This is a genomic window from Rahnella inusitata (assembly GCF_965118895.1).
Lineage (GTDB): Bacteria > Pseudomonadota > Gammaproteobacteria > Enterobacterales > Enterobacteriaceae > Rahnella > Rahnella inusitata_A.
Genome location: NZ_CBCPJJ010000004.1, coordinates 57672 through 115342, shown reverse-complemented (window position 1 = coordinate 115342; position 57671 = coordinate 57672). Strand labels below are relative to the sequence as shown.

Annotated in this window: 55 protein-coding genes (2 of these 55 cut by a window edge); 24 read left to right on the top strand and 31 right to left on the bottom strand. The window is 52.5% G+C overall.

From position 1 onward, the window contains the following. The 4 genes from poxB to ACMHLI_RS04330 form a co-directional block, all read left to right on the top strand. Window positions 1–598, top strand: the 3' portion of a protein-coding gene (poxB, locus tag ACMHLI_RS04345; protein ID WP_413528408.1) for a ubiquinone-dependent pyruvate dehydrogenase. It extends 1124 nt beyond the left edge of the window; the window shows 598 of its 1722 coding nt (coding positions 1125–1722); its start codon lies beyond the left edge, outside the window; it ends in the stop codon at window positions 596–598. Between the two features lie 90 nt (window positions 599–688). After that, a complete protein-coding gene (gene ltaE / locus ACMHLI_RS04340; protein ID WP_413528407.1) occupies window positions 689–1702 on the top strand; it encodes a low-specificity L-threonine aldolase in 1014 nt (337 codons plus the stop codon). 78 nt (window positions 1703–1780) lie between these two features. After that, window positions 1781–3223, top strand: a complete 1443-nt coding sequence (locus ACMHLI_RS04335) for a DUF2867 domain-containing protein (RefSeq protein ID WP_413528406.1) — start codon at window positions 1781–1783, stop codon at window positions 3221–3223. A gap of 154 nt (window positions 3224–3377) precedes the next feature. Continuing rightward, window positions 3378–4412, top strand: a complete 1035-nt coding sequence (locus ACMHLI_RS04330; RefSeq protein ID WP_112166420.1) for an NAD-dependent epimerase/dehydratase family protein — start codon at window positions 3378–3380, stop codon at window positions 4410–4412. 18 nt (window positions 4413–4430) lie between these two features. On the opposite strand, the gene ACMHLI_RS04325 is transcribed toward ACMHLI_RS04330, so the two are convergent. Both ACMHLI_RS04325 and ACMHLI_RS04320 read right to left on the bottom strand, forming a co-directional pair. Continuing rightward, window positions 4431–5279, bottom strand: coding sequence for an N-acetylmuramoyl-L-alanine amidase (locus ACMHLI_RS04325; protein ID WP_413528405.1), 849 nt, complete (start codon window positions 5277–5279; stop codon window positions 4431–4433). Continuing rightward, window positions 5276–5602 (bottom strand): heavy metal-binding domain-containing protein, encoded by a 327-nt coding sequence (locus ACMHLI_RS04320; protein WP_112166422.1) that lies wholly within the window; start codon window positions 5600–5602, stop codon window positions 5276–5278. The genes ACMHLI_RS04325 and ACMHLI_RS04320 overlap by 4 nt, the downstream gene beginning before the upstream one ends. Before the next feature lie 176 nt (window positions 5603–5778). On the opposite strand from ACMHLI_RS04320, the gene ACMHLI_RS04315 reads away from it, so the two are divergent. The 9 genes from ACMHLI_RS04315 (at window position 5779) to sanA (ending at window position 14521) form a co-directional block, all read left to right on the top strand. After that, window positions 5779–6360, top strand: coding sequence for a lipoprotein (locus ACMHLI_RS04315; RefSeq protein WP_413528404.1), 582 nt, complete (start codon window positions 5779–5781; stop codon window positions 6358–6360). 220 nt (window positions 6361–6580) lie between these two features. Further along, a complete protein-coding gene (gene artP, locus ACMHLI_RS04310) occupies window positions 6581–7309 on the top strand; it encodes an arginine ABC transporter ATP-binding protein ArtP (RefSeq protein WP_413528477.1) in 729 nt (242 codons plus the stop codon). Between the two features lie 48 nt (window positions 7310–7357). Next, on the top strand, window positions 7358–8089 hold the full coding sequence (gene artJ / locus ACMHLI_RS04305; protein ID WP_413528403.1) for an arginine ABC transporter substrate-binding protein: 732 nt from the start codon (window positions 7358–7360) through the stop codon (window positions 8087–8089). 12 nt (window positions 8090–8101) lie between these two features. Further along, window positions 8102–8818 carry an arginine ABC transporter permease ArtQ gene (gene artQ, locus ACMHLI_RS04300; protein WP_413528402.1) on the top strand — a complete coding sequence of 239 codons (717 nt, stop codon included), beginning with the start codon at window positions 8102–8104 and terminating at the stop codon, window positions 8816–8818. Continuing rightward, window positions 8818–9486, top strand: a complete 669-nt coding sequence (gene artM / locus ACMHLI_RS04295) for an arginine ABC transporter permease ArtM (RefSeq protein ID WP_112166430.1) — start codon at window positions 8818–8820, stop codon at window positions 9484–9486. Before artQ ends, artM begins: the two co-directional genes overlap by 1 nt. 236 nt (window positions 9487–9722) lie before the next feature. Beyond that, complete coding sequence (locus ACMHLI_RS04290; protein WP_413528401.1) at window positions 9723–10457, top strand: arginine ABC transporter substrate-binding protein; 735 nt, start codon at window positions 9723–9725, stop codon at window positions 10455–10457. A 171-nt stretch (window positions 10458–10628) separates the two neighbouring features. Continuing rightward, complete coding sequence (cdd, locus tag ACMHLI_RS04285) at window positions 10629–11513, top strand: cytidine deaminase (protein ID WP_413528400.1); 885 nt, start codon at window positions 10629–10631, stop codon at window positions 11511–11513. 169 nt (window positions 11514–11682) lie between these two features. Then, window positions 11683–13380 carry an NAD-dependent malic enzyme gene (locus tag ACMHLI_RS04280; RefSeq protein ID WP_413528399.1) on the top strand — a complete coding sequence of 566 codons (1698 nt, stop codon included), beginning with the start codon at window positions 11683–11685 and terminating at the stop codon, window positions 13378–13380. Window positions 13381–13597: 217 nt separating this feature from the next. After that, a complete protein-coding gene (gene sanA, locus ACMHLI_RS04275; RefSeq protein ID WP_413528398.1) occupies window positions 13598–14521 on the top strand; it encodes an outer membrane permeability protein SanA in 924 nt (307 codons plus the stop codon). 63 nt (window positions 14522–14584) lie between these two features. On the opposite strand, the gene mglC is transcribed toward sanA, so the two are convergent. The 7 genes from mglC to ACMHLI_RS04240 form a co-directional block, all read right to left on the bottom strand. Continuing rightward, entirely contained in the window at window positions 14585–15595 is a 1011-nt protein-coding gene (gene mglC, locus ACMHLI_RS04270; protein WP_413528397.1) for a galactose/methyl galactoside ABC transporter permease MglC, read from the bottom strand. An 18-nt stretch (window positions 15596–15613) separates the two neighbouring features. Then, complete coding sequence (gene mglA, locus ACMHLI_RS04265) at window positions 15614–17146, bottom strand: galactose/methyl galactoside ABC transporter ATP-binding protein MglA (RefSeq protein WP_413528396.1); 1533 nt, start codon at window positions 17144–17146, stop codon at window positions 15614–15616. 227 nt (window positions 17147–17373) lie between these two features. Continuing rightward, window positions 17374–18372 (bottom strand): galactose/glucose ABC transporter substrate-binding protein MglB, encoded by a 999-nt coding sequence (gene mglB / locus ACMHLI_RS04260; RefSeq protein ID WP_413528395.1) that lies wholly within the window; start codon window positions 18370–18372, stop codon window positions 17374–17376. A gap of 249 nt (window positions 18373–18621) precedes the next feature. Then, entirely contained in the window at window positions 18622–19665 is a 1044-nt protein-coding gene (galS, locus tag ACMHLI_RS04255; protein ID WP_413528394.1) for an HTH-type transcriptional regulator GalS, read from the bottom strand. Window positions 19666–19934: 269 nt separating this feature from the next. Then, entirely contained in the window at window positions 19935–21089 is a 1155-nt protein-coding gene (gene yeiB / locus ACMHLI_RS04250; RefSeq protein WP_413528393.1) for a DUF418 domain-containing protein YeiB, read from the bottom strand. A gap of 113 nt (window positions 21090–21202) precedes the next feature. Beyond that, window positions 21203–21868, bottom strand: coding sequence for a GTP cyclohydrolase I FolE (gene folE, locus ACMHLI_RS04245; protein WP_413528392.1), 666 nt, complete (start codon window positions 21866–21868; stop codon window positions 21203–21205). 125 nt (window positions 21869–21993) lie between these two features. Continuing rightward, a complete protein-coding gene (locus ACMHLI_RS04240) occupies window positions 21994–23121 on the bottom strand; it encodes a YbfB/YjiJ family MFS transporter (RefSeq protein WP_413528391.1) in 1128 nt (375 codons plus the stop codon). Window positions 23122–23309: 188 nt separating this feature from the next. On the opposite strand from ACMHLI_RS04240, the gene ptrR reads away from it, so the two are divergent. From ptrR to ACMHLI_RS04225, 3 genes are all read left to right on the top strand, one after another. Continuing rightward, entirely contained in the window at window positions 23310–24269 is a 960-nt protein-coding gene (ptrR, locus tag ACMHLI_RS04235; protein ID WP_413528390.1) for a putrescine utilization regulator PtrR, read from the top strand. A gap of 11 nt (window positions 24270–24280) precedes the next feature. After that, entirely contained in the window at window positions 24281–25138 is an 858-nt protein-coding gene (gene fghA / locus ACMHLI_RS04230; RefSeq protein WP_413528389.1) for an S-formylglutathione hydrolase, read from the top strand. Window positions 25139–25450: 312 nt separating this feature from the next. Continuing rightward, window positions 25451–25921: a type II toxin-antitoxin system PemK/MazF family toxin gene (locus tag ACMHLI_RS04225; protein WP_413528388.1), complete on the top strand. Its 471-nt coding sequence runs from the start codon at window positions 25451–25453 to the stop codon at window positions 25919–25921. Window positions 25922–26128: 207 nt separating this feature from the next. On the opposite strand, the gene gsiD is transcribed toward ACMHLI_RS04225, so the two are convergent. From gsiD to ACMHLI_RS04200, 5 genes are all read right to left on the bottom strand, one after another. Further along, window positions 26129–27049 (bottom strand): glutathione ABC transporter permease GsiD, encoded by a 921-nt coding sequence (gsiD, locus tag ACMHLI_RS04220; protein WP_413528387.1) that lies wholly within the window; start codon window positions 27047–27049, stop codon window positions 26129–26131. 8 nt (window positions 27050–27057) lie between these two features. Next, entirely contained in the window at window positions 27058–27978 is a 921-nt protein-coding gene (gene gsiC / locus ACMHLI_RS04215; RefSeq protein WP_413528386.1) for a glutathione ABC transporter permease GsiC, read from the bottom strand. Between the two features lie 121 nt (window positions 27979–28099). Further along, the gene (gsiB, locus tag ACMHLI_RS04210; RefSeq protein ID WP_413528385.1) at window positions 28100–29656 is read right to left on the bottom strand and encodes a glutathione ABC transporter substrate-binding protein GsiB; all 1557 of its coding nucleotides are present in this window, start codon (window positions 29654–29656) and stop codon (window positions 28100–28102) included. A gap of 70 nt (window positions 29657–29726) precedes the next feature. Next, complete coding sequence (gsiA, locus tag ACMHLI_RS04205; RefSeq protein WP_413528384.1) at window positions 29727–31595, bottom strand: glutathione ABC transporter ATP-binding protein GsiA; 1869 nt, start codon at window positions 31593–31595, stop codon at window positions 29727–29729. Beyond that, window positions 31592–32593 carry an isoaspartyl peptidase/L-asparaginase family protein gene (locus ACMHLI_RS04200; RefSeq protein WP_413528383.1) on the bottom strand — a complete coding sequence of 334 codons (1002 nt, stop codon included), beginning with the start codon at window positions 32591–32593 and terminating at the stop codon, window positions 31592–31594. The genes gsiA and ACMHLI_RS04200 overlap by 4 nt, the downstream gene beginning before the upstream one ends. A gap of 278 nt (window positions 32594–32871) precedes the next feature. Here ACMHLI_RS04200 and tsgA (ACMHLI_RS04195) point away from each other — a divergent pair, with 278 nt between their 5' ends. Continuing rightward, entirely contained in the window at window positions 32872–34071 is a 1200-nt protein-coding gene (gene tsgA, locus ACMHLI_RS04195; RefSeq protein ID WP_413528382.1) for an MFS transporter TsgA, read from the top strand. A 36-nt stretch (window positions 34072–34107) separates the two neighbouring features. On the opposite strand, the gene ACMHLI_RS04190 is transcribed toward tsgA (ACMHLI_RS04195), so the two are convergent. After that, window positions 34108–35028: a LysR family transcriptional regulator gene (locus tag ACMHLI_RS04190; protein WP_413528381.1), complete on the bottom strand. Its 921-nt coding sequence runs from the start codon at window positions 35026–35028 to the stop codon at window positions 34108–34110. A gap of 159 nt (window positions 35029–35187) precedes the next feature. Here ACMHLI_RS04190 and xapA point away from each other — a divergent pair, with 159 nt between their 5' ends. After that, window positions 35188–36021, top strand: coding sequence for a xanthosine phosphorylase (xapA, locus tag ACMHLI_RS04185; protein ID WP_413528380.1), 834 nt, complete (start codon window positions 35188–35190; stop codon window positions 36019–36021). 9 nt (window positions 36022–36030) lie between these two features. Beyond that, window positions 36031–37227 (top strand): MFS transporter TsgA, encoded by a 1197-nt coding sequence (gene tsgA / locus ACMHLI_RS04180; RefSeq protein WP_413528379.1) that lies wholly within the window; start codon window positions 36031–36033, stop codon window positions 37225–37227. Window positions 37228–37281: 54 nt separating this feature from the next. Here tsgA (ACMHLI_RS04180) and ACMHLI_RS04175 read toward each other — a convergent pair whose 3' ends face one another. From ACMHLI_RS04175 to ACMHLI_RS04160, 4 genes are all read right to left on the bottom strand, one after another. Next, window positions 37282–40458: a DEAD/DEAH box helicase gene (locus ACMHLI_RS04175; RefSeq protein ID WP_413528378.1), complete on the bottom strand. Its 3177-nt coding sequence runs from the start codon at window positions 40456–40458 to the stop codon at window positions 37282–37284. A 2-nt stretch (window positions 40459–40460) separates the two neighbouring features. Next, window positions 40461–42236, bottom strand: a complete 1776-nt coding sequence (locus tag ACMHLI_RS04170) for a phospholipase D family protein (RefSeq protein WP_413528377.1) — start codon at window positions 42234–42236, stop codon at window positions 40461–40463. Continuing rightward, entirely contained in the window at window positions 42230–43429 is a 1200-nt protein-coding gene (locus ACMHLI_RS04165) for a DUF6361 family protein (protein ID WP_413528376.1), read from the bottom strand. The genes ACMHLI_RS04170 and ACMHLI_RS04165 overlap by 7 nt, the downstream gene beginning before the upstream one ends. A gap of 214 nt (window positions 43430–43643) precedes the next feature. After that, window positions 43644–43877 (bottom strand): DeoR family transcriptional regulator, encoded by a 234-nt coding sequence (locus tag ACMHLI_RS04160; RefSeq protein WP_413528375.1) that lies wholly within the window; start codon window positions 43875–43877, stop codon window positions 43644–43646. Between the two features lie 247 nt (window positions 43878–44124). Here ACMHLI_RS04160 and moeA point away from each other — a divergent pair, with 247 nt between their 5' ends. Both moeA and moeB read left to right on the top strand, forming a co-directional pair. Continuing rightward, complete coding sequence (gene moeA / locus ACMHLI_RS04155; protein WP_413528374.1) at window positions 44125–45366, top strand: molybdopterin molybdotransferase MoeA; 1242 nt, start codon at window positions 44125–44127, stop codon at window positions 45364–45366. A gap of 2 nt (window positions 45367–45368) precedes the next feature. Then, a complete protein-coding gene (gene moeB / locus ACMHLI_RS04150; protein ID WP_413528373.1) occupies window positions 45369–46130 on the top strand; it encodes a molybdopterin-synthase adenylyltransferase MoeB in 762 nt (253 codons plus the stop codon). A gap of 96 nt (window positions 46131–46226) precedes the next feature. On the opposite strand, the gene ACMHLI_RS04145 is transcribed toward moeB, so the two are convergent. The 9 genes from ACMHLI_RS04145 to ACMHLI_RS04105 all read right to left on the bottom strand — a co-directional run bounded on the left by ACMHLI_RS04145 (window position 46227) and on the right by ACMHLI_RS04105 (window position 52421). Beyond that, the gene (locus ACMHLI_RS04145; RefSeq protein ID WP_413528372.1) at window positions 46227–46664 is read right to left on the bottom strand and encodes a hypothetical protein; all 438 of its coding nucleotides are present in this window, start codon (window positions 46662–46664) and stop codon (window positions 46227–46229) included. Window positions 46665–46666: 2 nt separating this feature from the next. Beyond that, complete coding sequence (locus ACMHLI_RS04140; RefSeq protein ID WP_413528371.1) at window positions 46667–46870, bottom strand: hypothetical protein; 204 nt, start codon at window positions 46868–46870, stop codon at window positions 46667–46669. Window positions 46871–46930: 60 nt separating this feature from the next. Continuing rightward, window positions 46931–47095: a hypothetical protein gene (locus tag ACMHLI_RS04135; protein WP_413528370.1), complete on the bottom strand. Its 165-nt coding sequence runs from the start codon at window positions 47093–47095 to the stop codon at window positions 46931–46933. Next, entirely contained in the window at window positions 47092–47547 is a 456-nt protein-coding gene (locus ACMHLI_RS04130) for a DUF1240 domain-containing protein (protein ID WP_413528369.1), read from the bottom strand. The genes ACMHLI_RS04135 and ACMHLI_RS04130 overlap by 4 nt, the downstream gene beginning before the upstream one ends. 1 nt (window position 47548) lies before the next feature. Then, window positions 47549–48439, bottom strand: a complete 891-nt coding sequence (locus ACMHLI_RS04125) for a hypothetical protein (protein ID WP_413528368.1) — start codon at window positions 48437–48439, stop codon at window positions 47549–47551. Window positions 48440–48454: 15 nt separating this feature from the next. After that, on the bottom strand, window positions 48455–48934 hold the full coding sequence (locus ACMHLI_RS04120) for an Hcp family type VI secretion system effector (protein WP_413528367.1): 480 nt from the start codon (window positions 48932–48934) through the stop codon (window positions 48455–48457). Between the two features lie 250 nt (window positions 48935–49184). Further along, the gene (locus ACMHLI_RS04115; RefSeq protein ID WP_072158016.1) at window positions 49185–50780 is read right to left on the bottom strand and encodes an ABC-F family ATPase; all 1596 of its coding nucleotides are present in this window, start codon (window positions 50778–50780) and stop codon (window positions 49185–49187) included. Window positions 50781–50947: 167 nt separating this feature from the next. Beyond that, on the bottom strand, window positions 50948–51370 hold the full coding sequence (locus tag ACMHLI_RS04110; protein ID WP_413528366.1) for a lysozyme inhibitor LprI family protein: 423 nt from the start codon (window positions 51368–51370) through the stop codon (window positions 50948–50950). A gap of 163 nt (window positions 51371–51533) precedes the next feature. Further along, window positions 51534–52421, bottom strand: coding sequence for a nucleoside-specific channel-forming protein Tsx (locus tag ACMHLI_RS04105; protein WP_413528365.1), 888 nt, complete (start codon window positions 52419–52421; stop codon window positions 51534–51536). A 449-nt stretch (window positions 52422–52870) separates the two neighbouring features. On the opposite strand from ACMHLI_RS04105, the gene ACMHLI_RS04100 reads away from it, so the two are divergent. Then, a complete protein-coding gene (locus ACMHLI_RS04100) occupies window positions 52871–53233 on the top strand; it encodes an antitoxin Xre/MbcA/ParS toxin-binding domain-containing protein (RefSeq protein ID WP_413528364.1) in 363 nt (120 codons plus the stop codon). Continuing rightward, the gene (locus ACMHLI_RS04095) at window positions 53230–53688 is read left to right on the top strand and encodes an RES family NAD+ phosphorylase (protein WP_413528363.1); all 459 of its coding nucleotides are present in this window, start codon (window positions 53230–53232) and stop codon (window positions 53686–53688) included. The genes ACMHLI_RS04100 and ACMHLI_RS04095 overlap by 4 nt, the downstream gene beginning before the upstream one ends. 17 nt (window positions 53689–53705) lie before the next feature. Here ACMHLI_RS04095 and ACMHLI_RS04090 read toward each other — a convergent pair whose 3' ends face one another. After that, a complete protein-coding gene (locus ACMHLI_RS04090) occupies window positions 53706–54158 on the bottom strand; it encodes a DMT family transporter (RefSeq protein WP_413528362.1) in 453 nt (150 codons plus the stop codon). A 3-nt stretch (window positions 54159–54161) separates the two neighbouring features. Beyond that, window positions 54162–54596 (bottom strand): DMT family transporter, encoded by a 435-nt coding sequence (locus ACMHLI_RS04085; protein ID WP_413528361.1) that lies wholly within the window; start codon window positions 54594–54596, stop codon window positions 54162–54164. 102 nt (window positions 54597–54698) lie between these two features. Between ACMHLI_RS04085 and ACMHLI_RS04080 the strand changes: the two genes are divergently transcribed. Beyond that, window positions 54699–55631 (top strand): LysR substrate-binding domain-containing protein, encoded by a 933-nt coding sequence (locus ACMHLI_RS04080; protein ID WP_413528476.1) that lies wholly within the window; start codon window positions 54699–54701, stop codon window positions 55629–55631. An 82-nt stretch (window positions 55632–55713) separates the two neighbouring features. On the opposite strand, the gene cirA is transcribed toward ACMHLI_RS04080, so the two are convergent. Next, window positions 55714–57671, bottom strand: partial view of a catecholate siderophore receptor CirA gene (gene cirA / locus ACMHLI_RS04075; protein ID WP_413528360.1) — the 3' portion only. The gene runs 16 nt beyond the window's last position; 1958 of the gene's 1974 nt are visible here — the last part of the coding sequence; its start codon lies off the right edge, out of view; its stop codon occupies window positions 55714–55716.

The following is a 57671-nucleotide window of genomic DNA, read 5'->3' as shown; positions in this document are numbered from 1 at the left end:
CGTATTTACCTGCGACGTCGGCACCCCTACTGTCTGGGCGTGCCGGTATCTGCAAATGAACGGTCAGCGCCGTCTGCTGGGATCGTTTAACCACGGATCGATGGCCAACGCCATGCCACAGGCGATTGGCGCGCAGGCTGTCGACCGCTCACGTCAGGTAGTGGCGCTGTGCGGTGACGGTGGTTTCTCCATGCTGATGGGGGATTTCCTGACGCTGGCACAGCAAAAACTGCCGGTGAAAATCGTCATTTTCAACAACAGCGTACTGGGATTTGTGGCGATGGAAATGAAAGCCGGTGGCTACCTGACCGACGGCACCGAGCTGAAAAATCCGAATTTCGCCGCCATGGCCGAAGCTGCGGGTATCAAAGGGATCCGCGTGGAGAAAGCCTCTGACGTTGATGCTGCCTTGCAGGACGCCTTCGCCTACGAAGGGCCAGTGCTGGTGGATGTCGTCACCGCAACCGAAGAACTGGCGATGCCGCCGCAAATCAAATTTGAGCAGGCCAAAGGCTTCAGCCTTTATATGCTGCGCGCGGTGATAAGCGGCCGGGGTGACGAAGTCGTCGAACTGGCAAAAACCAACTGGCTGCGATAACCCCGACGGGGCTATAGTGGAGAATCAGGCGGGCGTTTGTCGCTCGCCTTTTCCTGCACTTAACATTCATCCAGCAGAAGGAAGCCGACGTTGATCGATTTACGCAGTGATACCGTAACCCGCCCCAGTGAAGCTATGCGTCAGGCGATGGCCCGCGCTGAAGTCGGCGATGATGTCTACGGCGATGACCCGACGGTAAATGCTTTACAGGACATGGCGGCAAAACTGTGTGGTAAAGAAGCTGCGCTGTTTTTACCCACCGGCACCCAGGCCAATCTGGTGGCATTACTGACTCACTGTCAGCGCGGCGAAGAATATATCGTCGGCCAGAAAGCCCATAATTACATGTATGAAGCCGGTGGCGCTGCGGTGCTCGGCAGCATTCAGCCACAGCCGCTGGATATGGCCGCCGACGGTTCCATTCCGCTGGACAAAATCGCCGCCGCCATTAAACCCGATGATATTCATTTCGCCCGCACCCGCCTGCTGAGCCTTGAAAACACGCACAGCGGCAAAGTGCTTCCGCTCGATTATCTGCAAAAAGCCTACGCGTTCACCCGCGAAAAAGGGCTGGCGCTGCATATCGACGGTGCGCGCATCATGAATGCCGCCGTAGCTCAGGGCGTTGAGCTTTGCGAAATCACCCAATACTGCGATACCCTGACCATCTGTCTTTCCAAAGGTCTGGGCGCACCGATAGGCTCACTGCTGGTCGGCAGCAAAGAATATATTCACCGCGCTAACCGCTGGCGCAAAATGACCGGTGGCGGCATGCGTCAGTCAGGCATTCTGGCCGCTGCGGCTATTTATGCGCTGGAAAATAACGTGGAACGTCTGAAAGACGATCACGACAACGCGCAGTGGCTGGCTGAAGAGCTGACCAGACTGGGCGTGGAAATCGCCGAACCCGGTGCGCAGACTAACGTGCTGTACATCAGACAGAGCGCAGAACTGGCCGAAAAAATGGGTCCGTGGATGCGTGAGCGCGGTGTGATCATCAGCGCCGGTCCGCTGACCCGCGTACTGACGCACATCGACATCAGCCGTGAAGACCTGCAAAAAGTTGTCGCCCTGTGGCAGGAATTCCTGCACCACCACGCCTGACATCGCCCTGCCTGCGGCGATAACAAGAGAATTATCGCCGCAATTTCATGATTCATCAGACCTTTAGCAAAACGGATTATGCACATGCCACGGATCGTCATACTCGGTGCCAGCGGATATATTGGCCAGCACCTGACTGCCCACCTGAGCCAGCACGGTTTTAAGGTCACTGCCGCCGCGCGTCGCCTTGAATGGCTGCAACAACAGAAATGGCAAAACGTCCGCTGCTGTTTTGCCGACGTCTACCAGAGTAAAACGCTGGCCGCCGCGTTCGAAGACGCAGAAGTGCTGGTGTATCTGGTTCACGCCATGACCGAAGACGACGATCTGCTGGAGAAAGAGCGGCAGGCCGCGCAGCATACCTTGCTGGCGCTGAAAGACTCGTCGATTAAACACATTGTCTATCTTGGCTCAATGCAGCCGCAAGACAGCGATTCCCCGCATTTACAGGCGCGTAAGCTGACCGGTGATTTACTGCGCATGAGCAATATTCCGGTCACCGAGTTACGTGCGGGTATTGTCATCGGCGCAGGGTCTGCCGCGTTCGAAGTGATGCGCGACATGGTCTATAACCTGCCGGTGTTGACGCCGCCGCGCTGGGTACGCTCCAAATCCTCGCCGTTGGCGCTGGAGAATCTGCTGGTCTATCTGCGCGGTCTGGTGACCTTGCCCGCCAACGAAAACCGTATACTGGAAGCCGCCGGGCCAGAGTACATCAGCTATCAGACGCTGTTTGAACGCTTTATTGCCATGAGTGGAAAACGTCGCTGGCTGATCCCCATTCCGATGCCGACGTCATTTATTTCCGTCTATTTTCTCAGCCTGATCACCTCAGTACCGACGCCGCTCGCCAAAGCGCTGATTCAGGGGCTGAACCACGATCTCCCCGCAGACAGCGCAGAGTTACAATCGCTTATCCCGCAGGAACTTATCTCTGTTGATGAGGCCATCCGCAGTACGCTGGAAAAAGAAGAGCATCAGGTGATGGATTCACCGGACTGGGGATACGATGCCGACGCTCGTGAACGGTGGCGTCCGGGCTACGGCTTTTACCCCAAGCAGGCCGGATTTACGCTGGAAACCTCGGCCTCGAAAGCGGCATTGTGGCAGGTGGTGCAACAGCTGGGCGGGCGCGAAGGCTATTTCTATGCCAACGGCTTATGGAAAACGCGGGCGCGTATGGATGATTTACTCGGCGGCGGCGTAAAGTATGGCCGCCCCGACCGCGAATTTCTGAAATTAGGTGATAAAATTGATGGCTGGAAAGTCATCGGCCTGAAACCCCAGCGCGAACTGGCACTGCTCTTCGGGATGAAAGCGCCGGGACTCGGGCGTTTAACCTTCACCATCACCAACAATGGTGAAAGCCGCAGTCTTGATGTGCGCGCCTGGTGGCATCCGGCGGGGTTCCGCGGCCTGATCTACTGGTTTAGTATGATGCCCGCTCATCAGTTTATTTTTCGTGGGATGGCGAAGCGCATTGCCAGCCTCGCGCGACAGAAAGATCGCTGCGGGCGTTGAAGGGTTATTTAACGCGCTTTCAGACATTACTCACGCCCTTTCCCATTGCAAGCCGCACAAATTCACGAAAGAATGGCACCCTTATTGCTCATGGGTGCATTCTCCCCGAAGCGAACAACAATTTTTCTCTGTTTATGAAGGCATTGGCCTGTTTATGAGAGTTTTGGTTACCGGCGCCAGCAGCGGTCTTGGGCGTAACGCGGTTGAGTTTCTGCGAAATAAAGGCATCAGCGTCAGAGCGACGGGTCGCAATGCCGCGATGGGTTCACTTTTGCAGAAAATCGGCGCGGAGTTTATTCACGCCGATCTCACCACGTTGGTCTCATCGCAGGCCAAAGCCCTGCTCGCGGATATCGACACCGTCTGGCATTGTTCAGGGCTGATGTCGCCGTGGGGCAGTGAAAAGGAATTTGAACTGGCTAATGTCCGCGCCACGCGGCGTCTGGGAGAATGGTCGGCGGCCTACGGCGTCGAAAACTTCGTCCATATCTCGTCACCGGCGATCTATTTCGATTTCCATCATCACCGCGATATTCAGGAAGACTTCCGCCCTCACCGCTTTGCGAATTCCTTTGCCCGCAGTAAAGCTGCCGGCGAACAGGTGATCCATACGCTGGCGATGTCTAATCCGCAAACCCATTTCACCATTTTGCGCCCGCAGGGGATTTTCGGCCCGCACGACAACGTGCTGCTGCCGCGTCTGCTGCAAATGTTGAAATACGGCGGCACACTGATGCTGCCGCGCGGCGGTGAAGCGCTGGTGGACATGACCTATGTTGAGAACGCCGTTCACGCCATGTGGCTGGCGACGCAGACTGACACCACCGAGTCAGGCCGCGCCTTCAACATCACCAATCAGCAACCGCGACCGCTGCGTACTATGGTGCAGCAGCTGATGGAGCAGTTGGACATCAAATACCGCATCCGCTCGGTGCCTTATCCGGTGCTGGACGTGATGGCCCGCGGAATGGAGAGGATGAGTAAAAGCTCGCACAAAGAGCCGGTGCTGACCCACTACAGCGTGGCGAAGCTCAATTTCGACCTGACGCTCGATACGCAGCGTGCGCAGAAAGAACTGGGCTATCTGCCGGTGATTTCGCTCGATCAGGGGATTATCCGCACCGCGGACTGGCTGCGCGATCACGGTAAACTTCAGGGCCTGCACGGTATCGGCCCGAAACGCGACTGACCGCGAGGGCCAGCCGGTTTAACTCCTACTGTCCGGAAACTGCTGCAACAGCGCCTGCACAATTGCTTCGGTCTGTGCATCGGCATTCCCGCGGTAATCACTCTGCCTGAAATGCATCTGGAACGCCGCGATCACCCGGCGTTGCTGCTCCGGCGTCATGTCATCCGTTACCGTATAACCGTACTCTTTCAGTAAAGCCAGAAGCGGTGCCTGACTCACCGGCTGTAGCGGGCTGCGCCCTGCCAGATTCGCCTGAACACGCGCCGCGTCCGGCCATGCGCCGATGCCCCGCTCTGCCAGTTGCTGCCACGGGAACAGCGGCCCAGGATCGTCTTTGCGCTGCGGCGCGACGTCGCTGTGGCCAATCACGTTACGCGGTTCAATTTGATATCGCGCCACAATTTCTTTACTGAGATCCGCCAGCAGGTCAATTTGCGCCTGCGGGAACGGATAGAATTTCTTGCCCAGCAGATGCACGCTGTAGCCTTTATTTTCCAGTTCGATGCCGACGGACGTGTCGTTCAGATTGGTCCGTCCGCGCCAGCCGCTGGCCCCTGCGTGCCATGCGCGCATCTCCTCCGGCACCAGTTGCCAGGCCACCGGTTTGCCCTGTTCGAGCGGCGGTTTGGCCGGGATCAGGTAATGTGCGCTGACGTGTTCATCAGTGAGAGTATTTAATGCATTGTGGAAATCTTCGGCGGTGTAGTGGATGACCAGAAAGCGGATCCGCTGATCTGCGCCTTGCGCCTGCCGGGTGGTTTCCAGCCGAAATGGCGCGTTTTCCGCAGGCTGGCTGACGGCCTGACATCCGGCCAGCATCAGCAACAGCGCCGCACACGCGCCAGTTTTCAGGCCACGGCACCTCATTTACGATGCACAATCACTGCGGTACCGGAAATGCTGACCATCAGCATACTGGCGTTTTTGCCAACGGTTTCGTAATCAATATCTACGCCTACCACCGCATTGGCACCGCGTTCTTTGGCCTGTTCTTCCAGCTCGCTGAACGCAATCTCACGGGCTTTTCGCAACTCTTTCTCATAAGCGCCCGAGCGTCCGCCGACGATATCGCGCACACCGGCGAAAAAGTCGCGGAAAATATTGGCACCTAAAATGGCCTCGCCGGTGACCACGCCGCAGTATTCAGCGATGACAAAACCTTCGAGCGTGGGGGTCGTCGTAATTTGCATGAGTATTCCTTATCAGTTCTCGTCCGGGTTCTTAGAAAAGCACCTGAACAGCATAAAGTATGCGCAGGCAAAAAACGTATCATTTTCTCTTCGCCATGCATTAAGCCAAATCGCTTTTATACTGTATGGTAAAGAAAGTCATGGTGAAAACGTTCAATCTTTCAGTAAGGAATACAATGAAAAAGAAAATTCTTGCCGCCGCCCTCCCTTTGGCATTGATGCTCAGTGCCTGTACCACGGTCGAACCTGCGTATAAAGATATCGGCAGCCGCACGGCACCGTGCATTGATGGCGGCCCGGACACGGTTGCCCAGCAGTTTTTTGACTTCCGCATCAAACAAGGCGGCAGCGGGTTACCGAACTCCAGCCAGCTCGCCGCATATCGCCCTTATCTGAGCACCGGTTTGTATGACGCATTGTTGAAAGCGCAATCCCAGCCGAAAGTCGATATCGCCGCGTCTCCGAACGAGAAAGCCGGCGTCGGCTCCGGCGATGGTGACGTGTTCTCCAGCCTGTTTGACGGCCCGACGTCTGCGTCTGTCGACAGCGCCTCGACCATTCCCAACACCGATGCCCGTAATATTCCTCTGCGTGTGACCTTCACACATGAGAAAGATAAAGGCGCGTCCACAACGTGGAAAGATGAAGTGCTGATGGTTCGTGAAGGCAAATGCTGGACCGTGGATGACGTCCGTTATATGGCAGATCTCGATTTTGCCTCCAGCGGCACGTTGCGCCAGGTTTTGGAAAATCAGTAACCGGTTTGTTTCCTGAAAAAAACCTAAAAAAGCGTATGCATAATGTTGGTTAATGATGAATAACGTCATTGACCAACATCTGCGTCACAGTGATGCAACAATATCTTGTGCTACACTTTGGCATTCCTGCGGCGACAGATAATTTTTAACCCGCGATCGTTGCATAACTATGCTGTGGAAGTTACCATCTGCGGCATCAATGGCTATTCACTATTTGCGCATGAGTATTCAACTTAATAGCATCAACTGCTTCTACGGCGTGCATCAGGCGCTTTTTGACATCCAGCTCAACTGCCCCGCTGGTGAAACACTGGTTTTACTTGGGCCAAGTGGTGCAGGCAAAAGCTCCCTGTTACGTGTTCTGAACCTGCTGGAAATGCCGCGTTCAGGCACATTGCAAATCGCCGGTAACACCTTCGATTTCACCCGCAAGCCGGATGAAAAAGCGGTCCGCGAACTGCGTCAGAACGTCGGAATGGTCTTCCAGCAATACAACCTGTGGCCACACCGCACCGTGCTCGACAACTTACTGGAAGCCCCGATGCGTGTATTGGGTCTGACAAAAGATGTCGCGATGGAGCGTGCCAAAAAATTGCTGACCCGTCTGCGACTGACCGACTACGCCGACCGTTTTCCTCTGCACCTTTCCGGTGGCCAGCAACAACGTGTGGCGATTGCCCGCGCCCTGATGATGGAACCTCAGGTCTTGCTGTTTGATGAACCGACTGCCGCGCTGGATCCGGAAATTACCGCCCAAATCGTCAGCATCATCAAAGAACTGGCCGGTACCGGGATCACACAAGTTATCGTGACCCACGAAGTGGAAGTGGCGCGTAAAACCGCCAGCCGCGTGGTGTACATGGAAAATGGACGCATCGTGGAGCAAGGCGACGCCTCTGTGTTTACGCAGCCGCAAACCAAAGAGTTTGCCAGCTACCTGTCCCATTAATGTTTTTGTCTATAAAACCATCAATTGATGTTTTCTACGGAGTTAGCGATGAAAAAATTAGTAATTGCCGCGGTTCTGGCTACCGTCAGTTTGTCAGCCAGCGCTGCTGACACTATCCGTTTCGCGATGGAAGCGTCTTATCCTCCGTTTGAGTTTGTAGATTCCCAGAACCAGATCCAGGGTTTTGACGTCGACCTGGCCAACGCCATGTGTAAAGAGATGCAGGCCACCTGTACCTTCACTAACCAGGCGTTCGACAGCCTGATCCCAAGCCTGAAATTCCGTCGTTTTGACGCGGTGATCTCCGGGATGGACATCACCCCAGAGCGCGAAAAACAAGTCGCCTTCACCAATGCGTATTACGACAACTCTGCGCTGTTCATCGCGCACTCCGGCACATTCACTGACGTCGCGTCGCTGAAAGGTAAACGTGTGGGGATGCAAAACGGCACCACCCATCAGAAATACCTGATGGATAAACATCCTGAAATCACTGCTGTGCCTTATGACAGCTATCAGAATGCCGTATTGGATCTGAAAAATGGTCGTCTGGATGCCGTATTTGGTGATACCGCTGTGGTCAACGAATGGCTGAAGCAAAATAAAAACCTTGCCGCCGTGGGTGACAAAATCACCGACCCGACCTATTTCGGTACCGGTCTGGGCGTTGCAGTTCGTCAGAACAATACTGAATTGCTGACGAAATTGAATGATGCACTGGCGAAAGTAAAAGCTGACGGCACTTACAAGACGCTGTATTCAAAATGGTTCCAGCAATAAGTTTGCCTATCAATGAATGAATTCCAACCTTTAGTAAGCGCCGCCGGGATGACCGTCGGCCTTGCCGTTTGTGCGCTGATCCTCGGCCTTGTTCTGGCGATGATTTTCGCTGTCTGGGAATCTGCGCCGTGGAAGCCACTTAGCTGGCTGGGCACCGCGTGGGTTACCGTGCTGCGCGGCTTGCCGGAAATTCTGGTGGTGCTGTTCATCTATTTCGGTTCCTCACAACTGCTGATGGTGCTGGCCGATGGCTTTAGCATCAACCTCGGGCTGTTCGCCATCCCGGTCAAGTTGCCTATCGAAAACTTCGAAGTCAGCCCGTTCGTCTGTGGTGTGATCGCCCTGTCTCTGCTCTATTCAGCCTATGCCTCGCAGACCCTGCGCGGCGCGCTGAAAGCCGTACCGCAGGGCCAGTGGGAATCCGGTCAGGTGTTAGGGATGAAGAAGGCGGCGATTTTCTTCCGTCTGATCATGCCGCAAATGTGGCGTCACGCGCTGCCGGGCCTGAGCAATCAATGGCTGGTGCTGCTCAAAGACACCGCGCTGGTCTCGCTTATCAGCGTGAACGACCTGATGTTGCAAACCAAAAGTATCGCGACCCGTACTCAGGAGCCATTTACCTGGTACGTGATTGCCGCCTGCATTTATCTGCTTGTCACCCTGTTCAGCCAGTTCGTGATCAAACGAATCGAACTGCGTACCACCCGCTTTGAACGGAGTGCTTCCTGATGTGGGAATATTTACCTGAAGTCCTGAAAGGATTGCACACCAGCCTGACGCTGACCGTGGTCGCACTGGTTGTGGCACTGGTGCTGGCAATGCTGTTCACCGTGATCCTGACGTTGAAACTGCCGGTCATCAGCCAGATCGTGAAAGGCTATATCACGCTGTTCACCGGTACACCGCTGCTGGTGCAAATCTTTCTGATTTACTACGGTCCGGGGCAATTTCCGTCGATCCGGGAAATCCCGTGGTTATGGGAAGTCCTTTCGCAACCGTGGCTGTGCGCGATGTTTGCGCTGGCGCTGAACAGTGCGGCGTACACCACCCAGCTGTTTACCGGCGCGGTGCGGGCGATCCCGTCCGGCCAGTGGCAATCGTGCGAAGCGCTGGGCATGTCAAAAGCGCAAACGCTGCGTATTCTGCTGCCCTATGCGTTTAAACGTGCACTCTCCTCCTATTCTAATGAAGTGGTGCTGGTCTTCAAAAGTACCTCGCTCGCTTACACCATTACCCTGATGGACGTGATGGGTCACAGCCAGCTGATGTATGGCCGGACCTACGACGTGATGGTGTTTGGGGCCGCCGGTCTGGTCTATCTGTGCGTCAACGGTTTACTGACCCTGATGATGCGCCTGATAGAGCGACGTGCGCTGGCGTTTGAACGCCGTAACTGATTGCTCAGGTTGCATATATCACACAGGAAGGGACGAGAAATCGTCCCTTTTTTTCTGTCTCCGGCAGGCGTGCTTATTCTCTTTTATAATTTTTTAATCAAATTTATTGCATACAAATTCATTTAATGGCACTTTGTTTTACAGGTTTCACTTCCTGCCAGTTACCCGATTACATTAATAAAATCAGTAAACTGAACCGCGAAGGGAATGTCATTTTTTGAACAGGAATGTATTGCATGAAAAAGCTTATCCTTGCTGCTGTTTTATCTGCCACTGCTTTCGCTGCTACTGCGGCGGACACCATCCGTTTCGGAACATCCGCAACCTATCCCCCTTTCGAGTCGATGGATGCCAATAACCAGATCGTCGGGTTCGATATCGATCTGGCCAACGCGGTGTGTAAGCAGATGCAGGAAACCTGTACCTTCACCAACCAGCCTTTCGATGGCCTGATCCCGGCGCTGAAATTTCGCCGTTTTGACGTGATCATTTCCGGCATGGACATCACCGAAGAGCGCAGCAAACAGGTCACTTTCACCCAGCCGTACTATGCCAATACCGCGATGATCATCGGGCCGAAAGGCAAATTTTCCTCAATGGCTGACCTGAAAGGCAAACGCGTCGGGCTGGAAAATGGCACCACGCACCAGAAATACCTGATGGAAAAACATCCTGAGATCACCACCGTCGGATATGACAGCTATCAGAATGCGATTCTGGATCTGAAAAGTGGTCGTCTGGACGGCCTGTTGGGTGACACAGCTGTGCTGAATGGCTGGCTGAAATCCAACCCGAATCTGGGCGAAGTCGGAGAGCTGATTAAAGATCCGCAATACTTTGGTACCGGCGTGGGTATGGCAGTGCGTCCTGAGAATAAAGCACTGCTGGCGAAACTTAATGCGGCGCTGGAAGGGATCAAAGCCAACGGCGAATATCAGAAGATCAATGATAAGTGGTTCCCTGCGCATTAATTCCTGTTACACCCTTCTGAAAGCCGCCTGCCAGGGCGGCTTTCTGCGTAACATCTCTCAAATTTGCAACGCCGATGCATGCATTTCATTAAAATAGTGACATTCATCACACTTAGTTCATGAAATGACTTCTACACTGTTAAACCGTAACTACTTCGAGATCGAATGTTTATGCACGCACGTTTTCACACCGCCTTTGCGGCACTCCCTGAAAATCTGTCCTCCGCCCTTGAGCCGTTTCTGCGACACGATGACTTCCCGGCAATGCTCACTGCGGCAGACGTTGCGCAAGTAAAACAGGCGACCGGACTCAACGACGATGCGCTGGCGTTTGCGCTGTTGCCTCTCGCTGCGGCCTGCTCCGTCACCCCGATTTCACATTTCCACGTTGGCGCGATTGCCCGCGGAACCTCCGGCAACCTGTATTTCGGTGCCAATATGGAGTTCGCCGGTGCGCCGATGCAACAGACCGTTCACGCCGAACAATCCGCCGTGACGCACGCCTGGCTGCGGGGTGAAAACCGTCTGGCTTCCATCACGGTCAACTACACCCCTTGCGGTCATTGCCGTCAGTTTATGAATGAACTGACCAGCGGCACGGCACTGGATATTCACCTGCCGGAACGCGACGTCGCCACGCTGGGTGATTACCTGCCGCACTCTTTTGGCCCTAAAGATCTGGACATCACCACCCTGCTGATGGACAAGGTCGATCACGGCTATCAGCTCGATAACGCCGATACCCTGACGTTGCTGGCGCTGGATGCCTGCAATCAAAGCCACGCGCCATACAGCAAGTCTTACAGCGGTGTCGCGCTGGAAACGCACAGCGGCAAGCAGTTCGCCGGGCGCTATGCCGAAAACGCCGCGTTCAACCCGAGCCTGCCACCGCTTCAGGCGGCACTGATCCTGCTGAACATGTCCGGTGAAGATTGCCTGAAAGTGCGCCGCGCGGTGCTGGTCGAGAATTCCGACGCGCTGCTCACACAAAACGACGCTACCCGCGCCACGCTAAAAGCCATTGGCTGCGAAGAAGTGAACACGGTGACCTGCTGAATCACCGCAGTGACGTGATCCAGATAACACTAAAGACTCCGTTCGCGGAGTTTTTAGTTACATAACATTGTCATTACATTTGTAATTTGAATTCGTCTTTTCCTCTCTGTTACCCTCATGTCTCTAAAAAATAAAAAACACCATTCTGAGCCCCCGGAAGAGTAAAATCATGGAACTTGAATACGAAAGCAAACGTCCGCTGTATATCCCGCATGCCGGCCCTATCCTGTTAGAATTCCCATTACTGAATAAAGGCAGCGCGTTCACCGAAGAAGAGCGCAACAATTTCAACCTTCACGGCCTGCTGCCAGAAGCGGTTGAAACCATTGAAGAACAGGCCGACCGCGCCTATCGCCAGTTCCAGAATTTCAAAACCGACATCGACAAGCACATCTATCTGCGCAACATTCAGGATACCAACGAGACGCTGTTTTACCGTCTGCTGGACAGTCACCTGAGCGAAATGATGCCGGTGATTTACACCCCGACCGTCGGCGAGGCCTGCGAGCATTTCTCCGATATCTACCGCCGTGCCCGTGGCCTGTTCATCTCCTACCCGAACCGCGCGCACATTGACGATATGTTGCAAAACGCCACCAAACAACACGTGAAAGTGGTGGTGGTGACCGACGGCGAGCGCATTTTGGGCCTCGGCGATCAGGGCATCGGCGGCATGGGTATTCCTATCGGTAAGCTCTCGCTGTATACCGCCTGTGGCGGCATCAGCCCGGCGTACACCCTGCCGGTCGTGCTCGATGCGGGTACCAATAACCCGCAACTGCTTAATGACCCGCTGTACATGGGCTGGCGTCATCCGCGCATTACCGGCGAAGAGTACGACGCATTCGTCGATGAGTTCATCCAGGCAGTGAAAATTCGCTGGCCGAACGTGCTGTTGCAGTTCGAAGATTTTGCGCAGAAAAATGCGATGCCGCTCCTCACCCGCTACCGCGATGAGCTGTGCTGCTTCAACGATGACATTCAGGGCACCGCGTCCGTGGCGCTGGGCAGCCTGATTGCCGCCAGCAAAGCCGCCGGTGGCAAGCTGAGCGATCAGACTGTCGCATTCCTGGGTGCCGGTTCCGCAGGTTGCGGTATCGCTGAGCAAATCGTCGCACAGATGAAATCCGAAGGTCTGAGCGAAGAAGAAGCACGCGGACGCGTCTTCATGGTTGACCGCTTCGGCCTGTTGACCGACAAACTGCCGAACCTGCTGGATTTCCAAAGCAAGCTGACGCAAAAAAGCAGCGAACTGGCTCACTGGGATCTGGCAAACGACAGCATTTCTCTGCTGGACGTGGTGCGTCACGCCAAACCTACCGTGCTTATCGGCGTATCAGGCCAGCCGGGGCTGTTCACTGAAGAGATCATCCGCGAGATGCACAAGCACTGTGCGCGTCCGGTGGTGATGCCGCTGAGCAACCCGACTTCCCGCGTCGAAGCCACACCTGCGGATATTCTGAACTGGACCGACGGCGCCGCGCTGGTCGCCACCGGCAGCCCGTTCGCGCCGGTCAGCCTTAAAGGCAAGCTGTACCCTATCGCACAGTGTAATAACTCCTTCATCTTCCCGGGGATCGGCCTGGGCGTGATTGCCTCCGGCGCCACGCGCGTCACCGACGGAATGCTGATGGCCGCCAGCCGCACGCTGGCAGAATGTTCGCCGCTGGCAACCGAAGGTACCGGCTCATTGCTGCCGGACGTCGATGATATTCAGGGTGTGTCAAAATGCATCGCGATGGAAGTCGCCAAAGCGGCGCAGTTGCAGGGTGTGGCGATGGTGACGTCGGAAGATACGCTGTCGAAAGCTATCGAACGCAACTTCTGGGCACCGCAGTACCGGACGTATAAACGTACGTCATTCTGATATAAAGAAAGACTGGCTACCATCGGGACCAATGCCTCGCGCATTGGTCTTTTTTTTGCGTAAATTGCGGCCCGCTACGCGTTCAGGTAAGTAATTTCATGAAAAGTGCTGAAAAAACCCGCGAAGGCCGGTGATGCAGAGTTCAACGTATTGCGTCACCCTGGCAGGTAAAGTAGCCTTGGATCCGATTTCCATCCGATCATAAACAGGGATACCTATGATTAAGCGAATTATAGCTGGCGTTATCGGCATCGTTGTTCTGATGCTGGCAGTCGCTATTGGGCTTGATCGTTGGATCAGTTTGCGCACGCAGCCATATATCTACGACGAAGTACAATCGTTGCCACATCGTCAGGTCGGCGTGGTGCTGGGCACCTCAAAATATTACCGCACCGGCGTCATCAATCAGTATTACCTCTACCGGATCCAGGGCGCGATCAACGCCTACAACAGCGGTAAAGTGAAGTATTTACTGTTGAGCGGCGACAACGCGCAGCAAAGTTACAATGAACCAAGCACCATGCGACGCGACCTTATCGCAGCCGGTATCCCTTCCAGCGATATCGTGCTCGACTACGCCGGTTTCCGCACCCTCGATTCCATCGTGCGCACCCGCAAGGTTTTCGACACCAACGATTTCATCATCATCACCCAGCGTTTCCACTGTGAGCGCGCGCTGTTTATTGCGCTACATATGGGGATTCAGGCGCAATGTTTCGCCGTGCCATCGCCAAAAAACATGCTCAGCGTCCGCAGTCGTGAAATCTTCGCCCGCCTCGGTGCACTGACGGATCTCTATTTGCTCAAACGCGAACCGCGCTTCTTAGGCCCGCTGATCCCGATCCCGGCCATCCACAACGTTCCCGATGATGCGCAGGGCTACCCTGCCGTCACCCCAGAGCAGGTTCTGGCGTTACAACAGCAACTGGAAGCCGAGAAGAAAGCCGCAGAAGCAAAAGCGGCGGCTGAGAAAGCCGCAGCAGACAAAGCCGCTGCCGATAAAGCTGCAGCTGATGAAGCCGCCAGAGTGAAGGCAGAACAGGAAGCCAATGACGCGGCGCAGGATGAAACGGAAGATGTGGAACCGACGGCAAAACCGGAGCCAGTTAAACCCGTGGGCAGAAATCCGTTTCAGCAGTAATCGCATCTTTCAGCAAAACTAAAAAAGGGCGCATATGCGCCCTTCATGTTTCCCGCCAAAAACTTATTTCTTCTTAGCGTATTTCAAGGAGTCCAGCGCCACCGCGAAGATGATGATGCTGCCCTTGATGATGTACTGCCAGTAGGGGTTAACGCCGATGTAGGTCAGGCCGTAGTTGATGACGGTAAAGATAAGTACACCGGTCACCACACCTGCCACAGAGCCCACACCACCGGCGAAGGACACGCCGCCGACCACACAGGCTGCGATAGCATCTAACTCATACATAAAGCCGAGGTTGTTGGTCGCACTGCCGATACGCCCTGCTTCCAGTAATCCACCAAATGCATAGAACACACCGGACAACGCATAAATCATGATCAGGTTTAACGGGACGTTAACACCTGAAACTTTCGCGGCTTCCGGGTTACCGCCGATGGCGAAAATATTTTTACCGAAGCGGGTTTTATTCCACAACACCCAGACGAAGGCGATAGCAATCACGGCGTAGAAGGTGATGTAGGAAAGCTTCAGGCCGCCCAGGTGAATAAAGCCCTGTGCAAACTGTGAGAAGCCCGGATCAAAACCGGCAACCGGCGATGAACCCACATAGTCGTAATAAAGGGAGTTAATCCCGTAAACGATAATCATCGTACCCAGCGTGGTAATAAACGGGGTGACGTTCAGATAGGCGATAATAATACCGTTAAGCAAACCAATCAGCGCGCCAACGATACACACGGTCAGAATGACCAGGGGGATCGGCACCACTTCAAGATTCGGGAACACCTTGTTCACGTTATCCATCGCCTGCAGCATGGTCGCTGCAACAACCGCGGCCAGACCGACCTGACGCCCGGCTGACAGGTCAGTACCCTGTGTCACAATCAGACCCGCGACGCCCAGTGCAATAATGACGCGCACGGAGGATTGAGTCAGAATATTACTTAAGTTGACCAGACTGAGGAAGCTGGGATCCTGGATAATAATAATCGCCAGTAATACCAGCAACACCACATAAATCCCGCCCTCTTTTAAATAAGTGAGCACACTTTTCTTATTTAATGCTTTCATAATAAGAACCCTTAAAAATTAGAGATGCAAGGAAGCCAGGCGTAAAATTTCGTTCTGCGATGTATTTTTGGTGTCAACAATACCCGCAACCTGTCCATTACTCATAACCAATATTCTGTCAGTAATACCCAGCAACTCTGGCATTTCAGAGGAGATAATAATGATCCCCTTTTCTCTTTTCGCCAACTCGGTGATTAACTGGTAAATTTCAAATTTCGCCCCAACGTCAATCCCACGCGTCGGTTCGTCAAGCATCAATATTTCCGGCTTGGTTAATAACCAGCGCCCGATAATGACTTTCTGCTGATTACCACCTGACAATGAACCAATACTGGTTTTATGCCCCGGCGTTTTTACCCGCATGGAGTCGATCACCCATTGGGTGTCACTTTTCATTCGGGCCGTATCGAGCAGGCCGACTTTATTTTTATATTGGCGAATATTTGAAATCAGCGAGTTAAAACCGATATCCAGATACGCATAAATACCGGTTGAACGTCGTTCTTCCGTCACCAGCGCAAAGCCGTGATTAATCGCTTCGTTCGCGCTGTGGTTATTAATTTTTTTGCCGTGCAGTTTAATGGTACCGGAGACTTTCTCGCGAATACCAAACAGCGTTTCGACAATATCGGTACGTTTCGCGCCCACCAGACCGGCAATCCCGAGAATTTCACCTTTGTGTAAATCAAAGGAGATATCACGGATCGAAGGCTGACGCAGCGAGGTCAGATTACGCACTTCGAGGATCACTTCGCCCGGTACATTCAGACGATCCGGGAATCGCTGGCTCAGGGAACGGCCGACCATCATGGAGATAATTTTATCCATGTCGAGGCCTTCCAGCGGCTGCGTGATGATCCACTGGCCGTCGCGAAGAATAGTGATTTCATCGCACAGCTGGAAAATTTCTTCCATCTTATGAGAGATATACACAATGCCGCAGCCACGGTCTTTCAGCTTACGGATAATGGTGAACAGGTGGTTCACCTCTTTTTCCGTCAGCGAGGAAGTGGGTTCGTCCATGATGACGATTTTTGCATTGTAAGAAAACGCCTTGGCGATTTCGATCATCTGCATCTGCGAAACCGACAACTTACCCACCTTATCACGCGGGTCGATATCAATGTCCAGTTCGTCAAAAATCGCTTTGGTGTCTTTGTACATTTTGTCCTGATCGACAAAAATGCCTTTCGTCGGGTAACGTCCCAGCCACATGTTGTCCATGACGGTACGTTGTAATACCAGGTTTAATTCCTGATGCACCATCGACACGCCCTTTTCGAGCGCTTCTTTCGAACTTTTAAAATTAACTTCCTGTCCCTGAAAAAGAATCGTACCGGAGTCTTTACTGTATATCCCGAAAAGGCATTTTAATAATGTGGATTTACCGGCACCATTCTCACCCATCAGGGCATGAATAGAGCTAGGGCGTACTTTTAAATTCACATTATCCAACGCCCTGACTCCAGGAAATGATTTGTTGATACCACTCATTTCCAGCAGGAATTCGTCCGGCTTTTGTGTTGTGTCAGATAACGAATTATCGGCCATAGTTGTACCTGGCTAAAGATAAAAATAAACGGGTGTATTAATACCTGATGTCAGCCCTGCCAGCGGTCATTACTCTCACCACTGGCAGGGCGACATGACGTCCTGTCAGATAAGCATTAACGTTAGGTCATACTTAGTCTTTTTTTACGGCTTAACCGCAATTATTTATGCCACTGCTTAGCTTTGTTTTTCTATTGCTGTCGCTCTTTGCTGCTTTTTTCGTTTTCTTATTTCACGAATGAAGACAGATTGTCTTTATCAACCGCGACGTAAGGAATACGAACGACTTTATTATCCAGCTTCCAGTTGGTGCCTTCTGCAGCTGGTTTACCGGCTGCCAGATTTCTTGCCAGATCAAAGGTCGCTTTCGCCTGATTGTTGGCATCGTTGAGAACGGTACCGGCCATTGCGCCAGATTTCACCAGCGCCAGCGCTTCTGCCAGGGCATCGACACCGAACACAGGGATGCTGGATTTGTTATGAGATTTCAGTGCTTCGACTGCGCCCATTGCCATCGCGTCATTGTTGGCAATAACCACTTCGATTTTGTTGGCGTTCGGGCCAGACAACCAGGCATCCATCTTGTCTTTCGCCTGTGCGGTATCCCACATAGCGGTATCAAGTTGCAGCTGGTCAGTTTTCAGGCCTTCTTTACCGTTCAGGGTACTGATGACATATTTGGTACGTGCTTCAGCATCCGGGTGGCCCGGCTCGCCTTTGATCAGAACGTACTGGATCACGCCGTCTTTGTTCAGGTCCCAGGCCGGTGTTGCTTTCCAATGTTTAGCAATCAGCTCACCCTGGATAATACCGGACTCTTTAGAGTCAGTACCGACGTAATAGGCTTTGTCGTAGCTGTCCAGATCTTTACGGGAAGGTTCTTTGTTATAGAAAACAACAGGAATGCCAGCACCGCGGGCTTTCTCAATGATGACCGGAGCCGCCGCCGGGTCAACCAGGTTGATGGCCAGAGCTTTCACACCCTTCGCCAGCATAACGTCTACCTGATCGTTCTGGGTGGACTGGCTGTTTTGCGAGTCATTCATCAGCAGCTGCACGTCCGGCGTCGCTTTCGCATCTTTTTCGATGGCTTTGCGCACTTCGGACATGAAGTTATCGTCATATTTGTAGATGGTAACGCCGATTTTAGTATCAGCAGCGTGCGCAGCAAAACCAAACATCATGCTTGCAGCCAGAGTCGCCAGGGTGAAGACCTTCTTATTCATTTGTATCTCCGGTTATGTAGGGTGTTACAGAATTTGGCACCGGAAATCCATGTGGGAGCAGTACAGCTCCACGTCATGTGTGGGGTGCCTGCCATCCTTGACCTATAACGTCCTGTCTCGCTGTGAAACCAGTCCGGTAAGCCGGACACAAAGTGAATCATGTCGAAAACGAATGAATCATAATGGGCGCGATGTTAATAAACTGTGAAAGTTCTCACAGATTGAAAACGGTTACATCGCGTTATTTGATCAATAAGTGACGGGTGCCACATTTTGCCACGGTGCAACGGAATGCCGTCTGACCAGCGTTGGCATAAAACAGTGCGAAATACCTTCAGATAACTGTTCTGCTGCGCCTTTTAACGCCAGTTCAGTCGCCAGCGTTGCCATAGAAACGATCGGATAACGTACCGTGGTCATTTTCGGGCTGGTGTAACGAGCGATCGGAATGTCATCAAAACCTACCAGCGAAAAATCATTCGGGACGTTAATTCCGTTCTCTTTCAACACCGCCATCGCACCGGCGGCCATTGAATCGTTGTAGGTAAATACCGCGCTGAGGTGCAGATTACGCCCCAGCAGCTCTACCATCGCCGCCTCACCGCCCTGCAAATCTGGCGAACCCTGTGCGCGCCAGATGGCCGGCGGCGCGTCATACGTCTGATGTGACTGCGTCATTGGCTGCGTCATCGCCTGCACATAGCCCTGATAGCGCTGCACATCATCCTCTATCGCATGGCTCGAACCGATGTAACCAATGCGCTGATGCCCCTGTGACAGCAGCAGACGCGTCGCCATTTCCGCGCCGCTGACATTGTTCAGCCAGACACAGCGGTGCTCGTAGCCCGGAATGACACGGTTAATCAGCACCATGCCGGAAACCTGATCCATAAAGCGTGCCAGCTCATCATCGCCCAGCGCTTTGGAATGCACGATGAGTGCGTTACAGCGCTGACGAATCAGTACTTCAATGGCGTGCCTTTCTTTTTCAGCAATATGATAGCTGTTACCTATCAAAACATATTTCTGATGTAACTGAGCGACGGTATCAACCGCTTTCACCAGTGCGCCAAAAAAAGGATCGGAGACGTCCATCACCACCACGCCGATGGTGTCGCTGCTTTGCGTTGCCAGCGCCTGCGCATTGGCATTCGGCCGATAACCTAAGGTTTCGACGGCGCGTAACACCTGCTCGCGAGCCTCTTTACTGGCAATAGAAGGATTGTTCAGAACCCGCGAAACAGTAGCGACTGAGACCCCCGCGAGACGTGCGACATCACGAATGGTGACCATTTGTCGCTCCGTGATCTGCCAGGCTTTGGTAAGGAGGAATACGGAAATTAATCACCCAGGAGGTAAATAACGCAGAGAATGAGAAGCGAGGTGAAGTGCTCATGGCGTTTCCTTATTAGAGTAGTGGTCGTCAGACTGGCACGACCGCTATCCTAATCATTTTGTGGAAACGCCTGCGTGAATCTCGTCACAGGAAAGAAAACGTTTACATACAATTATGCAACGTCCATCTCAAATCTATCATTTAGAGTGATGTGACGGTGTAAAATTCAGGCAGATTTAAGTTCGACGCCCGAGGCTTTGACGGTCAGTTTGCGCCAGATCCATTCGACCGGCCCCTGCCGGAAATACCGCAACCAGACCAGCGTGAACAGCAAATTACCTGCCCAGACCAGCGGCACCAGCGCCAGCAACTGTAAGCGGTCAAAGTGCATAAAGAAGCCGAATACGTTGAAGAAGGTGGTGCAGATGAGCGTCTGGAGCAGATAGTTGGTCAACGCCATGCGGCCGACCTGCGAGATCCAGCGCACGAGGCGCCAGCCAGAAATCACCGACCAGAAGCCGTAACACAGCGCCAGATAGCTGACGGCTTGCATCAGCGAACCGATTTCACGCGGCACCTGTAACAGAAAACCGCTCCAGCGATAGTCCCAGCCGGTCTTCCACTGCATATAAATCGCCGGGATTTGAATGAATAATGAAAGCGGTAACAGTGCCGCCGCCACTTTGCGGTAATGCGACTCACGGAATTCACCTTTCAACCAGCCGCTGCGCATCAGCCCTGAGCCAATCAGCATCGCGCCCGCCAGTTCCCAGCCGTATTGCGCACCGATTGCCAGCAGGCTTGAGGACAACAAATCCAGCCGGTTTTGAATCGCTTCCCAGCCGCCTTTCAGCTTCCAGAATTGTTCATACTGTATTTCCGCCGGGCCAGGTAACCAGAACGTACCCGGCGACGGAGATGAAATCAGGCCGAGCATCGCCAGCACGGCGACGCCAATCATATACAGGATAATACCGGTCGAAATCAGCGACTGGCTGCTGCGCCCTTCCCGCACCATGCGCCAGCACACCAGACCGATCAGCCCGTAGGACAGCAAAATATCGCCATCCCACAGGAAAATGGCGTGCAGAAATCCGCAAAGCAACAGTAATGACAATCTCGCCTGGATCCAGTGCTTGCCTCGCGGTAGCAGTAAATACAGGCCGCCGCCAAACAGCATCGCGAACATCATCAGGAATTTGCCCTGCGCGAAAGTATCAAGCACTGCCCATGTCCAGCTATCAGACGTCGATGGCACGCCGGAATAACCCGGATTCAGATAAGCCGCCTTGGGTAATCCAAAGGCGCTGATATTAAGCAGAAGAATGCCAAAAATGGCGAGGCCACGGGCAAAGTCGAGCGTGGCAATACGTGAGCGCATACCAGACGTTCCTGTTAACGTTAAGGTGCAAAAAGTTGCGGACTCCAGACAGACTAACGGCACCCATAAGGTGCCGCAATATCAAACTTTCTGTCCGGTCAAAGCGTCATCGCTTAGCTAGCGTGTCTGACAGTTCGCAGGAATTCCTGACGTGTATTCTGGCTTGATTTGAACAATCCGCCCAGAGACGTGGTGGTGGTGGCGCTGGTCGCGTCACGCACGCCGCGCGCTTTCACGCAGTAATGCACGGCGTCAATCGAAACGGCCACGTTGGTGGTGCCGAGCAGAGTCTGCAAGGCCACCAGAATTTGCTGGGTCAGACGCTCCTGAACCTGCGGACGCTGCGAGAAGAACTGTACGATGCGGTTGATTTTCGACAGACCAATCACGGTATCTTTCGGGATATACGCCACGGTCGCTTTGCCGTCGATGGTCACGAAATGGTGTTCGCAGGTGCTGGTCAGGGTGATATCGCGCACGGTAACCATTTCATCGACCTTCATCTTATTTTCGATGACGGTGATTTTTGGGAAGTTGGCGTAATCAAGCCCGGAGAAGATTTCATCGACGTACATCTTGGCGATACGGTTTGGCGTTTCTGCCAGACTGTCGTCGGAGAGATCCAGATTCAGAAGCTGCATGATACCGGTCATGTGTTCCTGGATCCGCTGCTTGCGCGTTTCATTGTCGATAGGCAAAGCTTCACGCAGAGGGGTTTCCAGACCACGGACTAACAGGGCCTCATGGACCAAAATGGCTTCTTTACTCAGGGTAGGCATTCTTTCTTCTCCGGCAGATGTAATCACTTTGACGTAGATCACGCCAAAGTGAGGTGGCTTACTGTAGTGGAGAGCGGAAACAGAATCCAGTAATTGTGTTTCATGATGGATGAAATAGCTGCAAGTTATCGTTTATGCCTGAACACTAAAGTCCCCGCGATAATAAATCCGACAAAGGCGACATACAGCGCAGGCTCCAGACGGTGGGTCAGCGCGGTGGAAATGGCCGACAAGACCGGACCGCACAACTGGCCGACCGCATATCCGGTGGTCAGCAGCCCTGCCATATACCGGCTGTGATTGGGCGCCAGCTCGCGGCTGCATTGTAATGCCAGCTGCACTACGCTGAGGAATCCACCGCCCGTGAGCAATGCGCCCAGCACCAACCCGCTCACCCCCGGTACCACTTCGGCACACAAAATACCGAGCGCCTGGATCCATAGCGTCAGCGCCAGACGCCGGTGCGTGGTCAGGCAGTGACGGGTCAGAATACCGATCACAATGCCGATCACTGCCGCGCCCCCAAACACCGGCCAGACAAACTGTGCAAACAGGCTGTCTGGAAAACGTGCGTTAGCCATCTGCGAAAGAAACGTTGCGGGCAGGATATAACCGAAACCCGCCAGACTGTAGCTCCACACTAAGCGTTTTAGTGCAGGCGTCATCACCAGCGGATCGGCCGCGACGTGCGAGCGATGCAAATCCCCTTTACGTGGCAGATTCGGCGTGATAATCGCCACAAAAATCAGCGCCAGTACACCATATACGCACCACGCCTGCGCAGAACTCAGCTGCAAACTGTGGATACCGACTGCCAGCATACCGCTGAGGAAAATCCCCGCGCCCGGACCGGCAAATATCGCCGCGCTCATCGCCGGACGACCGAAATGCGCCAGCCGCTCGTTACACCATGCCGCGACCATCACCATCGCCCAGCCGCTGGTCCAGCCAATCAGAAAACGCACGACGCTGTGCAGCACTTCGCCGGAAATCACCGCCGACAGCAAGGTCAGCACCACCCCGCCCCACACGCCCAGCCACAGGCGGCGCTCAAGATGTTTCGTCGCACGCATGGCATCGAACGCACCGCACAAATAGCCGAGATAGTTGAAGGCCGCCACCAGCCCCGCCCCGGTCAGCGTAAACTGATGTTCAGCTATCATTAAAGGAACCTGTGGCGTAAAGGCAAAGCGCCCGATACCCATTGCGACCACAAAGGCCAGAAAACCACTTAGCGCAATACGAAAAGCCATAACTGCTCCGATAAGAGAAACCGCGACGCAACATAATAGAAACAATGAGTAAACATACTCAAGGCCGATCACCGATAACAGTGTCTTTCCAAAAGAAAGTTGTCAGACAGGATGCAGGAAAGTTACAATCACGAAAACTGAATAATACAAACCAAGTTACTTACGAAAAGAGAACGCAGGAACACCTCATGGATCTTACCCAGTTGCGAATGTTTTGCTGCGTGGCAAAAACCGGATCGCTCGCGCGCGCGGCGGAGCAGTTACACCGCGTGCCGTCGAACCTGACGACCCGCCTGCGCCAGCTTGAGCTCGAACTGGGCACGGATTTGTTCATCCGCGAGAAACAACGCATCCGCCTTTCTGCGATGGGCCATAACTTCCTTAATTACGCCGAGCGCATTCTGGCGCTGAGCGATGAAGCAATGAGCATCACCCACGCGGGCGAACCGGCTGGGAATTTCGCACTGGGCTCGATGGAAAGCACAGCCGCGACGCGTCTCCCTTCGTTGCTCGCTGCCTATCATCAGGCGTTTCCGCAGGTGGCGCTCTCACTGGTCACCGGTACCTCCGGCGAAATCATCGACAGCGTGCGGGCTGGTCGTCTCGCAGCGGCGCTGGTGGATGGCCCGATCGATTTTGACGATCTCAATGGTTGTATCTCCTATCGCGAGCGCATGGTGGTGATTAGCCCGCCCGATGAATCACCGCTCAAACCGCCCGCCGGGCGCAGCGGCCACACCGTTTTTGCCTTCCGCCCGAGCTGTTCCTACCGCCAGCGATTACAGGCCTGGATCAAAGAGATGAACGTACCGGTGGCCAACACCCTGGAGATTCAGTCCTACCATTCCATGATGGCGTGCGTGGCCAGCGGTGCGGGGATCGCCATGGTTCCGCGCTCGGTGCTCGAACAGCTGCCCGGCCACGAGCGGGTCCAAATCCACGATATTCCTGACCAATTTGCCGATACCGCCACCTGGCTTATCTGGCGTCGGGATGCATTCAGCCCCAACGTCCGGGCGCTGAAAGAACAGATCATCGTCCAAAATGACGGCGTGATCCCGTTACTCAAACACCCTCTGTCCTCCGAAGAAGTGGATTTGATGCACGAAACTGAATCCATCCGTAACGTTATTCATTTTAACCATTAAGGAAAGTGTTGATGAGCAGCTCGATTGAACTCCTCGAAGAGCACCGGATGTTTGGCGGCTGGCAGCAGCGCTACCGTCATACCTCGGCAAGCCTGAACTGTAATATGACGTTCAGTATTTATCTGCCACCGGCGAAAGATGATACCCCGCCGCCGGTGTTGTACTGGCTGTCCGGCCTGACCTGTAATGATGAGAACTTCACGACCAAAGCCGGTGCGCAGCGCGTCGCAGCCGAACTTGGTTTGGTTCTGGTAATGCCGGATACCAGCCCGCGCGGTGAAGGTGTCGCTAACGATGACGGTTACGATCTCGGTCAGGGCGCAGGTTTTTACCTCAACGCCACGCAGGCCCCGTGGGCGGCACATTACCGGATGTACGATTATCTGGTAGACGAGCTGCCAGCGCTGATCAATGGCCATTTCAAAGTCAGCGATCGCCAGTCAATCTTCGGTCACTCGATGGGTGGCCACGGTGCGCTGATGCTGGCATTACGCAATCCCCAGCGTTTTCGCTCGGTTTCTGCCTTCGCGCCGATTGTCAATCCGGCACAGGTGCCGTGGGGGCGCAAAGCGTTCAGTGCGTATCTGGGTGATGACGAGAGCCAGTGGCTGCAATACGACAGCTGTCACCTGCTGAGTTCGCTGCCTGCGGATCAAACACCGTTCCCAATTTTAATTGATCAGGGTGATGGCGATCAGTTCCTGGCGGATCAGCTTCAGCCCTCAAAACTGGCAGAAATTGCCCGCCAGCGCGGCTGGCCGGTAACGCTTCGCGCGCAGCCGGGATACGATCACAGTTACTTTACGATTGCGTCGTTTGTGGAAGAGCATTTGCGGTTCCACTCGGGATATTTGCACCCGAAGACATGAGTTCAGGGATGCCTTTTAAAACGCATGTGTAAAACTTTCGGTTTATCACCTGTAGTAAGCGCCTAACTCGCTGCGTCGAAACCAACCAAAGGGGGCCATTCTCGGCCCTCTCTGGGATCTCTACGTCTTTTTAATTAGCTTTTAAATATTCGGTTTCAATGTATTTATCAAATAGATAATTTTCGAATGTAATTTCGATGTAATTACTTTTATTTATTGGAAGACATCTCGTATTTAGCAGAACCGGTTATTGGCAGGTATTATAAGTCACGATATGTTCTTTTCTTTTTGAATGCAAAGAAAGGAAATCGAATGCCAATCAACTTTAAACCCAAAATCGGGCAGATTCTCAACTGTAACTATGGACTCTACCCGATAGATATTAACGGGAACGTTATCCCCGATAGGGTTGATGCCCACATGCCGCCAGAAATGATTAAACAAAGACTGGTCATCGTTCTCAATGGCAGACTCAATAACAATTCCTCGATAGTTGTCCCCTTATCAACAACAAAAAATGAATGTAAGTTAAGTAAAGGGATACATGTCGAGTTAGAATCAGGTTTAATCGCTGATCTAAAGCACTTTCGTTCTAAAACATGTTGGGCGAAATGCGATCTGGTTCAGACAGTCAGCAATAATCGTCTGAATAAACCGATATTAGCTAATCGTGGAAGATTATCGCAGTGCATCCCTAATAAAATAGTTACATTAATCCAGATAGCGGTGATTCGTTCTATCAATGCAAACATTTTTTTAGTTAAAGATTCAATTTCAGCTTGATCCTATTCTCTACCTTGATAATATATTCGTGTTGCCCTTAGAGGCCTTTAAGCTTCACCCTTTCCCCTTGAGGGACCGCGAAGCCCGATTATTTATAATCGGGCTTCTGCATTAGCAGCGGGCTAAAGCTCACTCAATATAAAACAATCACCCATTTCCCCCGTTCCAAAGAACACATGGGACATTTGGGGGCTTCCCCCCAAAACACTAACTTTTTAATTTCGGATCCAGCGCATCCCGCAATCCATCGCCCAGCAAATTAAACGCCAATACGGTCAGGAAAATCGCCAGACTCGGGAAGATCGCCACATGCGGAGCCATCACCATGTCGGCCCGCGCCTCATTAAGCATCGCGCCCCACTCCGGCGTCGGCGGCTGGGCGCCCATGCCGAGGAACGACAGGCTCGCGGCAGTGATGATTGACGTCCCGATACGCATTGTGAAATACACCACAATCGACGACAGCGTACCCGGCAGGATATGCCGGAACAAGATTGTGGTGTCGGAGGCACCGATGCTGCGGGCGGATTCGATGTAGGTTTGTTGCTTAAGCACCAGCGTGTTGCCACGCACCAGCCGTGCGAACGCCGGAATACTGAAGATGGCGACGGCAATGATTACGTTCGACATGCCGTTGCCCATCACGGCTACGACGGCGATGGCCAGCAGGATGCCGGGGAAAGCGAACAAAACATCGCAGATGCGCATGGTGATGCGATCCCACCAGCCTTCATAATATCCCGCCAGCAGGCCGAAGACTGTGCCGATGGCGGCACCGAGGACGACCGAGAGCACCCCGGCGGTCAGTGAGATACGGGTGCCCATCAGGATGCGGCTGAAAATATCACGCCCGAGAGAGTCCACGCCGAGCCAGTGCATCATCGACGGACCTTCGTTCAGGCGGTCGTAATCAAAATAGTTTTCCGCATCAAACGGCACCAGCCAGGGCGCGAAAATTGCGGCGGCTATCAGCAGCAGGATAAAAGCGCCCGCAATCATCGCAATATGCTGCCTGCGAAAACGCCGCCAGAACGCCTTCCACGGTGTCCTTACCGCCTGTGATGTAGTGGTTTCTGCCGTCACCATCGGCAGGCCCGCGAGTACGGCATTTCGCCGCCAGTTTTTCATGCGCTTGCTCACTTGTATCGGATAGAAGGGTTAATCACGGCGTACAGCATGTCCACCAACAGGTTGATCAGGATGAACTCCAGCGAGAACAGCAGCACTTCGGCCTGGATCACCGGGTAATCGCGCATTTCGACCGAATCCACCAACAACCGCCCTAACCCCGGCCAGTTGAAGACTTTTTCGACCACAATCGAACCGCCGAGCAGGAACCCAAACTGTAAGCCCATCATGGTCACTACCGGGATCATCGCGTTACGCAGGCCGTGTTTTATTACCACCATGCCTTCGTGAACGCCCTTCGCCCGTGCGGTACGCATGTAATCTTCCTGCATCACCTCGACAAAAGAGGCGCGGGTAAAGCGCGCCATGATCGCCGCCACGGCCGCCCCCAGCGTAATGGAGGGCAGAATGTAATGCTGCCAGCTGTCGGCGCCCACGGTCGGCAACCAGCCAAGCTGGACGGAGAAGACCTGCATCAGCAACATGCCGAGAGCAAAAGCAGGAAAGGAGATACCGGAAACGGCGAGCGCCATGCCGAGACGATCCGGCCAGCGGTTGCGCCAGACGGCAGACACTACGCCGATCACCAGCCCGAAAATCACCGACCACACCATACTGGTCAGCGTCAGCCAGAAAGTCGGCATAAAGCGGGAACTGATTTCATCGATGACCGGACGCTTCGAGACCATCGAATGACCGAAATCACCGGTCAGCGCATTGCCAAAGAAAGTGAGAAACTGCTGATACAGCGGCTTATCCAGCCCCAAATCCTGCCGCACCAGCGCCACAACGCTGGCATCGGCATCCTGACCGGCCATCAGCCGCGCCGGATCGCCTGGCAAAAGATGCACAAACAAAAAGACCAACACGGCCACAATCAGCAGTGTCGGGATCAATCCAAGCAGTCGTTTTAGAAAATAATTCAGCATGACAAATCAGATACGTTCATTAGTTCATCCGAGATACACGGGGCTAGCGCGGCGTGGGCATCCCTGCGGGATCCCATCACCGTGCTTCCCCTAAAATGAAACGCTGTAAAAACAGAGATAATTATTTCACATCTGCTTCATCAAAACTGAACGCGGTGTCGGGCATCACATAGAAACCGCTCAGGCGTTTGTTTTTCGCTGATACCAGACGTTCGGTCACTAAGAAGGCCCACGGCGCGTCGGTCCAGATTTGTTTCTGGGCATCGGCGTACAGTTTGGCTTTCTCGGCTTTGTCGGTGGTTTTCAGCGCGTCGGTCAGATCTTTATCCACCTGCGCATTGCTGTAAAACGCCGTGCCGAATTGTTTCGGCGGAGCCGCCTGGGTGGAGAACAGTGGCGACAGCGCCCAGTCAGCTTCGCCCGTGGAGGCAGACCAGCCGGTGTAGAACATGCGTACGCCTGCGTCTTTCTGCCCGACGTTCTCAACCTGCGCCGCACGCTGCGCGGCATCCATTGCCGTCACGTTCACTTTGATGCCCACCTGCGCCAGCTGCTGCTGGGTAAACTGCAAAACTTTCTGCGCGGTGCTGTTGTTATGCGACGACCACAGTGTGGTGGTGAAACCCTCCGGATAGCCCGCTTCTTTCAGCAGCGCTTTGGCCTTGGCCGGATCGTAAGGCCAGGGTTTGAATTTCGCGGCGTACTCAATACCCTGTGGCAACGGCCCTTCGGACGGCACGGCATAACCGGCAAACGCCACTTTGATGAGCGCCTGTTTGTTGATGGCGTAGTTGATTGCCTCACGCACTTTGACGTTATCAAACGGCTTTTGCGTGACGTTCAGGCTGATGTAGCGATGCAGGATCGACGGTGCGGTAACCAGATCCAGCTTCGGATTTTTCTCCAGCAAGGCGGCCTGCTCGTAAGGCACCGGGAAGGCGAAATCCGCTTCACCGGTTTGCAGCATCGCCGCGCGGGTGTTGTTGTCTACCACCGGACGCCAGGTAATGGTGTCGAGTTTGGTTTCGCCTTTCTTCCAATAGCCGTCAAATTTCTTCACTTTTACAAAGTCAGTCTGGTTCCACTGTTCCAGCGTATACGGGCCGGTACCGACCGGATGGAAACCAATGTCTTTGCGATATTTAGTCAGCGCCGCCGGAGAGATAATCACCGCAGACGGGTGCGCCAGAATGTTGATGAACGCCGAGAACGGTTCTTTCAGGGTGATTTTCACCGTGGTGCCATCTACCGCTTCGGTGCTGGCGATATTTTTAAACAGGTTATAACGCTTCAGGTGGCTGTCAGGGTTGCTGGCGCGGTCAAAGTTGACCTTCACCGCCGCCGCATTGAAATCCGTACCATCCTGGAATTTAATACCCGGATGCAGTTTGATGGTGTACACCAGACCGTCTTTGCTCACCGTGTAGCTTTCCGCCAGCACGTTCTCCAGCTTCATATTTTTATCGAAGCCGAACAGTCCCTGATAGAAGGATTTAGCCACCGCCTGCGATAGCGTGTCGTTGGCGTCATAAGGATCGAGCGAGGTGAAGTTAGAGCCTACGGCGACCACCACGTCTTTGGCTGCCCACGCAGAGGCGGACGCCAGCGAACCGAAAACAGCGGCAGCGAGCACGGCCTGACGGACAACGTTCTTACCTTTACGTTTCTGCTGATTCATGTCAGTTCCTTTTCCTGTCTTACCCGTTTGTCATACAAGATTGACCGTTCAAAATGAGCGGCCATAAAAATCAGTACACACCCGCAATGGCGTGCCGTGCCACAAAATGCCCTTCCGCCACTTGTACCAGCGGAGCCACGCGCGGTTCATCGTTTAAATCGTGGATCGGGCTTGGGATTTCATCGACCAGCAGCGCCTGCTCTTTTCGCTTATGCGCCGGATCGGCCACCGGCACCGCCGCCATCAGTTTGCGGGTGTAGGCGTGCTGTGGATTTTCAAACACCGCGCGACGCGGACCGATTTCCACGATCTGCCCGAGATACATCACCGCCACACGATGGCTGATACGCTCCACCACGGCCATGTCGTGCGAAATAAACAGAAATGCCAGACCAAATTCTTTCTGCAAATCCATGAGTAAATTAATGATTTGTGCCTGAATCGACACATCGAGCGCCGAGACTGATTCGTCGGCAATCACCACTTTAGGATTAAGCGCCAGCGCACGGGCGATACAAATTCGCTGCCGCTGCCCGCCGGAAAACTCGTGCGGATAACGCTGCGCGTGTTCCGGCAGCAGCCCGACCTTTTCCAGCAGCCACGCCACGCGGTCTTCCGCCTCTTTGCCTTTAGCGATTTTATGCACCAGCAGTGGCTCCATGATCGAATACCCCACCGTCAGGCGCGGATCGAGCGAAGCGTAGGGATCCTGGAAAATGAACTGAATATCACGGCGCAGATGTTGCAGCGCACTGCCGCTCATGTCGGTCAGCGGCTGGCCGTTAAAGGTGATCGTCCCGCCCTGACTCTTCACCAGCTTGAGCAACGAGCGGCCGGTGGTGGATTTTCCGCAGCCGGATTCACCGACCAGCGCCAGCGTTTCGCCGGGATGTAAATCAAAGCTGACTTTCTCCACCGCGTGAATGCGTCGGGTAACACGGTTGAAAATGCCGCTGCGCAGATCAAACCGGGTGACCAGATCTTTCACCTGCAAAATGGGCGGCGCGCCGGGGGTCAGGGTGTTTTGCACCAGTTGCGGATCGCTTTCAGGCTGTTCGGGCAGTGGAAAACGCGCAGGCAGCGGTTTGCCTTTCATCGAACCGAGTTTCGGCACGGCGGCCAGCAGCGCCTGCGTGTAAGGCTGTTGCGGTGAATGAAAAATCGACGCCACGTCACCGGTTTCCACACTATTACCCTGGTGCATCACCAGCACGCGGTCGGCGATTTCAGCCACCACGCCCATGTCGTGAGTGATAAAAATCACCCCCATCTGCATCTCTTTTTGTAGCACGCGGATAAGCTGCAGGATTTGCGCCTGAATGGTCACATCCAGCGCGGTAGTGGGTTCATCGGCAATCAGCAGCGCTGGTTTACAAGAAAGCGCCATCGCAATCATCACGCGCTGGCGCATGCCGCCGGAAAGCTGATGGGGAAAACTGTCGAGGATATTTTTGGCTTCGGGGATGCGCACCAAATCCAGCATCCGCAACGCTTCCGCACGGGCGGCGCGGTGATCTTTGCCCTGATGCAGACGAATAGACTCGGCGATTTGCTCACCCACCGGAAACACCGGATTGAGTGAAGTCATCGGTTCCTGAAAAATCATCGCCATATCGGCACCGCGCAGGCTGCGCATCTGCGACTGCGAGGCGGCCAGCAGTTCAACCACTTCACCGTTACGGCGACGAAACTGCATGTCACCCTGCGAAATCAGGCCACCGCCCTGCTCAACCAGACGCATCAGCGCCAGCGACGTCACCGATTTACCCGAACCCGATTCGCCAACGATCGCCAGCGTTTCGCCGCGTCGCACCTGAAAACTCAGATTATTGACTGCCGGGATCACCTGTCCCTCATGCCTGAACTGCACGCTGAGGTTAGTTACCGCCAGAACGCGCTCGGGCGGGAGGATAAGAGAGGGATTCATGGCATTATTCATGAACGGTAGATACTGACGCTGGGGGCATCGCCAACGCGTGCAAATCCACGGTACATGCCTTCGCTGTTAAACGGCAGCGCCACGTTACCAAAGCGATCGATGGCAATCATTCCGCCAATCCCACCGAGCGGCAGCAGCTTTTCCTGCACGACTTTGTGGGTTGCTTCTTCCAGCGTTAAACCGGCGTATTCGATCAGCGCCGCCACGTCATAGGCCGCCACCGTGCGCATAAATACTTCGCCGGTACCGGTGCTGGAAATCGCCACCGTGTTGTTGCTGGCATAGCAGCCTGCACCGATGATGGGGGAATCCCCGACGCGTCCGGCCTGTTTGTTGGTCATACCGCCGGTGGATGTCGCCGCCGCCAGATTGCCCAGTGCGTCCATCGCCACGGCACCGACGGTGCCAAATTTACGTTCGGGATCAAGCGGATCAGCGCTTTGCGATGCGCCGTCGTGATCGAGCAGCACGCCACTGTCGGCGGCAATGGCTCGCTGCAGCTGGTCGTAACGCTCCTGCGTAAAGAAGTATTCCGCCCCGACCATTTCCTGCCCCTGTTGGCGGGCGAAGGCTTCTGCACCTGCGCCGGTAAACATCACGTGCGGGCTGACTTCAAGCACCTTGCGGGCGGTGAGGATCGGGTTGCGGATATGGTTGACGCAGCTGATGGCACCGGCGTCCAGTGTGCGGCCATCCATAATGCAGGCATCTAATTCGTGGGTGCCCTGATGGGTAAAAACAGCGCCCTTTCCGGCGTTAAACAGCGGGCATTCTTCCAGCAATCGCACCGCTTCTGTCACCGCATCCAGCGCGCTGCCCCCTGCGGCAAGAATGGCCTGCCCGCCGGACACAATGCGTTCCAGCTCGGCTAAATAATGTTGTTCTTTTTCGGCACTCATCGACGCACGGGTAATCGCGCCAGCGCCGCCATGAATCGCAATGACCGGGCGCTTCTTGTTCGAAACGGAAGCCGCTGAATTATCAGTAGAAGAACTCATTAGCACTGCACCCTGTGTTGTTGTATTTATGTAAAGAGAAATGCGGACCTGTTTTTGACTATATTTAGCCCGCTACAGTATGTAAAGCAGAAATGTAAAACCACCGATACAGCGCTAATTGCTTAGATTGTTTGAGAAAATTAAATAAGGGGATCGAATAAACATCCAAGACAAATGACTAAAGAACGGGAATAATAAACGTCCTAACCGTGGATAAAAGCACCTCTGGCTAAGCTTCCTGCGGCCTTTTTATATTTTTTATTTTTAGGAAATCAGTGATGGAAACTGTTTATAACCGCCGTCGGATCAATGTGATCTCCTGGCTCAGTTACTTCTTTACCGGTGGACTGGTTTCCACTCTCGGTATCGTTATCGGGCCAGTGGCAACCGCATTCAACAAAGATCCGGGTTTCATCGGGCAAATGTTCTCCTTAATGAACATCGGTTTATTCCTGCCAATAATGGTCAGCGGCATCCTGATGCGTAAGTTTGATCTGGGCAAACAGCTGATGACCGGCTCCTTCATTTCCGTGCTGGTGTGTATCGCGCTGTTTATCGTTCCGTCTATCACGCTGTTTGGCGTCGGCGTGTTCCTGATTGGCGCAACGGCCGGCCTGATGATGTCCATTGGCAGTTATCTGGTGGTGCGCATCAATGACGATCCGAAAAAGCGTTCGGCGAACCTGATTTTCACCGACTTCTTCTTCGCGCTGTCCGGTATGACGCTCTCACTGGTGCTGGGCTTCCTGTTCAAGCATGGCGCAAGCTGGCTGGCAATGTACGGCATCATGGGCGTACTGGCCCTGATGATGATCCTGCTGTGCGCAGGCCAGAAATTCCCGACCGTGGTTCAGCCGGTGAAAACCGAGAAAAACAGCAACGTCGCGCAGGAGAAATGGGGAATTGCAGTGTTCTTCCTGTGTATCGCACTGTTCGCGTTCGTGTTTACTGAACTGGTCTTCACACTGTGGATGCCAAGCTGGCTGCATGAACATTTCGGCATGGAAACTGACCGTGCCGCGATTTACATCACCACTTACTGGATGGTGAAAGCGATTGGCCTGTTCCTCAACCAGTTCACCGTCCGTTTTGTGAAACTGCGCACCTTCCTGCTGGTGTCCGTGGTAGTGGGTATGGCCAGCCTGAGCGTGCTGACCACCAGCAACTCCGAGCTGCTGGTACTGATTGCGGTCGGTCTGTTCGGTTTCTGCAACTCCGGCATGTTCTCCGGACTGATGAGCTACGGCAGTCTGCAAGTGAAAAACTCACCGCCAACGCTGACTTCCGCACTGCTGACCACCAGCTCCGTCGGCACGCTGATTTTCGCGTCGTTCTCTTCTTTCATCTACAACAAGTACGGTCTGTTCTGGGCGCTGAACATCGCGACCATTTCCTACGCGTTGCTGGTGCTGATGGTGATTTTCGCCAGCCTGAAAAGTAAGGCCGAGAAGATTAACCACGAAGTTTCCGCACACTAAACTCAACGATTACAGCAGGGCTTCGGCCCTGCTACTTCAGCCTTCCCCGTCCAGTGAATCCAGAAAACGAGCCGCCGCCGGTGTTATCGAATCCGCCTGATACATCGCGTACAGATCCACCGGCAACCTTTCACTTAGCGCGCAAAAACGCACCCCCGGCCAGTGGATCCGCGCATAACTTTCCGGCAGCAGCGTGATGCCATAACCGTTCGCCACCAGTGCCAACGCGGTTTGTGGTTCATTCACCTGATGTTTGACCAGCGGCAGAAAGCCGTGCTGACGACACATCGAATAGAGATAACCGCCGAGGCTCGAGCTGTTCATCGGCATCAGAATAAAATCCTCATGCGCCAGTTCCTCCAGCCCGACGCTGTTTTTCGCCGCCAGCGGATGCTGCTCTGAGATCGCCAGCGCGACGTTTTCCCGCCCCATCAGTTTGCTCGATAACCCCTGCGGCAGCGTCACTTTGGCTTCGCGCCAGATACCGATATCAATCCTTTGCAGTTGCAGCGCGTCGATTTGCTGCACCGGCGTCAGCTCGGTAATTGACCAACTGATTTCCGGCGCGGTCTGCCCAAAGCGGTTAAGCGCAGGGATCAGAGGCCCCCAGGCGGCAGTGCCGACCGTGCCAAACTGAATATGCCCCACTTCCCCGCGCCCGATTTTTCGCACCTGATGCAGGGAGCGGTTGATGCTGTCGAGCATCAGCCCGGCTTCGCGCATCAGCGCCGCACCGGCAGGCGTCAGGGAAACCGACCGCGTGGTGCGCAAAAATAACGGCGTACCGAGCATCACTTCCAGCTCTTTGATGTGCAGGCTGAGGGGCGGCTGCGACATATTCAGGCGCACCGCCGCTTTGCTGAAACTCAGCTCTTCCCCCACAACGCGAAAATAGTGCAAAAGCCGCAGGTTGATCTGGCCGAGATCGAACACCGAATCGGTAAAGGGTCGCGTCATGCATGTCTCCGGAACATTCATTTATCCTTAAATATTAGCTCATTAGATTTATAGGTTTTGACTATAAATCCCGGCCATCAACGGTATTAGACCTGAAAGGCCGCTCACCCTAGCATTGCCGGTAACTCCTACCTACTGTGAAAAATGAGAGAAGTGATCATGCTCAATAACAACGCTTTCGACTGTGCAGCAATTATCCGCCAGCGCGCCCCCGGCTTTATTCCAAAGGCCGCGCTGATTTTAGGCTCCGGCCTCGGCACTTTGTGTGATGACATGACCGATGCCATCGCCATTCCCTACAGCGAACTGCCGGGCTTCCCGCAGAGCAGCGTGGTCGGCCACGCCGGTGAGCTGGTACTGGGGACACTGGAAGGTGTTCCGGTGATGTGTATGAAAGGTCGTGGCCACATGTATGAAGGCCACGGCATGTCGGTGATGACCAGCGCCGTGCGCACTTTCAAACTGCTCGGTTGTGAATTCCTGCTGGCCACCAACGCCGCCGGTTCAATGCGTAAAGAAGTGGCTCCGGGCCGTTTAGTCGCTCTCACCGACCACGTCAGCTTTATGCCGGAATCCCCGCTGGCGGGCCCGAACGATGACCGCTTCGGGCCGCGCTTCTTTAGCCTGGCTAACGCCTATGACAAAGATCTTCGCGCCCGACTTCACGCGGTGGCCAGCACGCTGGACATCGACGTCGCCGAAGGCGTATTCGCCGCCTATACCGGCCCTAACTTCGAAACTCCGGCGGAAATCCGCATGATGCAAACCTTGGGTTGCGACGTGGTCGGGATGTCCATCGTGCCGGAAGTGATCTCTGCCCGTCACTGCGGCCTGAAAGTGCTGGCAGTGTCCGCCATGACCAACTTCGCCGAAGGCCTTTCCGATACGCCGCTTTCACACGAACAAACCCTGAGCTGCGCCAAACTGGCCGTGGGCGATTTCACCCGCCTGATCCGCGCCTTCTTCGCTGACCTGTCCGCGACCGCAAAATAAGGAATGGCTATGGAACAGACCTTCAACCGCCGGCGGATCAACATGATCTCCTGGCTCAGTTACTTCTTTACCGGTGCGCTGGTTTCCACGCTCGGCATTGTTATTGGCCCGGTTTCCCAGGCGTTTGGCAAAGATCCGGCCTTTATCGGCCAGATGTTTACGCTAATGAATATCGGTCTGTTCCTGCCGATCATGGTCAGCGGCGTACTGATGCGCCGGTTTAATCTGGGTAAGCAATTGATCACCGGGTCGGCGGTTTCCGTGCTGACCTGTATCGCGCTGTTTCTGGTGCCGACCATCACCATGTTCGGCATCGGCGTTTTTCTGATTGGCGCAGCGTCGGGCATCATGATGTCCATCGGCAGCTATCTGGTGGTGCGGATTAATGAAGACCCGAAGAAACGCTCGGCGAACTTAATCCTCACCGACTTTTTCTTTGCGCTGGCCGGTGTGGTGTTATCCCTGCTGCTGGGCTATCTGTTCCAGCACGGCGCAAGCTGGCTGGCCATGTACGGCGTGATGGCGGTGTTGAGTCTGGCGATGATTGTGCTGTGCGTCGGGCAGAAATTCCCGTCGATTCCGCAGGCGGCGGTGACCCGCTCCGTGGCGAAAAGCGAACAGCAAAACTGGGGAATGTCGGTATGGGTTCTGTGCTTTGCACTGTTTGCCTTCCTGCTGGCTGAGCCGATTTTCACCATGTGGCTGCCGAGCTGGCTGAAAGAGCATTTTGGTATGGCGGCGGATCGCGCGGCGTTTTACATCACCACCTATTGGACGGTGAAATCTATTGGCCTGTTTGTGAACCAGTTCACCGTGCGGTTCGTCAAACTACGCACTTACCTGTTGCTCTCCGCCGTGGTCGGGCTGGCCTGCCTGGCGACTGCCGCCAACAGTGGAAATAGCACACTGATTCTGATTTGCGCGGGTCTGTTCGGCTTCTGCAACTCCGGTTTGTTCTCCGGCATCATGAGCTACGGCAGCCTGCAAGTGAAAAACTCACCGCCAACGCTGACCTCCGCACTGCTGACCATTGGCACAATCGGTACGCTAATTTTCTCGACACTGTCGTCTCTGGTGTACAGCAGATATGGCCTGTTCTGGGCGCTCAACACCGCGACCATCGCCTACGTCTTCCTGCTAGTCGCGCTGATTTTCGCCTCAGTAAACAGCAAGGCCGAAGCACTGGAGCAACAACCGGCACATTAGTCAGTCTGATTTGATGCATAAAAAAGGGAAGACATTGAATTGTCTTCCCTTCTCTCATTGCTCAGTCTCCTGCTCCGTCTGGATTTCAGATGCATACAGTACTGGAGCCAACTGAATCATCAGCCGGTTTTTTAGCGTTTCAAGAGCCTCATTCCCAAGCTTAAGCTTTCTCAGATGTTCAAGCAGTTCGCTTTGCCCTGGCTGACCAAATGCCAGACGGTAAAGTGAAAGGATTTTCAACATTTGCGGATAACGCTGATGTTCGTAACTTAACTCCAGTCGCGGAACCACGCGATTAATTTGTGCATCCCCCTCAGGATAGTGCCAGTAAGGCACAAGATCGGTTCGCGTCGACTTTTTTTCTGCCTGAGCAAACATTGCGAACCAGGAAGCTGGCTTCTCAGTTTGTTTAGACATCGCCTGTACCAGTCGCCGTCTGATCACCAACGACTGGTAGCGGTTCACGCGGCCTTCACGTTGTTCCAAATCAATTGGGTTGTTCGGCAGATTCCAGTGAATTACCTCACTGCAATACCAATGAAAATCAAGCCCCTCCTGCCCGATAGACGTCGATGTCAGAATAAAGGGCCGAAAAGGAGAATTGAAGCCCTCACGAATATTAATGACCCGCACCTGCCCGGCTTCATCACTAGATTTTTGCGTTCCTAAGGGAACAGAATAATGGCAGCGCAGGTTTATATTATTTTCTCTTTTGCCTGGCTTCCATACTTTCACATTTGAATGGGAAGGCCGTAATACTGATTCGGCAATCTTTACCATGTCATCAATACTTTTAGATGCGGGAAAAAGCATGTAGAAATATTCTTCCAGCATCGCCTCTATTCCGCCCTGCGCGCAATAATCAACCACACTGCGCCAGTGTTGCTTATTGCGCATTCTTCTGACCACAGCACTGCCTGTCACGCTGTTGAACAAGCTGATAAAGGCCAGCGCGAGTCGGCCTGCATGATTTCCCGCGTTTTCCTCAGGGTAGTACTGCATTAAGGCACGGTAAGCACAGACAGCTGGAGAACCAACGGATAATCGGGCGAGATAGTCCGGCAGACCATCCGGCATTTCACCGAGTTCATCGAGACGCCCAAACTTTCCTTCAATCTCATCAAGACGACTACACATACCCTCTGAAAGCTTTGGAATGGATTTCATCTGCTCAATCCATTGTTGATACATACCGGGTGCAGACCTCTGGTCGAGCAGCATCGGGGCAAACAAATACCAATGATTCCGGTTGCGACCTCCTTCGTGATTTCCCTTCAAAGGAGCAAGTAAATTCTGAAAATATTCAGTTCGCGTATTTATAATTTGTTCAAGCGAAGCTTTTCCATTCTCCGGCGGAAAATCAATAAGAACTTTAGCCGGATATAACAAAGACCAATTGGCCAGATCACCCTTATCGAGTTTGATCAGTTGCCCCATTGAATCTGGTCCGGAATTAGCGGTTTGCGAGAAATAATTTTCAGGGCCTCTGCGTCTTCCCAGCACGCGTCGTTCCGATTCATAACTGAGTAAGCCACTCAGCATCCTCGGCACCATCGCCCACGCAGAGAAAAGCAAACTTTTGGTGAAGTTTTCATGCCCTGCGAAATAGCCAGATAATGGATAATGAGGCCTGGAAGGAGGCATCCATAGCAACATTTCCGTGCCGCTTCTTTTACTGTCGCCAAATAAATGCTTCACCAGGGCACGTACTTTGGGATTGGGTGCATCTTTTGCCAGGTTAAGCTCAAAGTTTTTAATCTTTTTGGTCGGCAGCCAAAGATTCTTGCTTTTGCGCAGTTGAGAAGTAACGTCAGTGTTTTTTTCGAGTTGTTTTTTCAGCGTCTCCTGCAAGCTGTATCCGGTGCTGAACGAGAGCGGCCAGGCCGCAGATTTATAAAAATCGAGGATTTGTCGCGAAACGCCGTGCGCCCCGTTTTTTTGAAGCAATAGTCCTAACTGATCCAATTCAATGAATGAACGGATGTCATCCGCGCAAAGCTCTGTAGTACATTCGAGCGGTAAATCCCGGATTAACCCATCAACATCTTTTGCAATCTGACTGCGTTCGGTACGCGAAATCAGCGGGCGCAGAAGGCATTCTACAGCCTGACGTGGTGCCTCCTGAAGTTCCTCAACGCGGGTCTCTTTGAACCCAAGACGCAGCAATTCTGACTGGAGTAATTTTCTTGCGGGTTCGTAGTCATACAGCGGGGAAAGATTGAGGAACTCAAGGAGCTTCCGCAGTTTGGTCAGATGCCCGTCGTCCTTTTCATCCTCAGAAATTGTGCTCATTGCCCTAAACGGTGTGGCAGAAAGCAGCAAAATTTTTTGCCCCTGCGTTTTCGCAAAAACCTGTTGGGCGATAACCGCCTGCTCATTTTCCACTGAGGGATCAAGCAGACTTTCAAATCGCTGAAACTCATCAAGAATAAATAAATCGGCTTGTAAATGGGCTGCACAGGATGCAGTGAATAATTGCCGCAAATCCCGCAAAATAGAGTGATGAATTGCGCTGTAAGCACGCCCAGACTGTGTGGCAATCTCATTCAGAATATCCAGTGGAGTCTGTTCTGCGCCCGCCAGCGGCAAATGCAATTTCTGATGGAAATCCCTGACAATATCCATATTGAATTCATACGACTCAACATTGCTGATATCCACTTCCCAGTTATTTTGGACATTTTGCCGGAATACGTTACTTAATCGCTCACGCAAAGGTTTAATAACAGGGTGAAGCATTAATGCCGTGAAAATAATGGCTCTTTCTCGACGATTCCCAGCCCCAAATGTCAGGGTAAATGAGGTGCCGGGCGTGAGCGTACAGACCTCCAGCAACGCCGCCTTCTGATTATCTTTTTTGGGCAACAACGCCACTTCTGCCAGGCGAGAAAAGGAAGGCTCGCGCACCCATTTAGCCAAATCAGCTTTATCTTTAAATACTGCCAGTTTGTTGCGGTTTTCGTTGGCTAATCCAAGATTAGAGCAAATATAAGCGACACGAAAAGGACGTGATTCACGCCACTTAAGCAAAAGTGAAGCGATGACACCTTTGGCTACCACTGTTTTTCCGAGGCCCACCTCATCTGCCACCAGAATGCGGTGGCTGTGCTCAGGGTCATCAAACAACTGGACAATCCGAGAGACCGTAGCACGCTGAAAATCCTTCAAACTCTCTAGTGTAATCTGCAGCTTACCGCAGGCTTCTCCATGGGAGGAGTTTGTATCACTCATCGCTATATATTTCCCAAAAACGCACGATAATGAGCCCAGAGCATGTTAAACGTTTTCGGCATTTGTGCGTTTAATGCACTTGAATGCGTGAGAACCGACTCTATTCTGGCCAGTTTTTCTGGCTGACGTGAGGCGCAGCGAAGTAAAGATTCATAGATTGGTCCATCAAAAACAGTGCTCAAAGCCGTCTCCTCCTCCCCAGACAGCTGCATATTTTTCTCTGCCGCCAGCCATTCCATTTTTTCGGCATTAGGCTGTAAAATCATTTGGATGTACCACAGCAATTTGCCAGGTTTGTCGATCATGCTGGAGAATATTTTCTGCTCCCGGTCATCACCTCCGTCAATGTCCAGACTCGCTTTGATCACCCGTTGTTCTACGTTGCCTTCCGGTGTACTGACGGTCAGGATAAGAAACGCGCTGATTTGTGTGAGATGCAATCTCTCCCATACCATGACGTTTTGCAGAGGCTGAGAATGGCCAATGATCAGTGGCCGAACATCGATAGTGGCAGAGTAAAGAGGGAGACTGTCAGGGTAGCTGACGGTAACGGTATAAAGTTCATCGCCATCATGGGTTGCCACCACATTCCAATCAACCGAAATGAGCGCGTGCAACAGTTTTCTGCTCACCTCTTCTGACTCGGATTGTTCATCCGGCAAATAAGAACCGAAAACATAGGGAATGAAAATACCGGCTGGCTTTTTTTCTGTTCCCACCAATTCTTCGCGCAACTTTTCAGCGGAGCCGTTTTGAGCCGAACCAGACATCCGCAACATGAATTCGGTATTACGCGGCGAGGCCTGTTTTCTATCACCAAGAGCCGCTTTTGTCGCGTTAGCGGATCCAATATGCCAGTGACAAGTGCGGCCATTTTGCAACAACACTAATTTGGCATGCAGATTTTGCTGCTTGGCTTTTTCGAGTTCATCTTCACCGTTTATAAGACGGTCATTCAACGCGAAACATTCCCATCCTTGCAGATCCTCTTCACCAATCCGTTCCAGTTCATCCCCACGGCTGAACAACCAGTGCCGGGTTCCCCGCTCTTTGAGCATCGCCAGCGCTTCACGGTGAATGAAAGGCGAGATAACCAAAACCGTGTCCGTGCCCAGCCCGTATTCCAGCGGAACTTGTCCTTTTCTGCCATACAGAGTTTTCAGACTTTGAAAGCCAGTGGGTTTATCCCACATTACATTGGGTAATTCTTTTTTAAACAGTCTGAAAGCTGTTGAGAAATCTTTCGCACAGGGTGCGAGATCGCCTAGCAAGGCTATCAACCCGTCATTTTCCTGAGTGATTTTGCCAGAATCCCGCCCTTCCAGCGTACAGGCTAAATCCCAGCTGCGATCAAAGGTCAGGTTTCGCGATAAAACGATCAGACGGTATTGCACGTCCTTAGCATCATTGACAAATCTCAGTAGCCAGATTTTAGGATGAAATGAGCTGAAAGGACCCTCTGGTACCATCGGTACCAGACAATGTTCCAGCAGGGAATAAAGTTTATTGGATGTATCAGGAAGCTTAATATTTCCCTGCTGGAAGAAAACTTTTATACGACCTTTCAACTGATGAATCCCTTCAAGCAGCACGAGTTTTTCGCCAATAATTTTTTCCGCATCGTCCAGCGTGCTGTTAAATGACAGCGCCAGCGGTACAGCAAGCAATGTATCCAGCTCTAATGAATAACTCGTCGCGAGCGCGTAACTGAGTGTATATCCGGCAGGAGGACGCAGTTTTTCACCATAGTCGATACGATCCTTTCCCGGGTTCAGCATGATTGTCCTTCCTGAATATCCGTTAAGATAGTGCGCACCTGCCACCAGCGATAGTTAAGTCTCTCAATTCCAACCCACTGGTAACTTTCCGGAAGGTGTTTATGAAGAACCGATCGCTCTTTCTTATTATCATCAGCCTGCCGCACAACCAGGAGGTCAAGTAAATCTTCGCTGCCTTTGCGGGGCGCTTCAACACACCATTTCTTTAAGAAAACTCTGGTGTGGTGTCGGAGACGGACGTCGGTTCGGGCGATCCACATATCAATATCATTAGGTACCCCTTGCGGTTGCTGACGCCAGGCCTCCCATTTTTCCTCAAGACTTTCCAACAGGTCATTTCGCTTATTCTTTTTAGCCAATACGATGTTGAAACGCAGATGAGCCCCATAAATAAGTTCACTGAATGCCTGCGCCATCTTCACCGTTTCCCGGGTATGAGCGGGCAGCACTTTGCATCTGCCAATCCAGGCCGCAAGAGAAGGAAAATCAGTATGGATCAAAGCCTGAGCACGTAAATCACACAGTTCGAATTGCCTCGGCAAGCTGTAGCAGGGTCCGGTTCTGAGTTTATTGCTCAAAAAATCCGATTCAGATGAGGTTAGCGTTATGGTTAAGTGCTTGCGCCAGTCGGGAATGTAACGATCAATATTGACGCGATTGATAATTGTGCCTGCATCAACATCGTCAGGCTCATCAAGGCTTAGGCTACCGGAGAATTCATCTTGGGGAGTGAAGGTATGGAGAAACTGATTGAGAGAAGCATGGCTATTCACAAGCCCCCAGGTGCGTAATCCCACCCAGTAAACCGAGGAAGGTAATCTGGCCACTGTTTGGCCATCCTCCATAGTGACTCCGATAATGCCTTTCTGTTCACCATCTGGATGCGCCGCTTTAAGCGCGTCGGCCACATAGGTTTCATGCTCCTTCAGATACGCACCAGGGGACAACTTACGCCTTTCTACCGCACTGAGTGCAAGATAATCTCTGAGAATTCGTGGAACTGTTATGAAGTACTTTGCGCGGGTCTGAATTGTCGAAAATCCGGGAAACATCAAATCAGCAAAACCATCACGCAGACCGCCAATACCCAATTCATCAAGGGTGCCAGGCTCTGAAAGTTGCTTCAGTGCATATTGCACCCTGCTTCGGTCGCTGGCGGAAAAATCCACCCAACCAAATTGGCTCTTTATCATCGCTATACCAGCTCGCCGTTATCAACATTATTTTCGGGGATACATGGCTGAAGTCGGTATTCAGGACTACACGACCGGCTGCATCCATGCAACGCATAAAAGTAGGGATATAAAAGCATATCGGCATCTGGCTGATTTAGCTTAACTCTTTTTTGCCCCAATAAAAAAAGGGAAGACATTGAATTGTCTTCCCTTTTTTATTCTTACTACCCGGTCACATCTGAGGGCAGCGTTGCAAACTGTTGAGCCAGGATGTCTGAGGCTGAGCGACCAGACGACGTGCGCGTCCGTGGCGACGCAGGATCAAACCTTGATCCTGCATTTCGCTGAGATCGCGGCGAATGGTTTCAAGACTCACATCCAGCGATTGTGCCAGTTCGCTAACCTGTAACACTTCATGCTGTTCAACCAGCTGAAGGATGGCCTGATGGCGATTTTTTTTAAGCACCGGTTATTCCTGTTTGTATGACAGTTGTGTGACGGAAGTCACAAATAACGGTAATCATGATACCTGCGTTACATTGTTAATTTTGGGATCGATCTCAATTTTTCGACAATCCCCGTGAAGTTTTTACGCCTGCAGCGATTTTTGGTTCGTCCCGTTTCTCTGTCATACTGTGCGCATGCTCTATTTTTCCGCCCGGCCTCCGGTGAAATCACCCGCGCCGCCGGGACGTTATCACTAAGGAATTTTCATGGAATTCAATACCGCCGGTTTAATCTCACTTCAGGAAGCGCTGGATAAAATGCGCGGCCACGTTCCGCCAAAAACAGCACTGGACGCCGAATCCGTTCCACTCAATACCGCCAGTGGCCGCATTGCCGCTGCGCCGGTGCTTTCGCCGGTTTTTGTTCCCCCTTTCGATAATTCCGCGATGGACGGTTATGCCGTACGCTGTGCCGATTTGCACGACGGCGCGGTATTACCGGTTTCAGGCAAAGCCTTTGCCGGTGCGCCCTTCCATGGTGAATGGCCTGCGGGGACCTGTATCCGCATCATGACCGGCGCACCTGTGCCGGAAGGGGCAGATGCGGTTGTCATGCAGGAACAGGCGGAAGTCTCGGATGCTGGCGTTCGTTTTACTCATCAGCCCTTCTCCGGTCAGAACATTCGCCTGACAGGTGATGACATCAAAAAGGGCGACAGCGTATTGCCGCAGGGCGTGCGGCTGGGTGCGGCCGAGCTGCCGCTGCTGGCGTCCCTCGGCGTGACCGAGGTTCAGGTGTGGAAAACGTTGAAAGTTGCCGTGTTCTCGACCGGCGATGAACTGCAACCGGTCGGAACGTCGCTGCAGGAAGGCCAGATTTACGACACCAACCGTTTTGCGGTACGTCTGATGCTGGAACAGCTGGGCTGTACCGTACTGGATCTGGGTATCATTCGCGACGATCCGCAGGCGCTGCGCAAAGCGTTTGAAGAAGCCAACACGTTTGCCGATTTGGTGATTTCCAGCGGTGGCGTGTCAGTAGGCGAAGCCGATTACACCAAACAAATGCTCGACGAGCTGGGCGAAATCGGATTCTGGAAACTGGCAATGAAGCCAGGCAAACCCTTCGCCTTCGGCAAGCTGAAAGACAGCTGGTTCTGCGGCCTGCCGGGTAATCCGGTCTCTGCGGCGCTGACGTTCTATCAGCTGGTGCAGCCGTTTATTGCACAGCTGTCTGGCCACACCGCGTGGCAGTTTCCGCCGCGTTTGCAGGCTGTCGCTGTCACGCCACTGAAAAAGTCGGCGGGTCGTCTCGATTTCCAGCGCGGCATTTTCAGCACCAACGCACAAGGCCAGCTGGAAGTACGTACCACCGGCCATCAGGGTTCGCACGTCTTCAGTTCATTCAGTCAGGCCAACTGCTTTATCGTGCTTGAACGTGAGCGCGATAATGTCACCGCCGGTGAAATCGTCGAAATCGAACCCTTCAACGCCCTGCTGCGGAGCTGAATATGACGACGCTGCCGGAACTGACGGACACCGAAACCCTGCGTTATAACCGCCAGATCGTCCTGAAGGGGTTTGATTTTGATGGCCAGGAACAGCTGAAAGCCAGCCATGCGCTGATTGTCGGGCTGGGCGGATTAGGCTGCGCGGCGGCGCAATATCTGGCCGCTGCCGGCACCGGCACACTGACGCTGCTGGATTTTGACACAGTCTCGCTCTCCAATTTGCAACGCCAGACGCTGCACACCGATGCGCGGATCGGTATGTCGAAAGTGGAATCTGCCGCGCTGGCGCTGGCGGCAATTAATCCGCATACCCGTCTGAATCAGGTCAATGCGCAGGCAGATGACGACATGCTGAGCGAACTTATCGCCGCCTGTGATGTGGTGGTCGATTGCACCGACAACGTCACGACGCGAAATCAGCTAAACAGTGAATGTTTCGCGCAGAAAAAACCGCTGGTCTCCGGCGCTGCCATTCGTATGGAAGGTCAGCTCAGCGTCTTCACCTATCAGCCGCAGGAGCCCTGCTATCGCTGCCTCAGCCGGTTGTTCGGGGAAAATGCGCTGACCTGCGTCGAGGCAGGCGTCATGGCACCTTTGGTCGGCACCATCGGCAGCTTGCAGGCGATGGAAACCATCAAGCTGCTGACAAAATTCGGTGACACTCCGCGCGGAAAACTGCTGATGTTCGATGCTATGACGATGCAGTTTCGTGAGATGAAGCTGATGAAAGATCCGCGTTGCGAGGTGTGTGGGGAATGCTGACAGAAAGTCAGGTTCTATAAGCCCCCAGATAATAACGGGCGGTTTCACTCCGCCCGTTAAATAATAATGCTACTTATGGTCATATGACTGCCAGTGTTACGGGGTGATTGTTTTGCACAACTCCGGGTTGATCACGTAATAGCTACTATGTTTTCCTATATTGCATGAGGTATAAGGCGACGCCATTAAGATAAAGGGAATAATAAAAGAGGAAATTAATCCTATACATATGGAAATCATACTCAGCCCCCCCCAAATACGACCTAAACTAGTGGAGGTTTTTAACGGATCGACGCCTTTTTTTAGCAGGAGACGTAGCGAAAAAAAGAACACCAAAACAATAATAGGGATACCGCTAGCACAAATGATAATCTTGCCATTATATTCAATTACATCTCCTAATGTAATCAGAGAATAAAAATTATATGCTTTCATATAAGAAACTGTAAAATAGATATAAATCACCGAGAAAACCATTACTAAAACCGCCCCTACTTTAAACAATAACCATTTTATAGAGTCAGTATTATTCATTTTTAATATTGCCTTCCGAAACGACTATTAAGTAACTGACCCGAGTATTGGAAATTCCATTCGTTAATTCTTTGATATTCCACCAGTGCCGTGCGTAACTCTTGTTTTAGAGTTACAGATAACCCCACGTTGTCATCTAACTCGTTTAAAGAAAAATTCAAAAAAATGCCTGCAACAATAACCACCATCGCCTTGGCCGCATCCATCGTAATATCGCCGAGAAAATCGACCAGGTCGTAGTCGGATTTAAAGATAAGTTCAATGGCTCACCACGCCAGTGAAGCAAAAATGCAAAATTTTGTGCCCCTTATCAGCGCATTTCCCAGCCCGCGGATCCCGATGCCCATTTCCAGCATTTGCGGATGATCTACGGCGTATCGTGTGCCGTCCTTCGTTCGCCGCCGGTGATCCGCACCTCTGGGTTCTGTCATTTTTTCACCCTTTGGTCAGGAACAATGGTTTTGCACAACTCCGGGTTGATCACATAGTAACTGCTATACTTTCCAATATTACATGAGGTATAAGGGGATGCCATTAAGATAAAGGGAATAATGAAAGATGCAATAAAACCTAAAATAAAACAACCTACACTCAGCACCATCCAAATATAACCTATCGTAGTGTATCTTTTAAAAGGCTGAATGCCTTTCTTAAATAACGTTTTTAATGAAAAAAAGAATAACCATATAAATAGAGGAATACCTCCAATGCAAATTATAATTTTACCACTGTATTCGATAGTATCACCTTGTATGATTAATGTTTTTGTATTAAATATATCCATAAGAAGAACAACAGAATAAATATACCCCAATGATAATACTATCGATAAGAACGATGCGCCTTTAAATAAAATCCATTTTTTAGCATTACTTTTTTCCATTTTAATACCTGATTCCTGGCGGACGACTGAAAATCGGATTCCCATTACGAAAATTCCGTTCGTTCATTTTTTGATACTCTACCAAAGCTGTGCGCATTTTTCCTTTGAGACTTATTGATAATCCTAAATGCTCATCCAATGCGTTCAAATCCGCATTTAGCACTACGCCTACCCCAATTACTATGATTGTGGTAACAACTATTGGTAAACTGAATACAGTCAATATTCCACCAGCAATAACTCCGATAACCACACTCGCCACCACCGCCTTGGCCGCATCCATCGTAATATCGCCGAGAAAATCGACCAGGTCGTAGTCGGATTTAAAGATAAGTTCAATCGCTCGCCAGGCCAGTGAGGCAAAAATAAAGAATTTTGTGCCCTTTATCAGCGCACTCCCCAACCCGCGGATCCCGATGCCCATTTCCAGCATCTGCGGATGATCTACGGCGTATCGTGTGCCTTCCAGAATCCGGCGCATACCCGGATAGCCGGTTATTTTTATATAGGTCTTGCCCTTAAAGGTGTATTCAATCGCTCTGATACCGAGCGACTTAAAACGAAATGCGATGTCTCCCGCAGAATTCTCGAATGTCATCAACTTGCCAATACTGCTACTGCCTTCAAGAATATCTTTGATGTTACCGGGTGCCAGTTTGTTAGAGAAAAACTCGTCTACGTCACCGAGCAGTTCATCGGTGACTTTCTCTGCCTCCTCTAACGTTAGCAACATGATGTAACGGTTTTCGGTAATGAAAGTGCCATTCGTGAATGCCATATCTCGTTGCAGCGGGTTTATGCTCGGGAAAGAACTGAAGGTGTCTTCTCCCCGCAATATACGTTTGCCTTCATTCATCCGTCGCCAGTAATCCGCACCTCTGAGTTCTGTCATTTTCGTCATCCCTGATCAGTAAACCCGTTCATTCCACAGGCTGTATGCGCTGGTGCCCGCAATACAGTGTTCCCAGGTGATCGTTTCATAACTGAAGCTCACTCTTTCCTGCGCTTCTGCATTACTCTCGAGAATGCTGTGCGGCACGATAAAATCGATATTCGTTACGCGGGCACCGGTTAACTTTACTTTGAAATAACACTCTCCCATACCGGTTTTGTTAATGCGGTGCAGTTCTAAATCACAGGTCATTATTTCATTATCTGAAATAGCTTTTCCCAGCAATGGCGTGGATTTATCTATTGGTTTGAGGAGGGTTACAACGTGGTGATTAACGTTCTGCGCGCGAGATAAGGTGTGTTTCATGCTGTAGACCATGATCTGGTCGATACGCCCTATTTGCGCTTTATTACCAATTGAATCCATTGAAGAACATCCGCCAGAGATCAGCCCCTGTGTTTGCCCGTTTAACGTGAGATAGGTTAAGTTTGCCATATTAGTCCCTTACAAATAATATGAATTGATAATAACTATACAAATATTAATGAAATGTTTTACAGTATAATTTTGTTCCTGCTTTTTTTGAAATGCAAGCTCTATTAATTTATTATTCAGCCATAATATTTAAGTCATTCACATCATCAATATAAATTTGAATATATATAATAAATTCTGAAATATTATTTTTGGGACATAAAAAAGGCCGCAACGTTAACCGTTGCGGCCTTTTGAACGGAATCAATAATTAACTATTGATACCCTGACTACGCAGGTAGTCTTCGTAGTTGCCGGAGAAGTCGATGACGCGGGTCGGTGTCATTTCCAGAATACGGGTCGCCAGTGAACTCACGAATTCACGGTCGTGGGAAACGAAGATCAGCGTGCCTTCGTACATTTCCAGCGCCATGTTCAGTGACTCAATGGATTCCATATCAAGGTGGTTAGTTGGCTCATCCATGATCAGGATGTTTGGACGCTGCATCATCAGTTTCCCGAATAACATACGGCCTTTCTCACCACCGGAAAGCACTTTCACTTTCTTCTTGATATCGTCCTGACCGAACAACAGACGGCCCAGCACACCGCGCACGGCCTGCTCGTCGTCTTTCTCGGATTTCCACTGGCTCATCCAGTCGAATACGTTCATGGAGTCATCGAATTCGTATTCGTGATCCTGCGCGTAATAACCGATTTTAGAGTTTTCAGACCATTTCACTGACCCGGTTTCCGGCTCATGCTCACCGACCAGCGTTTTCAGCAGGGTCGATTTACCGATACCGTTCGCGCCCAGAATCGCGACTTTCTCGCCAACTTCCAGCATCAGGCCAAGGTTTTTAAACAGCGGACCGTTATCGAAACCTTTGGTGATTTTTTCCACTTCCAGCGCATTACGGAACAATTTCTTGTCCTGCTCGAAACGCATGTAAGGGTTCTGACGGCTAGACGCTTTGATTTCGTCGAGCTGAATTTTATCAATCTGACGGGCACGTGACGTCGCCTGTTTAGATTTGGAGGCGTTGGCGCTGAAGCGGCTAACAAAGGATTGCAGTTCAGCAATCTGCGCTTTCTTCTTGGCGTTGTTGGCGCTCAGAAGTTCACGGGCCTGCGTTGCCGCGGTCATGTATTCATCGTAGTTACCTGGATACACGCGCAGTTCGCCGTAGTCCAGATCCGCCATGTGCGTACACACCATGTTCAGGAAGTGACGGTCATGCGAAATGATGATCATGGTGCTGTTACGTTCATTCAGCACCTGCTCCAGCCAGCGAATAGTATCGATGTCCAGGTTGTTCGTCGGTTCGTCGAGCAGCAGAATTTCCGGGTCAGAGAACAGCGCCTGCGCCAGTAATACGCGCAGTTTAAAGCCCGGCGCGATTTCGCTCATCAGGCCGTAATGTTGTTCTACCGGAATGCCGACGCCGAGCAACAGTTCGCCCGCGCGGGATTCAGCGCTGTAGCCGTCCATCTCGCCGTATTCGACTTCCAGATCGGCCACTTTATAGCCGTCGGCTTCGCTCATTTCCGCCATCGCGTAAATGCGGTCGCGCTCTTCTTTCACGGCCCACAGTTCATTGTGGCCCATGATCACGGTGTCCAGCACGGTGAACTCTTCGAAGGCGAACTGATCCTGACGTAATTTACCCAGACGCTCGTTCGGGTCGAGTACGACGTTACCCGCTGAAGGCACTAAGTCGCCACCGAGGATCTTCATGAAAGTGGATTTGCCACAACCGTTCGCGCCAATCAGGCCATAACGGTTACCGCCGCCAAATTTCACGTTAATGTTTTCAAATAACGGCTTGCTGCCGAATTGCATGGTGATGTTGTAAGTACTTAGCACAACGCTCGCTCTTAATTGGGAAATGTGATTTGGCGCGCATTATGCCACAACGGCACAAAGAGATCGCCTATCGGCGTGGTCATTTTTCAAGCAGGTGATGTCAAAAGAGGCAATAATTGGGAGGATGAAAGGTGGCACCTTCGTTTTAGGCCACCTCCGACAAGGATTTAACTCAAATCAGTGCTGTTTAACAAACGGTTCAGATCAATTGCTTTATCCCTGATGACGTTCATTTTGGATTCGGCCGCGATGATTGACCACACCGTCCCCTGCTCTTTCTGATAGAAGGCGTCGATAGCCTTAAAATAACTTTCCTTGTATTTAATCCACGCCCGCTGAGATTCTTTTAAAGGCGTCCTGGACGTTTCGGGCTGCTCATCTATCAATAACTTATATTGTTTGTTGAGTTCAGCATCCCATGATTGAGTTGCTTGTATGTAACACTCAGACGAGTCCATCGTGGTTTGAGCATTAGCTGCACATTGCTTAAGAACGCTATCAATATTCTTATTTATTTGTACTTTTTCAGCATAGGCAGAAACCGCGCCAAAGCTGGTGCACAGCATCAAAACTACTGCGTATTTCTTCATGAAAATCACTCCTGAGTTTGGCATAGAAATAAAGAGCAAACGCCATAATGAATGCGTCATTGTTTTACACAATAGTAAAACAATTGGCCATACCTTAAAGAGGTCAGGAGGATAAACGTAAAAAACCCGGCCTCGGCCGGGTTTTCCAATACAACTTCGGATATCAGAAGCTGTAACCGATCACGCCGTAGTAACCCCAGCCGGTAGATTTCACTTCGAAATTACCGTTACCAAAGTTTAGCTCAGCGCCGTCAGCCCACTGGCCGCCGTTGTGGAAGTAACGCGCCACGAACGAGTAATGCCAGTGTGTGTAGTTCAGCGCCAGGATATGGCTGGAGGCGATAGAGTTGTTAGAACGGGCTTTTTGGCCGTTCAGGTCACGGAAATCGTCATCGCCCAGTGAAGAGCCCCAGTCAAAGTTGGTGAACCCGATGTAGCTCAGGTTGCCGCCCCACATTTCAGTCAACGGAACGAAATATTTCACTTTGAAACGGTAACCGTCCCAGCTGTTTTCGTTAGCCGCGCTGTAGTTTTCCCACTGGTATTTTGCATAAACGTTCAGAGACAGGCTCATCGGCAAACCGGTGTTGATATCGGTGCCAAGACCCATGTACCAGGTGTTCTGACGGTTATCGCTGTCCGGGCCCATATCGTAGATATAGTTGTTGGCGAAGTACCATTCTTTGAACGGACCAAAGCTCAGGTCAGTGCCGGTCAGCTTATCAATGGAGAAGCGAGGTTCGATCTCCATAAACATCGGAGAACCGTTTTTATCCCAGATACCGGTATCGTTGCCGTTACCCGCACCGAAGGTTTTAGGGATATCGATGTAGCCATAGAAATCAAACCAGTCTTTGTGCGCAAACGCTTCATATTCAAGATAAACGTCGTTACGAATCGTTGGCCCGAAACGGGTATCAGCGCTACCTACAACGTTTACACTCTGGTGCCACCAGTCAGAAACAAATTCGCCCTTGCTATCATCAGCGAGCACGGTCGCGCTGTAGGACAAAGCCATCAAAGCGCCTGCTGCAATAATTTTATTTTTCATATTTTTACCAGAAGCGGGGGAGGAACAACGCCTTGCCACTTTCAGACGTTGCATATATCAAACCCTAAAACTGTGATCCGCAACCGATTGCTGCACATAGTTCAAAGAACATGCAATTACCAGCTACTTCCTACAAGAGTTAACTTTTCTTAGCTAATAAATAGATTTGGTCAAGGTTTGTCAATTTGTGTTTCATTCTGATACATCCCCAATGTGACGTTGATCACATATATGTTTCAGAACGATTTCATTCACGCGATGGAGAGCGAAAAAAACACCCGTGCGATTATTCATCAATCGTTATTTGTCATGCTATAATTATGACAATTAACGGTACGGAGGCGCACATGATGAACACGAAATTTTCTGGGCTGTCTTCCAGCCCTTTGCACCAACCTGCAACGCCGCTTTGGCAATCTGCGGGGCTTCCCGCAAGTAGCGGAATCAGTTTGATTAATGCCATACAAAAGGGTTTTCCGGTTGATAGTATCAGTCGTCTTAACGATGAGCTGGGATGGCCGAAGATGGTATTACTGGAAGTAATGGGCATTAACGAGCGCAATTTTGCACGGCGAAAAGCCGGTAACGGATTACTGAAAAGTGATGAGAGTGAACGGGTCGCGCGTCTGGTACGCACCATTGATGCAGCCACAGATTTGTTTGAAGGTGACCGTATGGCGGCACTGGAATGGATAACCCGCCCTGCTCCGGCGCTGGCCGGTTCGCGCCCGCTGGAACTGCTTTCGTCAGAAGCGGGAGCCGTGGAAGTCAACCGGCTGATCGGGCGTCTTGAATACGGGGTATTTAGTTGAAACTGTTCCGTATCACCAAGACAAAGCATTTGGGCACCGCGTGGTCGGGCACCGGCGCTCAGATTTATGGCGGCCGATGGAATCCGCCCGGCAGACCGGTGGTTTATCTGGCAGGTAGTCAGTCGCTGGCGATTCTGGAAATGCTGGTGCACATCCACTCCAGTATGCTGATGCAATCCTACACGCTGCTCAGCATCGAGGTGCCGGACGATTTGCTCGACACGCTGGAGGTCTCAGAACTGGCGGCAGACTGGCGCAGCCCTTCGCCGCCGGACAGTACACAGCGTCAGGGAGAAATCTGGCTGGTGGAAGGTGACTATGTCGGGCTGAAAGTGCCGTCAGTTATCGTGCCATCGGAGTCTAACGTTTTACTCAATCCGCAGCATCCGGCGTTTGGGGATTTACTGGCCTCGGTAGAACGCGAGCCGATGATATTTGACCCGCGTCTGCAATAAACGCGGGTCGTGAGGGATTACTCTGTTTTCCTGTTACTGCGGTAAATAAGCACCAGCGCAATAATAAGACATGGGATCGCCGCCAGACGATGCCACGATAGCGGGATCTGCGGGTTATCCAGCCAGCCGAAATTATCGATTAGCATCCCCATCGCCAGCTGTCCCAGAATCACGGCCACCGTCGCCACAGCAGTTCCTACACGTGGAACCGCAGTCACCATAATGATGATGTAAGGCACACCGAACAATGCCCCAGCCAGCTGCCATTTTGGCACGGTCAGCAAGGTTGCCTGTTGAGGGGTTTGCAGAAACAGGATCAGCACTGCGGTAATCGCCGCGCCCACGCTGAAGGTCAGGAAGGCGCTTTTCAGCACGCCCACCTTCTCGCCAAGCTGACCGTTCACCGCCGCCTGCATACTCAGCGCCGCACCCGCGACGATCGCCAGAATAATCATAATCAGTTCAGACATCAGTTAACTCCAGGCAATCAAAACAAGGGCTGCAACAATAAACACCAAAGCCAGTAAACGCTCGCCACCGACTTTCTTATGAGGTGTGCCAAACCAGCCGTAATGGTCGATCAGGACACTTTTCGCCACCTGCCCTGACAAAATCGCAATCATCGTCATACCGATACCAATCACCGGCGTCGCCAACGTCAGCACGACCACATACACCGGCCCCAGCACGCCGCCAAGCAGCTGCCAGCCAGGTTGTTGTGTAAAGGACGGCGCATTACGCGGGCTGAAAAACAGCACCAGCAGACCGGTCAGCACCGCGCCGACGCCAAATATGCTCAGCGTGGCCCACAGATGCCCTACTTCTGTCCCAAGCGGCCCGATCAGACCGGCCTCCAGCGAAAGCCCCATGCCCGCCAGAATGACCAGCGGAATTAACATCAGATTCATTATTAGCTTGCTCACTCTATTTTAAGAAGCGGCGACTATAGCGTGGCACTTCTTTGCGAAAAACAGCACAATAAGGAAAATACCTTTGCGGATATTGCACAGATGAAAACCTTCAACCAGATCAATATCCAGTCCTTGCGCCTGTTTGTCGCGGTACTGGATCACGGGAATTTCTCAGAAGTCGCACGCCGCGAAGCGATGTCCCCTTCGACGGTATCCCGGGTCATTTCACAGCTGGAACAGGCACTGCAAACGCAACTGCTTTATCGCAATACGCGGGCAGTCAGCCCGACTGAATCCGGCAAACTGCTGGCCGATCATGCCCGTCAGGTGCTGGCACAGCTGGATCTGGCGGCGCTGGATTTGCAGGAGCAGGACAGCGAACCGGGCGGGCTGGTGCGTATCAATGCCCCCGTCGTTTTCGGCCAGCGGCACATTGCGCCCTGGTTGCATGAACTGAGTGCCCACTATCCGCGGCTGAACATTGAGCTGATGCAAACGGATGATTTTATTGATCCCTTGCAGGACAGTGTGGATTTACTCATCCGCATCGGGGTGATGGCCGATTCTACGATGCAGGCACGCACGCTCGGGCAACAGAACTTCCGTCTCGCCGCCAGCCCGGCCTATCTCGCGCGGGCGGGCACACCCGCCACACCTGCTGACCTTGCTTCGCATAGCTGTCTGGTCTTCAAAGGATTCGCCGGTTCACAGCGCTGGTACTTGCGCGAATCGGATCAGGAATGGCGCTCCTACAGCTTGCGCGGCGCACTCACCAGCAATAACGCAGAAACGTTGACGCAGGCGGCTATCGACGGCATGGGGCTGGTGGTGTTTCCCACATGGCTTATTGGCGATGCCCTGCGCGATGGCAGGCTGGTGAATGTAATGAACTCGTATCAGGTGTCGACGTCTCCGGAGCCGCAGACGATAGCGGCGTTGTATCCGAATGGCCGCAGAGCATCGATTAAGGTGCGGGCGGTAATTGATTTTCTGGTGGAGAAATTTGGAGCACCGGCGTATTGGGAACGTTGAAGGTGTTGATCCTCCCCTTCGCAGGGGAGGATTTGTCCGAGAACTGTTTTACTAAGCCGCCATTGCAGCGGCCTCCTGCAAATCAGAAACTATAATCGACAGCGGCAAAATATCTCCGTCCATCTTCGTTATAGCTATAGTCATCCCGATTCAAATCTTTATCCCCGAGGTTCAACACCCCGGCCCGGATTTTCACGGCCTTATTCACCTGATACGACCCGCCGGTGTTCCAGACTGTGTAGCCGCCCGGCGTCGGGTTGCCGTCGGTGACGGTGCGGCTTTTGCCTTTGTAGTTGGCAGAAAGATAGAAGCTCCACGCGTCCCACGGTTTCCAGTCGAGCGTGGCGTTGGTAGTGTGGAACGGCAGTTCCGATAACGGTTTGTTGCCACCGTTGCTGAGATCGCGGGCGTCGTTGTAGGTGTAGTTCAGCTTGAGATCCCATGCCTCGGCGACCGGCAGGCTGACTTCCGTTTCCAGACCGCGAATTCGCGCTTTGTTCACGTTGTAATATTTGAAGATCGGATTGCCGCTGGCGTCGAAGCCGACGAAGTTCTGGTAGGTCGGTGCCAGGCTTTTATTGGCGGTGCGGATAACGGTGATCATGTCATCAATATCATTTTGGAACACCGTGGCACTGGCGTTAACGTCTTCCAGCAGTCCCTCTTCTCCGGCGTAGTACAGGCCGAACTCGATGCTTTCGCTGGTTTCCGCTTTCAGATCTTTACTGCCGACCACGTTACACCCGCCGCGGCAGGACGCACTTTGCCAGTCAGGGCTGAGCTGTAACAGCGACGGTGCTTTGAAAGCCGATGCCCAGCCGCCTTTGAGCGTGACGGTGTCAGTGGCGTTGTAAACCAGATACGCACGCGGGCTCCAGTTGACGCCATAATTTTCGTGGTCATCCATACGCACGCCGCCGGTCAGCGCCAGACTTTCAAAAATCCGCCATTCGTCTTCGAGGAACAGTGCGTACTGATTGGCCTGCGTGCTGCCACCGTTTTTCATGTTCACGCCGTCTTCCAGCTTATCGTTGCGGTATTCTCCGCCGAACGTCAGCAGCTGATTGTATTCGCCCAAAGGGATAACCACTTTGCCGTCGAGAGAGTTGTTTTTCGACGTGATAGTTTCTGCATTTTTGTTCTCGATGTTTTCACCGTAGAAACGCAGTTCGGTATTGGCTAAACCCCAGCGGCCATTGTGTCCGAGCGAGTAATTTTCACGCTCAATACGGTTTTTATCCAGCGTATCGGAATCCCTGTCCTGCCGGTCCATGCCGTAGCCGAAGGTGATGTCCTGATCTTTATCCGGTGTCAGCGAGAATTCGACGTTAGCGTTGCGCGAGGTGTAACCCTCGATGCGCGGCTGGCCGGTGCTACCACTTGAGGAGCTGGCCTGATCTTTTTCACGTTTGCCCAGCGCGCCGTAGACCTTCACGCCTAACAGGTCATCAATCAGCGGGCCGCTGGCGAAAACGTTACCGTTGCCGGTGTCGCCGCGATCGCGGTGTTCCTGCACGGTGGTATCGGCGCTCACCGTTCCGTGCCAGGCTTTACCAACTTTACGGGTAATGATGTTGACCACGCCGCCCAGCGCGTCTGAGCCGTAAAGCGAGGACATCGGCCCGCGCACCACTTCGATGCGCTCAATGGATTCGGCGGGGATCCAGCTCAAATCAAAATCGTTATGGCGGAAGACGGCGTTGCGGGAGTTCACGCGTTTGCCATCCACCAGAATCAGGGTATAACCGCTGCCCAGACCACGGATACTGACGCCCTGACGGTTGTCGCTTTCGTTAGTGATCTGCACGCCCGGTACGTCTTTAAGGACATCTTTAAGATTTTGCACCGGCTTCTTTTGCAGATCTTCACGGGTGATCACGCTGATACTCGCCGGCGCGTCTTTGAGGTTTTGTTCGACGGCGGAGGCGGTGACCACCATCTGATCTTCTTTTTCTTTCACTTCGGTTGTGTCTTCCGCCATCACAGGGAACGCGGCGGCAAACAGCTGTGCGAATAACCCGGCTTTGATTGCCGGTGTCA

Coding starts and splice junctions, on each gene's coding strand:
- folE (WP_413528392.1), bottom strand. CDS start 21,868: ATGCCTACCCTGAGTAAAGAAGCCATTTTGGTCCATGAGGCCCTGTTA.
- ptrR (WP_413528390.1), top strand. CDS start 23,310: ATGGATCTTACCCAGTTGCGAATGTTTTGCTGCGTGGCAAAAACCGGA.
- ACMHLI_RS04335 (WP_413528406.1), top strand. CDS start 1,781: ATGCACATGCCACGGATCGTCATACTCGGTGCCAGCGGATATATTGGC.
- moeB (WP_413528373.1), top strand. CDS start 45,369: ATGACGACGCTGCCGGAACTGACGGACACCGAAACCCTGCGTTATAAC.
- xapA (WP_413528380.1), top strand. CDS start 35,188: ATGCTCAATAACAACGCTTTCGACTGTGCAGCAATTATCCGCCAGCGC.
- ACMHLI_RS04130 (WP_413528369.1), bottom strand. CDS start 47,547: ATGGAAAAAAGTAATGCTAAAAAATGGATTTTATTTAAAGGCGCATCG.
- artJ (WP_413528403.1), top strand. CDS start 7,358: ATGAAAAAATTAGTAATTGCCGCGGTTCTGGCTACCGTCAGTTTGTCA.
- cdd (WP_413528400.1), top strand. CDS start 10,629: ATGCACGCACGTTTTCACACCGCCTTTGCGGCACTCCCTGAAAATCTG.
- gsiC (WP_413528386.1), bottom strand. CDS start 27,978: ATGCTGAATTATTTTCTAAAACGACTGCTTGGATTGATCCCGACACTG.
- fghA (WP_413528389.1), top strand. CDS start 24,281: ATGAGCAGCTCGATTGAACTCCTCGAAGAGCACCGGATGTTTGGCGGC.
- mglB (WP_413528395.1), bottom strand. CDS start 18,372: ATGAATAAGAAGGTCTTCACCCTGGCGACTCTGGCTGCAAGCATGATG.
- artQ (WP_413528402.1), top strand. CDS start 8,102: ATGAATGAATTCCAACCTTTAGTAAGCGCCGCCGGGATGACCGTCGGC.
- moeA (WP_413528374.1), top strand. CDS start 44,125: ATGGAATTCAATACCGCCGGTTTAATCTCACTTCAGGAAGCGCTGGAT.
- ACMHLI_RS04170 (WP_413528377.1), bottom strand. CDS start 42,236: ATGCTGAACCCGGGAAAGGATCGTATCGACTATGGTGAAAAACTGCGT.
- ACMHLI_RS04240 (WP_413528391.1), bottom strand. CDS start 23,121: ATGGCTTTTCGTATTGCGCTAAGTGGTTTTCTGGCCTTTGTGGTCGCA.
- sanA (WP_413528398.1), top strand. CDS start 13,598: ATGATTAAGCGAATTATAGCTGGCGTTATCGGCATCGTTGTTCTGATG.
- galS (WP_413528394.1), bottom strand. CDS start 19,665: ATGGTCACCATTCGTGATGTCGCACGTCTCGCGGGGGTCTCAGTCGCT.
- ACMHLI_RS04165 (WP_413528376.1), bottom strand. CDS start 43,429: ATGATAAAGAGCCAATTTGGTTGGGTGGATTTTTCCGCCAGCGACCGA.
- ACMHLI_RS04320 (WP_112166422.1), bottom strand. CDS start 5,602: ATGCAAATTACGACGACCCCCACGCTCGAAGGTTTTGTCATCGCTGAA.
- ACMHLI_RS04090 (WP_413528362.1), bottom strand. CDS start 54,158: ATGTCTGAACTGATTATGATTATTCTGGCGATCGTCGCGGGTGCGGCG.
- ACMHLI_RS04225 (WP_413528388.1), top strand. CDS start 25,451: ATGCCAATCAACTTTAAACCCAAAATCGGGCAGATTCTCAACTGTAAC.
- tsgA (WP_413528379.1), top strand. CDS start 36,031: ATGGAACAGACCTTCAACCGCCGGCGGATCAACATGATCTCCTGGCTC.
- ACMHLI_RS04330 (WP_112166420.1), top strand. CDS start 3,378: ATGAGAGTTTTGGTTACCGGCGCCAGCAGCGGTCTTGGGCGTAACGCG.
- ACMHLI_RS04290 (WP_413528401.1), top strand. CDS start 9,723: ATGAAAAAGCTTATCCTTGCTGCTGTTTTATCTGCCACTGCTTTCGCT.
- gsiD (WP_413528387.1), bottom strand. CDS start 27,049: ATGAAAAACTGGCGGCGAAATGCCGTACTCGCGGGCCTGCCGATGGTG.
- ACMHLI_RS04280 (WP_413528399.1), top strand. CDS start 11,683: ATGGAACTTGAATACGAAAGCAAACGTCCGCTGTATATCCCGCATGCC.
- artP (WP_413528477.1), top strand. CDS start 6,581: ATGAGTATTCAACTTAATAGCATCAACTGCTTCTACGGCGTGCATCAG.
- ACMHLI_RS04325 (WP_413528405.1), bottom strand. CDS start 5,279: ATGAGGTGCCGTGGCCTGAAAACTGGCGCGTGTGCGGCGCTGTTGCTG.
- ACMHLI_RS04140 (WP_413528371.1), bottom strand. CDS start 46,870: ATGGATGCGGCCAAGGCGATGGTGGTTATTGTTGCAGGCATTTTTTTG.
- ACMHLI_RS04120 (WP_413528367.1), bottom strand. CDS start 48,934: ATGGCAAACTTAACCTATCTCACGTTAAACGGGCAAACACAGGGGCTG.
- gsiB (WP_413528385.1), bottom strand. CDS start 29,656: ATGAATCAGCAGAAACGTAAAGGTAAGAACGTTGTCCGTCAGGCCGTG.
- mglA (WP_413528396.1), bottom strand. CDS start 17,146: ATGGCCGATAATTCGTTATCTGACACAACACAAAAGCCGGACGAATTC.
- ACMHLI_RS04190 (WP_413528381.1), bottom strand. CDS start 35,028: ATGACGCGACCCTTTACCGATTCGGTGTTCGATCTCGGCCAGATCAAC.
- gsiA (WP_413528384.1), bottom strand. CDS start 31,595: ATGAATAATGCCATGAATCCCTCTCTTATCCTCCCGCCCGAGCGCGTT.
- ACMHLI_RS04315 (WP_413528404.1), top strand. CDS start 5,779: ATGAAAAAGAAAATTCTTGCCGCCGCCCTCCCTTTGGCATTGATGCTC.
- ACMHLI_RS04080 (WP_413528476.1), top strand. CDS start 54,699: ATGAAAACCTTCAACCAGATCAATATCCAGTCCTTGCGCCTGTTTGTC.
- tsgA (WP_413528382.1), top strand. CDS start 32,872: ATGGAAACTGTTTATAACCGCCGTCGGATCAATGTGATCTCCTGGCTC.
- ACMHLI_RS04125 (WP_413528368.1), bottom strand. CDS start 48,439: ATGACAGAACTCAGAGGTGCGGATTACTGGCGACGGATGAATGAAGGC.
- ACMHLI_RS04085 (WP_413528361.1), bottom strand. CDS start 54,596: ATGAATCTGATGTTAATTCCGCTGGTCATTCTGGCGGGCATGGGGCTT.
- mglC (WP_413528397.1), bottom strand. CDS start 15,595: ATGAAAGCATTAAATAAGAAAAGTGTGCTCACTTATTTAAAAGAGGGC.
- ACMHLI_RS04145 (WP_413528372.1), bottom strand. CDS start 46,664: ATGAATAATACTGACTCTATAAAATGGTTATTGTTTAAAGTAGGGGCG.
- ACMHLI_RS04110 (WP_413528366.1), bottom strand. CDS start 51,370: ATGAAGAAATACGCAGTAGTTTTGATGCTGTGCACCAGCTTTGGCGCG.
- artM (WP_112166430.1), top strand. CDS start 8,818: ATGTGGGAATATTTACCTGAAGTCCTGAAAGGATTGCACACCAGCCTG.
- yeiB (WP_413528393.1), bottom strand. CDS start 21,089: ATGCGCTCACGTATTGCCACGCTCGACTTTGCCCGTGGCCTCGCCATT.
- ACMHLI_RS04200 (WP_413528383.1), bottom strand. CDS start 32,593: ATGAGTTCTTCTACTGATAATTCAGCGGCTTCCGTTTCGAACAAGAAG.
- ACMHLI_RS04135 (WP_413528370.1), bottom strand. CDS start 47,095: ATGACAGAACCCAGAGGTGCGGATCACCGGCGGCGAACGAAGGACGGC.
- ACMHLI_RS04175 (WP_413528378.1), bottom strand. CDS start 40,458: ATGAGTGATACAAACTCCTCCCATGGAGAAGCCTGCGGTAAGCTGCAG.
- ACMHLI_RS04105 (WP_413528365.1), bottom strand. CDS start 52,421: ATGAAAAATAAAATTATTGCAGCAGGCGCTTTGATGGCTTTGTCCTAC.